We start from the raw sequence: 57,671 nt of genomic DNA on the forward strand, positions 1-57,671 counted from the left end.
GAGGATCAGAAAGCTTGTTTGAATCGATGTATTTCATCCGCAGATTATGCACGAATGCTAAGAAATCCGGAGTGCAAATATTAACCAAAAAGAAGATCGTTTTTTGATTTATGAAAGAGATCTATTAGTCAATTTTTTTATGAATTTGCCGATATTATGGGAGGATTGTCTGGTGGAATAAAAATTTTCCTTATTCCGCTGTGTCTATATTTACTGCTGATTGTTTTAAATACTATTTATATTTTGAAATATGTAAACAATAAAGAAGCAGGATATAAAAAATACCTCTTTTTTATGGTTGCCGTATTAGGTTTAATGGGACTTATGATTCCAGCCTTAAAGGGAAAAGTCTTTGAAAATAATCTACATTACCCAGTTGTGAGAAATACCATTAATTGTATTTCCAGCTTTTTAATTGGAAGCGGCTTTGTTGCACAAACCTATCTGTAAAGGCTTTTTCAGCGATATAATTTTCAAATGAAGAAGCCTACACACAAAATCTATCGCACAACCAATTGGCCCGCATATAACCGAGCACTCATGAGTCGCGGAAATATTGCCATTTGGTTTGATCCTGCTACGCAATGGTATGCTCCATCAAAAGGCAAACAAGGGCGAAATCAAACCTACTCCGACGCAGCTATCCAATGCTGCTTAATGATTAAATCCTTATTCCGTCTATCTTTAGGTATGGTCACTGGCTTTGTGCAAAGTCTGATTAAACTTTGTGGATTAAATTGGACCGCACCAGATTACAGTACGCTTTGTAGAAGACAAAAGCATATTGATATTGCAATCAGCTACCAAAAAAGTAGCGATGGGCTGCATCTACTCATAGACTCTACAGGCATGAGGTTTCTAGGTGAGGGCGAATGGAAACGCAAGAAACATGGACCTGAATATCGTCGCCAATGGCGTAAACTTCATATTGGTATAGATGCTGAAACCCTTCAAATACGCGCCATTCAACTCACTACAAATAATGTGAGTGATTCACAAGTGCTTGGTGATTTACTCGATCAGATTCCACAAGATGAGCAGATTGACTCTGTTTATACCGATGGAGCTTATGACACCAAGCAATGCCGTCAGGTCATTGCAGATCGGCAAGCGCATGCGGTGATTCCACCTAGAAAAAAATGCGAAACCATGGAAAGATACAAAGATCAGCTCGCTAGCGCGAAATGAATTACTTCGAACGGTTAATCTTGCGAAGCAGTGCTTCTCAGGCAGGACATTATGGAAAAAATGGTCCGGCTATCATTGCCGAAGTTTGGCCGAAACTAAGATGCATTGCATCAAATTATTGGGGGATAAACTCAGTGCAAGAAAATTTGATAGCCAAGTCAATGAAATTCATGCACGTGTAGCAGTCCTCAACAGATTTACGGAATTAGGTCGACCACTTACCCAAGTTACGCCTTAAATTTGGCTCAATTAGGGGGGGCTTTGTATTTCAAATCTTTGTGCAACAAAGCCGAAGTAAACGCTAAAGAAGCCAAAGCCTTATGTTCACAATAAGGCAGCACTCAATTTAAAAGGGACTTAAAAACTGATTTCTATTCAATATAGAATTCAGTTTTTTAATGGAATTTTAAATACACAATACGGCTCGCTCAATTTGAGAACTTTTCTTTTCTTATGAAGAGGACTGTGGCACTATTTGGAAAGGAACTTTGGTTTGGTCCATATTGTGATTTATATTTGTATTTTTACACTCATGATTTTACTCGCGTGGAGTTATAAATATGCTTGGTGGAAGCCCGCTGTAGATTGGAAAAGACCGCGTATTTTAATGTATCACATGGTGTCTGAGCATATCGATGGTGCAAAATTTAATAAGTTGCGGGTTAAACCTGAAGAGTTTGAGAAGCAAGTGGCTTGGATGAAAGCTGAGGGTTTTCATTTTGTCACAATGCATGAGTTGCAACAAAATTGGGGGCAGCATCCTAAAAAAACGGTAGCAATTACCTTTGATGACGGCTATTTTGATAACTTGGAAAATGCTTATCCAATTTTAGAAAAATACCAAGCCAAGGCGACGATTTATGTAGTGGTTGATCGCCATAACCGTGATTGGTCAACCTATAAAAAAGCCCATCACAATAGCGGTGAGTTAGCCCGAGAACCTAAACTGAATGATGAGCAAGTTCAGTATCTGGCACATAGTGGTCTTGTTGAAATTGGTTCGCATACTTTGACACATGCCAATTTGGATAAATTGGATGATGCAGCATGCTTGTTTGAACTTAGAGAATCGAAAAAACAATTAGAGCAATTAATTGGTATGTCTGTGAGTAGTTTTGCCTATCCTTTCGGTATTTATTCTGAGCGCGATGTGTGTTTAGCAGAGCAGGCAGGTTATAGCAATGCTGTGACCACCAAAGAGGGTATTGATGGCCTAAGTCCCGACTTTATGCAATTACAACGGATTAAAGTGAGTGGTAAGGACTCAATGTTTGCGGTGAAGTTGCGGATGAAATTAGGGAAAAGAGCTTAATTGCTCTCCCTGTTATTAATTTTCCTTACATGATTTAATTGATTGAAATAGCTAGTGAGTTTCATGTGGTGTTTGTCCCACGTTTGAATTGGATCAATGCGCGCAGCTAAATAAATAAGAAAGTCTGTAAAATTTTTCTGTGGTGTATGGCGTATACTTTTCCAATAGGTTGAAATCGCTTTTTTGATCAGTAGTTTTTTATTTTGTTCAGTAATATCTGGGTAATCTTGGATAAAATCATCAATTGTGAAGAACATATCATGGTGTTGTTGCTCTAGATGGCGAGATAGACGGTTTTCTCCACGGATAGATTTTGTTTCGGCTTCATCTAAAATAACAAAAACACTATGTAAGCCACTAGAAATTATTTTTTTTGAATATTTAGCTAAGTTTAAAGCTAGTGATTCATCTTGAATAAATATATTTTCATTGCAACCTTTAGATTTTTTAAATAAGTCACGTGTACACATAACGCACATCTGCATAATATTATTTTCAAGTACGTAATTTAAAGGTGTGGTGCTAAATTGCCATGTTGCAAGAGTATGCTTCTGAATTTCATTCAGATCGTGAATTTTTACTTTTTCTGCATAACATAAATCGGCATTTTGCTTTTGCATTTCTTCTAAAAACATATTGAGACGATTAGGTGCTAAAACATCATCAGCATCCATAAAAAATAGATAATCACCTGTTGCAGAAAATGCACCTTGATTTAAACGAACAGCTGGGCCTTTATTATCTGTATTTTGAATGATTTTAATTTTAGGGTAAGTATCTAGTAGATATTTACTGTTTTTGCACCATTCTGGGTCTGTAGAACAGTCATCTACCACAATAATTTCGTGTAAATTTTCATTTTGAGGTTGTAGTGATTCAATGGTTCTATTGAGTAATAGGCCTTTATTGTAATGAGTGAGGATGACTGAAATCATTTTAATATCCTAAATTACGTTTAAAAGCTTGGGTAATTGGGGTTGATGAGTTTAAATCTTGGGTATTTCTAATACTTGGATACTGAAAGATTTCTTCAAGCTTTTGTCGCTGCATGAGTTGAGCTTCAATATATTTCTTATTTAAAGGTTCTAAAATAGACTTGGGGCTATATATGGAACTGACAAAACGTCCACTTTGGATAGTTTCAGCAAGCATAGAAGTGCTATCTTCTGTGACAAAAATATAAGTGGCTTGTTGAATAAGCTGAATGAGAGACAAAGCTTTTTCAGTATGGATAAAATGTAATTGGATATTTTTAGGAATATCGGTTTTATTCAAAAATGTACTTAGATTTGGTGTGCGGCGTGAGTTGGTAATTAAGCCTTTAAGTTGATTGTTTCTACAAAATAGAATGAAGTTATTAATGATTTTTTCAAAATCTGTATAAGTAAAAGGGTGTTCATCTGTAGCCCCACCTAAAACGAGTAAAGCTGTTGTTTGATCGAGTTGATCATGTTGCATGTTAAAAAACTCTTTTTTAACAGGTGGTGTTGTTAGTACAACTTGATCTGACAGCGTGTTTTGTGGGAGTGCAGTAATTGTGCAGCTGACTAGTTTGCTGTTTACCTTACGTAAGTCACCTGCATAAAATAGAGGAACTTTTAAACTACGGCTTACAAAAATGCCATAGATTAGGTTGGGCATTCCAGAGCAAATAATGCAGTTAATATCATGATTTAAAATAAAATTTTTAAAAAATAAAGCAGCAAATAAGTCGAATAAACGCGGATACCAACTAATTTTTTTTAAGAGGCTGATTTGCCACTTTTTTAAGGTGGGTGTAACTATTTTATATAAAGTTGTTGAATAAGCGGTTTCTAGATTGTCGTAAACTCCTAAGCTAGGGTTTAAATGCCCAGCACGTTGGTCATGAATAATAAGAACAGCAAGGCTAGGTTTGCTTTTCATAAGATTTGAAAGTTTGACATATCAACTTTGTATAGTAGCAAAAATCTATTCTGTTGTCAGAGCAACCTTGAAGTAAGGCAAGATTCAGAGTGTTATTTTAAATTAGGTGGTGGCCTATTTAGGTTAATAATAATAAAATGTTTTCTAATCAGTAGTTAGCGCAATTTGAAAAAGGCTTTTCTTGAAAAAATTAAAAATAGTTCACACAGTTTATGGGGATGCTTCAGGTGGGCGTTGGCAAGCAATGCTGAACACTTTTGATGCATTAGAAAGCAAGGGGCATGAAGGTTTTTTGGTATATGGTGATGAAAATAAAAAGTTAAAATCTGAGAGTTATCCAAAGTTTGTACTCAATAGTTCAGGGTTTTATGATCTGATTGCAGCAGTAAAACTCGCTTTATGGTTACGCTCTTATCGGCCTGATGTTGTGATTGCTCATAGTGGACGTGCTGTTTACTTATTTAAAAATGCGATGTTTTTTTCACAAATCAAATGCCCTGTTATTGCGATGAATCATAGTCATAATGTGAAAAGGACATTACGCGCAGATGGATTTATTCATATTACTCCTTATGTAGCTCAGTGTGTTGCTGATGCTGCAAAAAAGAAGGGTGTGGATTTGAGAAAAAAACCACAAGCGGTTATTCCAAATTTAATACATTTGCCAGATGATGAACCTTCTTTTGCTAAAAAACTTGGGGAACCTGTGGTCTTAGGGATTATGACGCGCTTGGTTGAATATAAGGGTACACACATAGCAATTTCTGCGGTGGAGCAATTAAAGCAAAAAGGATACAGGGTCAAGTTGTTGATTGCAGGGGATGGTGAACAGAAAGAGTTTTTATTTCAGCAAGTTAAAGATTTGAATTTGGAGGGTGAAGTAGAGTTTTTAGGCTGGATTAGTGGGGAACAAAAAAGAAAGTTTTATAAAGATATTGATATTGCACTCGTTCCTACAATGAATGATACCCAACCCTTGGCTATATTAGATTCTTTTGCTTGGGGGAAACCTGTTGTTGCGAGTGATCATATTAGTGTCCAACAAATTATTCGGCAAGGTGAAAATGGTTTAATGGCAAAATGCGGAGATATTCAAGATTTGGTTAATAATCTAATTATTCTGATTGAATCCCCTGAGCAAATTAGTAGAATGGCACAGGTTGGACACCAAGATGCTGAAAATGAATATCAATTTTGCAAAGTTGCGGATAAGCTGATCGATTTTCTTGATTCTGCATATATTTAATAATGTCATTATGGTTTATTTGGGTTGGTTATGAAAATTTTAGTTACAGGCGGTGCAGGATTTATTGGTTCAGCTGTCATCCGCCATATTATTCAAAATACCAACAACCACGTTCTAAATATCGATAAGTTGACTTATGCAGGTAATTTAGAATCGTTAAAAGAAATCGATCAATATCCGAACTATGAGTTCAAACAAATCGATATTTGTGATACAGAACAAATTACAGCTGCAATAGATGCATTTCAACCTAATGCAATTATGCATTTGGCTGCAGAGTCGCATGTAGACCGCTCAATTGATGGCCCAGCAGCATTTATTCAAACCAATATTGTGGGAACTTATACTTTATTAGAAGCCGCTCGAAAATATTGGATGGGGCTTGACGCTGAAGCTCAACAAAACTTTCGCTTTCATCATATTTCAACTGATGAGGTTTATGGTGACTTAGAAGGCACGACAGATTTGTTTACAGAAACAACTTCATACGCACCAAGCTCTCCATATTCTGCCTCTAAAGCCAGTTCGGATCATCTGGTACGTGCTTGGTACAGAACTTATGGTTTACCTGTCATTGTGACCAATTGCTCAAATAATTATGGGCCTTACCATTTTCCAGAAAAATTAATTCCATTGGTGATCTTAAATGCACTGGATGCTAAACCTTTGCCTGTATATGGTAATGGTCAACAAATTCGGGATTGGTTGTTTGTAGAAGATCATGCACGCGCTTTATATAAAGTGGTGACTGAGGGTGTAGTGGGTGAAACCTATAATATTGGTGGTCATAATGAAAAACAGAATATAGAAGTGGTCAAAACTATTTGTAAGATTTTGGATGAGTTAAAACCACAGGCAAATGGTCAAGCGTATGAATCACTGATTACATTTGTAAAAGACCGCCCTGGGCATGATTTACGTTATGCAATTGATGCCACAAAAATTCAAAATGAATTGGGCTGGTCACCAACGGAAACATTTGAAACTGGAATCAGTAAAACGGTGCAATGGTATTTAAATAATTTGGACTGGTGTCATCGAGTGCAAGATGGCAGTTACCAACGCGAAAGATTAGGTGTAAATTCATAATGTCAAATACAACAAAAGGTATTATTTTAGCGGGCGGTTCAGGTACACGTTTATATCCAATTACCAAAGGGGTATCTAAGCAGTTATTGCCTATTTATGATAAACCCATGGTGTATTACCCGCTTTCGGTGCTGATGCTTGCGGGTATTCGTGACGTACTCATTATTAGTACCCCTGAAGATATTGATGGTTTTAAGCGTTTATTGGGTGATGGTGCTCAATTTGGTATTCAGCTTGAATATGCCGTCCAACCTAGTCCAGATGGTTTAGCACAAGCCTTTATTATTGGTGAAAGCTTTATTGGAAATAGTAATGTTTGTTTAGTGCTTGGCGACAACATTTTTTATGGTCAAGGTTTTACCCCAATGCTACGTCAAGCCGTTGCACGTCAAAAAGGTGCAACGGTATTTGGCTATCAGGTGAAAGACCCTGAGCGTTTTGGTGTGGTTGAATTTGATGAGCAGAAACGAGCAATTTCTTTAGAAGAAAAACCTAAACAACCTAAATCCCACTTTGCGGTCACAGGTCTATATTTTTATGACAATGATGTGATTCAAATTGCGAAACAAGTGAAGCCTTCTGAACGTGGAGAATTAGAAATTACCACAGTTAATCAGATGTATTTAGAGCGCGGTGATCTAAATGTGGAATTGCTCGGACGTGGTTTTGCATGGTTAGATACAGGTACACATTCAAGTTTACTGGAGGCAGCACAGTTTGTAGAAACCATTGAAAAACGTCAGGGTTATAAAGTGGCGTGTTTGGAAGAAATTGCCTTGAATAATGGTTGGCTGAGCAAAGAACAAGTTTTAGAAATTGGTCAAAGCATGAGTAAAAATGATTATGGGCAATATCTAATTTCTTTGGTGAATGAGATATGAGTCAAGAGTCAATTTATGTCACTCAACCTGTTTTACCTGAGCTTGCAGAATTTATTCCTTATTTAGAACAAATTTGGAAAAATAAAATTTTAACCAACTGTGGACCATTACATCAGCAGTTGGAAAAAGAGCTTTGTGAGTATTTGGGCGTTGATTATATTTCATTATTTAATAATGGAACGATTGCATTGGTAACAGCGCTACAGGCACTTGGATTTGAACAAGGTGAGGTGATTACGACACCATATACTTTTGTTGCTACAGCTCATTCGATAGTTTGGAATAAACTCACTCCAGTCTTTGTTGATATTGATCCGCAAACATCTAATATTGACCCAGTAAAAGTTGAGCAAGCCATAACTGATAAGACGGTCGCGATTTTACCAGTACATTGTTATGGCATCCCTTGTGATGTGGAAGTACTACAAAATATTGCTACTAAGCATAATTTAAAATTAATCTATGATGCGGCACATGCCTTTGGTGTAAAACATCATGGAAAAAGCTTACTCAATTATGGTGATTTAAGTGTAATGAGCTTTCATGCTACAAAAGTATTTAATACTTTTGAGGGGGGGGCTATTGTTTGCCATAGTGCTGAAATGAAGCAACGTATTGATCGTTTAAAGAATTTTGGTATTGTGAATGAGAATACAATAGATGAGATTTCTTTAAATGGTAAATTGAGTGAAGTGCATGCTGCACTAGGTTTGCTACAATTGAAATCTATTGATCGCACACTATTAGCACGTCAAAAAATAGATGACATGTATCGTCATGGACTTACAGGTATATCTGGAATTCACTGTATTAAACGTCCAAGTTTAGAAAAAGATAATTACTCTTATTTCCCAATCGTTATTTCTAAGCCGTATCCGCTTAGACGTGATGAATTGTTTGAAAAACTAAAGCTTAATGGGATTTTTGCAAGAAAATATTTTTATCCGATAATGACTGATTTGGCTATTTATAAGGAGTATCAATCAGACACCCCTGAAGCGAAACTCTTATCAGGGGGAGTGCTTTGCTTGCCGCTATATCCAAATCTTAGCCTAGATTCAGTACAGAAAATTATTGATTTAATTAAGGACAATTAAGATGGCTTTTTTAACAGAAGAGCAAATTAAAGCCATGGGCTTTCATCACGTAGGTGAAAATTGCTTACTTTCGGATAAGGCATCTTATTATAATTGTAATAACATAATAATTGGTAATAATGTAAGAATTGATGACTTTTGTGTACTATCAGCTGGTATAGGTGGAATTGAGATAGGAAGCCATATTCATATTGCAGTATATAGCTCACTCATAGGAGCAGGTAAAATAGTGTTAAAGGATTTCTGTAATATTTCATCAAAAGTAGCTATTTATAGTAGTAATGATGATTACAGTGGTCAGTTTATGACGAATCCTACAGTGCCTAGTAAATATACAAATGTGACAAGTTCAGATGTTATAATCGGAAAGCATGTAATTGTTGGATCTGGATGTGTGATTTTGCCTGGTGTTACTTTAGAAACAGGTGTTGCTGTTGGTGCATTAAGTTTAGTAAATAAAAATTGTAAAGAGTTTGGTGTTTATATGGGTACACCAGCAAAAAAAATTAAAGATAGAAAAAGAGATTTACTTATGCTGGAAATAGAACTAAAAAAAGAGAGATCGATTTAGTATGAATATATTGGTTTCAGTCTGTATTGTTACCTATAATCAAGAAAAATTTCTAGAGCAGACTTTACAAAGTATTCTAAATCAAAATACAAATTTTCAGTATGAAGTGATTGTTGGGGATGATTGCTCTACTGATTCAACTAGAAAAATAATAGAAGGATTTTTAATAAAATATCCTAATATTGTTGTTCCTATATTTCATAAAGTAAATATAGGCCCAATAGAAAATATTAAATCTGTATATAAAAAGGCTAAAGGCAAATATATATATCACCTTGATGGAGATGATTTAGCTCTACCAGGTAAATTGCAACGTCAATTTGATGTTATGGAATCCAACCCAGATAGTGTTATCTGTACTCATGATATGCGGTATATAGATGCCAAAGGAAATAAGGTGCGAGAATGGACTCATCAAAAAGGCAAATTTAATTTAGATTATTTATATCTAAATTTACCTTTTTTTGCACATTCATCAAAAATGTTTCGCAATGATTTTATATTTGATTATTTTGATAGTTTGCATCCTAAAGCATTAGATATTGAAATTCATATTGAGCAGGCTAGAAAAGGGTTTATTTATCACTTGGATGAAGAGTTGGGTGCATATCGTGTAGATGTTGGGATTAGTAATATTGGTAAAAAAATAAACCCAATTTTGCCTCTGGGTATAATGAGGGCATATGATAAAAAGCTCTCTGAAGAGTTGAGTTGTGAGGAGAGAAAAAGGTTGAATGCAGTGTATGCGAAATATACTTTTCGTTATGCAAGATATTTTTATAAAACTGGAAGTGATTATAATATTTATTGTTTGTTGATTAAGAAATCAGTCTCGCTAAAAATATTTACTATGCGTCAAATATTTTTTTACTTACTTGTTTTTTTACCAAAAATTATTATTTGGAAATTACGGTGATTTTTAAACTATTTGTGTATTGATTCAGTGTTATTGATGATAACTAGGATGTCTAAAGTATAAGGTAAACTTTATGAGGTTTATAGCTTTAAATTTTTATTGTTTAAAATGAAGTTTATGTTATAGATGACTGTTGTTAGTTAGTGTATGCTGAATTTTTATAAAGGCAACTGTGATTTTAAAATTTTACTTTAGTTTATTAATCCGTGAAGAACTCAGCTAAATGACTTCAAACGGAAACTATATTATCAGCTAAATATCTGATTGTATATAAAAACTAGGTCATATGATTATTGATAGATTTCGTATTTGATTTCTTTGGTTTGTTGGATTTAATCCTTTTTTACACTTAATGCTCAGGAATCATAGTTTTTATCTGTTTCATCTAAATCCAATTGCTTGTCTAAAATATGAGTAACTTTACTATCATGAGCTGCTTTATCTGAAATAATAAATTCGATTAAATTAGACTAGAATTGTTCATTCAGCATTGTAGGAAGCACCGATGGTAGTGATTTTGATTTAATAATTGAGTTTACTATTTTTATACACCAAAATACCAACAGGCATTAGTTTTATATGTGCTTTTTAAAGATATTTAGAATTGAATGTAATTTCCATTGAATATTTAGTTTAAAAATTTTAAAAAATATATTTTTTAATGGTTCTTCAGTGTACGCTAATTTGTGTAATAAGTTAACTCGTGGATCCATTTGCGTTTCTAAGCTGTACAGTTCTTTGACGCGGTGTGCGCCATTTTTTCCTATTTCTTTTAGGGCAGCGGGGTGGTTATAATAAAAAATAATTTTATCAATAATATCATTGGTGTCATATTTAATTAATACAATATCTTTCTCGTTAGTAAAATAGTTTTCTGCGGAGTTAAATTCATCGTGAGCAAAGATAGCACTACCGCGTAAAGCAGCTTCAATACAACTAGCAGTGGGGAAGCCATCAAATGATCCTGGAGAAATTTGACCACTAATATTGGGGGATAAAATTATATCAATAGTTTTGAATAAATTGTCAAAATCTTCTGGATCTAATGAACCATGAAATTTGATATGGTCACCTAATGTATCAACATTAATAATTTTAGAATCAAAAGACCCTATAACATGAAAGTAGATATTCTTATATCGTTGATGCAGTATAGTGGCAACATCTATAAAAATATCATATCCTTTATCTTTTCCATACGGAGTATATCTGTGCGCCATAAAACAGATATCCATGCGATTCTTATCAAATCCCCAATAATGTTTTTTAGTAAATAAATCTGTTTTGGATATCTCAGGCATTACAACTCCAAAGATCATTTGAATTTTTTCTTTAGAACACATTCCTTTATTTAAAATATAATCATAAGTTACTTGCTGGGTTACTATTACTTTTTTAAAACAAGGGGAACTAAAGATTCGTTTGAGCTTATGGTCACATATAGGATCGTTTAGTAAAAATCCTCCACCTGGATAAAGAGTAAATACAAATGGAGCTTTAGCGGACTCAATTTTAGGTAAAATTGCGAATGTGTTATTTAAAAAAGTGAGATAGACCAGATCAGTGCTCTTAATATGTATTTTTTTGCTTTCAAGTATTACTTTATGACTAAGATTTGGAAATTTTTCCTTATATTCTTGTACAATAATAGCTGCTGATTTTTTATCAAGTGACTCAATATTTTTTCCAGAAGTTATTATTACAGATTTTTTAAATTCCTGTAAGTATGTGGTGAACTCTATATATCTAAATCCACTTTTAGGAGAGGGGAATGTATCGTCAATGATTAATAGATTGAATTTGTCTGATTTTGAAATTTGAGTATTACTATTTAATTTTTTTTCATTGGAATTAATAAGCATAAAAGTGTACTCTTTTAAATTTAATAACTAATCATATATATTTATTTTTAATTTGTCATATATTTTGATCTAATTTTTTAATAGAATTTAATGTTTGGTTGTGTTGTTTTGGCACTATTGAATCAGAATTAAAGTTAGCTATCTGAAATTAATAGACACATTAATCTTAACTTTAAATGAAGGTCATTTATTTTCTTTGGAAACTAAATTTAAAATTTGTATTTCCATATTCTGTATGCATACTTTTTCTATACATTCATTATTATATATATAAGGGTCTGCTACACATTTTTCCAATGCATCACTTAAAGCTTGAATATTTTGTTTAGGAACTAATCCAAATTTTGCAGTATCAAGAGTAAATAAATCTGTAATACCAGCTGAAGAGTCATAACTAATAACAGGAATACCAAGAGCAATTGCTTCGGCTAATGTTACTGGACTACCTTCGTATAAAGAGCACATAACAAGACTCTTGCTTTGTAACATTAGTTGATGTGGTTCATCTACCCATCCAAGAAAATCTATTCTATCGGAAATATTAAGTTGTTTTGCTAGGTCTTTGAGTTTCTGGCATTCAGGCCCATCTCCAACAATGGCCATTCTTCCCGTGAGATTACTCATAGCAAATGCTTTAATGGCATGGTCTACTTGCTTAATTTGAACTAAGCGCCCAACAAAAATTACATCCCATTTCTTTTTAGTAAATTTAGATCGACCTATAAGATCATTAGGTAATTCTACACCATTTGCAATAGTGATAGTTGAATTTGGTTGTGTATGAATCTTTGCTTTATATTCTAAGTCACGGTTTACTGTAATTAGGTTTTTATTCTTAAATAATTTAGAAAACTTTCTTTTATTTCTAAAAAAACGAAAATACTCTTTGATTTGTTTTAAAGGATTGTTAAATCTTCTAATCTCTAAAAGATCTCCATGAATCCAATACCAGATGTTTTCTTTTTGGGTTAAGTATTTGCCTAGGTAATATCCATTATGAAAACCAATAATTATTAAATCAAAATTTCTCTTATTTATTAATGATGAAAAATTTTGCAGCTCTTTTGTCGAAAGTTCTTTAAACTTCCAAAGCTTACCAAATGCAAATTTTGTATCAATATTTAAGTCAATATATTCGATAGATGGGTCAACTATTAGTGTATTTCTACTCGAGTTTAAAACAGCAAGAGTTACTAAATGCTTGCTTTTTGCTAGAGTATGCGCAAGCGCGAGAGTAATTTTTTCAGCACCACCTTTACCTAAATCATCTACTATAAATAAAATTTTTTTCATATCATGTGCTTACTTTTATTTATTAGTTTTTATCCGCATTACCTTTCAACACCATATAAATCAAACCGACAAAGATTAATAATGCACCTGCAAGGCTGCTGACACAGAATAAAACGATTCGGTTATAGGTGGTTAAGTTGAATAATTCATTGGCTAAAATGTAGCGCATGAACAACCATTGTACGACAGAAAAAACAATCAACACGATTGCACGACGACGGACTTCAGGACGCATAGCCATAGGAGAATCACTTAAAGTGGAAATTGAGGCTATTATGCCACTGTCGATAATCGATCTCAATTGAATAAGGTGAATCTATGCAATCTTGCTCAACAATGAGATGTAAGGTTTTGACGGTAGTGCCAATAATTTTATTGACGATAGACGTTGATGTTCCCTAAACAATGTCTAAAGCGCTTATAAGACCAGATATATTGTTCAGGTGCTTGATTGATTATATCTTGCATCGCAATATTGAGTGTATCTACAGAGAGCTGTAAATCTCTAGACAAAATGTCATCTGAGAGATTTGTGCAATGTAAATCAAAACTAGATAGATCATCGTTGCGGATACAGCTCAAACCAATCACATTACATTGTGTTTTTGCAGCGAGTTTCGACACCAAAGTCACAGTTAGGGTATTTTGCCCAAAAAAATGGGAATAAATGCCACCAGAAGGCTTAGGTAAATGGTCTGGTAAAATGACTGTTAGGCCACCTTGTTTCAAATGTTTAAAAATGGCACGGATCCCTGTTTCATCTGTAGGAACGAGTGTTGCGTTAAACTTTTCTCGTGCTTCTAACAGATAACGATTGATCCCTTTATTTTTATTCGGTTTATACATAATCATCGGTTCTGTATACAGGTTCAGCCATGCATTGAGTAATTCCCAGCAGCCAAAATGCGGAATCACAACGATCACACCTTTTTTATTCGCAAGTGCTTCCGTGAGGATATTTTCACCATAAATGTTTTTCAATAAGCTCAGGCTATAACTTGGCGGCATCCCCCAACATTTAATAAATTCAATATAGGTCAGGCATTGGCTGCGGATACTTTGATTGATGAGCTGTCTCTGCGCTGTCTCGGACAAGTCTGGGTAGGCCAGTTGAATATTGATGCTAGTGATACGTTTGATTGATGAGTTAAACAGGTCAAGAATAAACGCGATCATCAAAGCCAAGTTTTGTAACAGCCAAAGTGGCAATAGCGCGATGATTTTGAATATAAAGTACATGGATCACAAGGTCTCAAAATTGACAGCATGGAATAAAATAAATTTTGCCAAGAGACCGGACTTATTCAATGAAAAGTACAAAAAGATCTGAATCTAAAAACAAAATAATCGGAAGTGGAAAATTGAGCTGTCCATTGCTCAAAGGATGTAGTGCAACATCATAACGTACTTGAAGCGTTTTGATATTAGCAAAGTCAATCAAATCTTTAATTTATGTTTTGTAGGTTTTCTACCACTTTTTATAGGTTGAAATAAAAAAACCCTGCATAGCGCAGGGTTTTTTGAAACTTAAAATCTAAATCTTAAAATGTAAGATTATTTAGATTCTTCAGCTTTTGGTTTTTCACGTAAGCGAATACCTAAGTCACGTAATTGGTTCGCTTCAACTGGCGCAGGCGCTTGGGTTAAAGGACATTCCGCAGTCTTAGTTTTCGGGAATGCAATCACGTCACGGATAGAAGATGCACCAGTCATCAACATCACTAAACGGTCAAGACCGAATGCTAAACCACCGTGAGGAGGCGCACCGAATTTCAAGGCGTTAAGCAAGAAGCTGAATTTCTCTTCTGCTTCTTCTTCAGAAATACCAAGCGCTTCAAAGATCGCTTTTTGCATTTCTAGATTGAAGATACGTAATGAACCACCACCGATTTCAGTACCGTTCAATACCATATCGTAAGCAACAGAAAGTGCAGCACCTGGGTTGTTCTTCACTTCTTCAACGCTTGATTTTGGCAGCGTGAATGGGTGATGAACAGACGTCCATTTACCGTCATCAGTTTCTTCGAACATTGGGAAGTCAACAACCCAAAGTGGCGCCCACTCGCAAGTTGCAAGTTTCATGTCGTGACCGACTTTAATACGTAAAGCACCCATCGCATCGTTTACGATTTTCGCTTTATCTGCACCGAAGAATACGATATCGCCATTTTCAGCGCCAACACGTTTCAATAGATCAAGTACGATTGGCTCGATGAATTTAACGATTGGAGATTGAAGACCTTCAATACCTTTTTCAAGTTCGTTGACTTTGATGTAAGCCAAGCCTTTCGCGCCATAAATGCCAACGAATTTAGTGTATTCGTCAATTTGGCTACGTGGAAGCGCGCCAGCACCTGGTACGCGAAGCGCAACAATACGGCCTTTAGGATCTTTTGCAGGACCTGCGAATACTTTGAACTCAACGTCTTGCATCATGTCTGCAACATCAACAAGTTTCAAAGGAATACGTAAGTCAGGTTTATCAGATGCATAGTCACGCATTGCATCTGCATACGTCATACGTGGGAACTTGTCGAACTGAACGTTTAGAAGTTCTTTGAACATCTTAACCGTTAAACGTTCCATCAAATCCATAATGTCATCGTCACTCATGAACGATGTTTCAACGTCGATTTGTGTGAATTCAGGCTGACGGTCAGCACGTAAGTCTTCATCACGGAAACATTTAGCAATTTGGTAGTAACGATCGATACCGCCAACCATTAACAACTGTTTGAACAATTGTGGAGATTGTGGAAGTGCATAGAAGCTACCGTTAGAAACACGACTTGGTACTAAATAGTCACGCGCACCTTCAGGAGTCGCACGAGTCAAAATCGGTGTTTCCACGTCTAGGAAACCATTTTCTTCGAAGTAGTTACGAATAAGGTTTGTTAATTTAGAACGGAAACGTAAACGATCTAACATTTCTGGACGACGAATATCGAGGAAACGATATTTCAAACGTACTTCTTCAGAAATATTGGTATTTTCATCATTCAATGGGAATGGCGGAGTTTCAGACGCAGCAAGAACTTCAATTTCTTTGCCTAAAACTTCGATTTGACCACTCACGATATTCGCGTTTTCAGTACCTGCGTAACGACGACGTACACGGCCTGTAATTTTTAATACGAATTCTGAACGTGATTTATCAGCAGTCGCGAAAGCTTCAGGAGTATCAGGGTCAATCACTACTTGAACAAGGCCGTCACGGTCGCGCATGTCAAGGAAGATTACACCACCGTGGTCACGGCGACGGTGAACCCAACCGCATAATGTAACGGTTTGGTCGATTTGGGCTTCAGTAAGTGAGCCGCAGTAATGAGTTCGCATCATAGCGTTAGAAATCCAACTATATGGGTTAAGGTCAGCGAATACGTAAACAGCGTACCGCTTTTATTCGAATAGGGGATTATGCCTCTTTTTGGCTGTTTTGTCACAAGGACTTATTGCTAAAACAGCCAAATTTACAGCAAATTTTCGGTCAATGATGGGCTTAAGCCGATGACGTTGAAAAAATATTGGTGCTCTTGCTTAAGATCAGAAATATCAGACTACCGAGGCTAAACGTGGCTAAAAATGCACGGAAAAAATAATTAATAGCCTTGCCGACATAGGCATACAGGTCGTGTACAAAGGCATCTGAATAAATACTGTCAGCAAAATAAAAATAACTTGCGATGCCCGCAGCTAAAGACAGGGCCGCTAAACCATATACATAGACTTTGATGGATGTGGGGACGTTTGCAGTACTTCGATAGTGAAGATGATGACGATAAATCATCCATGCCAAAACGGGGAGTGCCAAGCCAGATAATCCAATTTGCAACACGCGATGTAGGGGATATGAATGACCAAAAAATTGAATCGGTAGACTCAATAGATCCTTAAATGCAAAGGTACGAAAGTCAACATGGGTCAAGCCATCCCAAACAATATGCGTCGAAGTTCCAATGATGAGTGCGAGGATGAGACTTAGGATAAACCCACAGCATTGATTGAAATTCTGTAGATGCAGCGGCTTATTTAAACCAAAAAAAGCAAATAACATCGAGCGATAAAGCACATACCACAGCACACAAAACAGCAAACCTAGGATTAAGTTTGGAACAATTAACCCCGACCATTGATGTGAACCTGCATAGTCAGCATTGGTAAATAAACGGAATAAATCTGGCACCATGCTACCAATTGCGAGTGCTGCAATAGGCAGGCGATTTCCGCTTAATTTGGAAATAGGCGGTGCGAGTACAGCATGGGATATGGTAAAAGGCATTGAACTAAAATAAATATATGAATAAATACAATGTGGTATAGGTGAGTGTATATGATTTGGGCAGATTAGAATGTTTTTTATTGCAAAATGAATGAAATGTTATATTATAACATTATTCAAAAATAGCCTGATTTGAGTCTCTCCAACATGTCTTTTCATAAGAATTTAATAACTGTTTCGATTTTTGCAGTGATTGCACCCAACCTTTATGCCGATGACCCAGAACAACAGGTACAAAAGCTCGAAGCCATTAATGTTCAGGTCCATCCTTTAAACCAAAGTGCGGCAGATTTTGCTGTTGCCGATAATGTCATTCAACATAAGGCCCTTGCACAAGGTGGCGTCACAATTGGTGATGCCCTAGCGGGACAGCCGGGTGTATATTCAAATCAGTTTGGTGCAGGTTCAAGTCGTCCTGTGCTGCGTGGTCAAGATGGTCCTCGTGTCAAAGTCTTAGAACATGCCTCAGAGACTGCTGATGTTTCGACCTTATCTCCTGACCATGCGGTTACGGTTGATCCGATTTTGGCAAAACAAATTGAAGTGATCCGTGGGCCATCAACGCTGTTATACGCGGCAGGCACAGTTGGCGGTTTGGTCAATGTGACGGATCAGAAAATTCCAACGGCGATTCCTGATAAAGGTTATGAAGGGCAAGTTGGGGTTCGTTATAACTCAGGCAGTGATGAAAAATTGGCGAGTGCCGGTGTCACGGCTGCTTTAGGTGAGCAATTTGCCATCCGTGTAGAAGGCTCGAAACGAAAAGCCAATGACTATATTTCACCCAATTATTTCCATGATCATGATGGTGAATTAGAAAAAGAACGCCGCGTTGGCAACACTTTTGCAGAAGGGCAAAATGTCAATGTGGGCGCGTCATGGATTCATGATCGTGGTTTTGCTGGACTGTCTTATAGCAACCGACAAGACCAATATGGCCTGCCGGGTCATAGTCATGAATATGAAAGCTGTCATCCACATGATGACCATTTACATTGTGATGGTCATGACAACCATGGGCATACCGATGAGCATGATCATTCAGCCCATGATGAACATGATCACGATCATGATGCAGCAGGTCCATGGGTCGACTTAAAGTCAGAACGTTATGATTTCCGTACCGAACTTGCGAATCCGTTTGCGGGCTTCCAAAAACTCCGTGCACATGCAAGTTATACAGATTATCAACATGACGAAATTGAAGGTGATACAGCGGCAACGACCTTTAAAAGTCAGGGCTATGATGGTCGTTTAGAGTTGGTGCATAACCCGATTGCGGATTGGGAAGGTGTGATTGGCGCACAATACAATCAGCAAAAGCTCAATATCAGTGGTGAAGAGTCACTGATGAACCCAAATAAAACCCAAAAATGGAGTGTATTTGGTTTAGAACATAAACAATTTGGTGATTTTCATGTCGAGCTGGGCGCCCGTGTAGATCAGCAGAAAATTCAAATCGATTCTGCACAAAAAGACTATGATGATTATGGCATCTCTTATTCAGGTGCTGTGAATTGGGCGTTTGCACCCAATTATAAATTGTCCTTGGTGGGTTCTCATCAAGAGCGGTTGCCATTGGCGCAAGAGCTGTATGCAGATGGCAAGCATTTTGCGACCAATACCTATGAACGTGGGAATGAAAATCTAGATGTTGAAAAATCCAATAATCTAGAATTAGGTTTCCATTATGAAAAAGATCAGTTGGATTATCACGTTCATGTGTACCACAACTGGTATGACAACTACATTTATGCCGCAACCAAAGATAATTTTGAAAACTTCCGCTTAGTTGATTACACCCAAGACAAAGCTAAGTTTTATGGCGCGGAAGCTCAAGTAGGCTATGCCATCAATGATATGTATAAACTCAGTGTCTTTGGTGATTATGTTCGCGGCAAAATTGATGGTGAAAATGCGCCACGTGTGCCTGCAGGGCGTTTAGGAACCAAGGTCGATGTTGACTTTGCCGATGGTTGGTCAGGTCTTGCAGAATATTCACATGTATTCAAACAAGACAAAATCACTGCATTTGAGCGTGAAACAGATGGCTACAACATGGTGAACTTGGGTGTAGCCTATAGTGGTCAGTTGAAAGATCAAAATGATTATCGGGTTTATTTCAAAGCCAATAATTTATTGGATGAAGATGTTTATTCTCACACGTCATTCCTTGCCAATATTCCTCAAGTCGGTCGTAATTTTACGGTCGGTCTTGAATTTGGTTTCTAATTGAATTTGCACAGACTTTTCTAAGTAAGTCTAGGTAAAGTCACAGAAATCCTCTTGAAAAATCAATGAATAAAACCTAGTCTGAGCGCATTAGACTAGGTTTTTTCTTATGCGCATCATTCAACGAATACATCACAAGCTCAATTGGTCACGTCGTCGCTATGTGGGTGTGGTCATTGGTTTATTGGTTTTAGGTTATTTGGCATCGGCAACCTATCACACGCTAAAACCACTCCCTGAAGGGCTGAACTACACGGGAAAACTTCGCCATGCTGAAGTGAACTTTTTAGTGGATGAAACCTATATCGATGTGCAAGGAAAGCAGCAACAGGAACATCGCATTTTTAAAGAAATGCTGAAAATGATTGAAGAAGCACAGTCGACCATTGTGTTGGATATGTTTCTCTTTAATCCGCAAGTTGGCGACTCTCAATTAAAACACGAACAATTAACACAGGAGCTGACCGATGCGCTGATTTTGAAGCGTCGCGTATCACCTCAAGTGGAAATTTTTGTGATTACTGACCCTGTCAATTCGGTATATGGCGGCATTCAACCCGAGCATTATCGTCAATTACGACAAGGGGGCATTGAGTTGATGGAAACCAATTTGGTGCCGCTTCGTGCGTCTAATCCAGCATGGTCAGGTTTTTGGTATATCTGTTGTCAAGATATTGGCAATAATCCTGAAAAAGGCTGGTTACCGAACCCATTGGGAACCGAAAAGGTGACGATCCGCAGTTATATGGATCTTTTCAACTTTAAAGCCAATCATCGTAAAACCTTGGTGGTAGATACCGTTGAAGGTTGGAAAGGTTTAGTCACCTCTATGAATCCGCATGATGGTAGCTCACGACATTCTAATGTGGCCTTAACCGTCAAAGGCATGACTGCGATTGATCTGTTAAAGACTGAGCAAGCCGTAGGCATGATGTCAAAAGCCAATATTCCATTTGTGGTGATTAAGGATGTTGAAGCCGCGAAAACTCAGCCACAGGTTCAAGTGCTGACTGAAAAAGCCATTTATGATGCCACACTCGACTTAATTGATAGTGCGAAGAAAGCTGGAACTGAAATTGATATTGCTATGTTCTACTTGTCAGAACGTAAAATTACCAAGGCACTCATTGCTGCGCATGAACGTGGCGTGAAAGTTCGTGTATTACTCGATCCGAATAAAGATGCTTTTGGTCGTACCAAAAATGGCATTCCAAATCGACCTGTAGCATCCGAATTACATGATGCGGGTATTGATGTACGTTGGTGTAATACCCATGGTGAGCAGTGCCATAGCAAGATGATTTTAAAACGAACTGCTTATCAAGCCGATATGATTTTAGGTTCGGCAAATTTCACGGCGCGTAACTTGAAAAACTATAATTTAGAAACGGATTTACGCGTGATTGGTCTGAAAGATGCGCAAGTTTTTAAAGATGCATCACAGTACTTCAATACGGCTTGGTCAAATCTGGATGGTAAACAAATGAGTGTCGATTATAGTAAATATGCAGATGAATCGACCTTGAAATATGTGTTGTATCGCTTTATGGAATGGAGCGGAATATCTACTTTTTAATTTTCCCCTCATCCTAACCTTCCCCCAAAGGGGGAAGGAATTCCCTCTCATTTCAGGAGAGGGTTAGGGAGAGGTGTATTTAGCAATTATTAATTCTTCGGTACAGGATTCGGCGGAACGATTTGATCTAAATCTTTATCTGACATTTGATCTAATTCTTTAATATCGGTTTTGATTTTCCATTTATCTGCATCTTCTACCGGTTGAGGTAAACGAGCTTCTAACCAGTCGCAAATTACGTCTGGAGGAAAGTCAGCATGGTTACATTGAATCACCCAAGACAAGAATTGTTTTGCTTCGCCATTCATATATGGTGGCGGAGAAACCGGTAAAAATTGAGTCGGTAAGCGTTCATTTTTAGAAATATAGTTCAATACATGACCCAATTCTTGAACGGTTTGCCATGCTAAAGGGTGATCTACATTAATTTGAAATTTGAACCACCACGCATTTTTGCCATCGGTGCCATATGAGTCGATTAAGGCTTCTTGGATACTTGGTACTTTCGAAAAAAATTGATGAAGTCGGTCAAAACTTAATTCAGACACAGCGTTTGATCCACTACGAAATAAAATCAATCTTAGCATAATCCAATCAAAAACAGGCTAGCATGAAGGTGCGATCAGCTTGGTCGGAAAATTAACAAATTCTTGCATTTGATGGATTTTTATTCATTTTTTCTCCTAAAATGGGTTTTATACTTAATTTATATACCGTGAAGGAAAGCTTGAGTGAAAGCAACATTATTCTATGCAATGGCAGGTGTGATGCTGATAATGACTTCAGCCAGTACTTTTGCGGAAAACAAATGGGCAAATTACCAAGGTGTAGATACGTCAAAGCCACAACACCGCCCACCGTCGATGAATCGGCCTGGTTATCCCCAACATGGTCAAAGCTATCCACAGCATGCTCCCAATTACCCGCAGCATTACCCGAACTATCCTCATCGCCCTCAATATCCCAATTATCCAAACCGTCCATATCCACCACAGGTGCAAAATGGCATAAGTATTCAATATCAAGCACCGACTACGATTATCCAAAATTCGCAGAGCTATAGTTGGGTCAATGGCGATCCTGCCAGTGCCAGTATTTCCAGTTCAACCTATACGTTTATCAGTGATTGGCAGCGTTTAGGTTTACCTGCACCCCCAAGTGGCATGTACTGGATCTTTGAAAATGGTCGCTATGTGCTGGTGTCTAATCGATAAGGTTTATAATCTTTCCCTTGCGTAGCAGTGCTACTCATCTCCTAAAAGGAGAGGGAACGATTTAGTGTTTAAGCCAATTCATCATCTTGTGGGCGAGGGGTTTTTCCTTCAGGCAGTGGCTTCTCGGAATGCTTATCTCGAATAACCGAAGGGTAAGTCCAAGAGGCATAGCGCACAATCAAAATGGCCACAGCAAGAATGAGGATCGAACCTGTGGTAATGACCAAGCCCATATCTGCTTTATGGTCATGTTGAATATCCGCAATGAGCAAGCGGGTTAGGGCAGTAATGGCAATATAAATTAAAAAACGTACAGGCATATGGTTCGTCTTGAAGTAAATTCCGACCATGGCACCGAGTTCGAGGTAAATAAACAATAATAAAATATCGTCAATCGTGGCGAATTGTTTAACCGTAATAATTTCAAAAATGGTATGACCCGCAGACCATAAAATCATACAGCCGATGACAAACAGTGCAAGATAATGAAAACCTTCTACAGCAATATTGCCAAGTCGGTCGAGGAGGGCTTCGATTTTTTCTACTTTGGGATCACGGTGTGTCATATATATTCCTCCTGTGTAAATTGCGTGAATATTCAATGAAGAACAAGTCATTAAATACCAAGCAAATTTCATGCACATGAAGCGCATATGACAAAAATATTTTTTAGGTTCAATAAAGGTTTTAATGTTAAGTTTGAGCTTAAATTTTGTCCTATAAGAATGAAGCGACGATGTATCAACCAACGCATTTTAAACATGACGAACTGCCTGATCTGATTGATCTTATGCGTAAGTATGCTTTGGCGACAGTAATACTGACTGCACCCAATGGTGAGTTGGAAGTGAATCATTTACCACTAGAATATGACGCTGAGTCAGGCGAATTAGGTGTATTACGCGGTCATATTGCTAAGGCCAATCCAATGTTTGAATTGCTAAATCAGTCAGCGCAAGCCTATGTGATTTTTCATGCCGACGAAGCATATATTTCGCCAAATTGGTACGAAGGAAAACAAGAACATCACCGTGTCGTGCCGACATGGAATTATCGTGTAGTCCATGTTAAAGGCAAGATACGTAAAATTGCAGATGAAAAATATTTACGTGGAATTTTGGCTTGTTTAACTCGTACTCATGAAGCGACGCAACCCATGCCATGGAAAATGGGCGATGCGCCTCATGATTTTATTGCGGAACAACTGGAAAAAATTGTAGCAATTGAAATCGATATTCAGTCGATGATCGGGAAATTTAAAGTCAGTCAAAATCGCAGCGCTATAGATGCGATGAATGTGGAAAAAGCTTTGGAAAGGTCGAATGCTGAAATGGCGGAGTCGATCAAAAAATTTTATCCCATGAAATAACAGGCTAAATAATCATGCCCAATATGATTGAAACTGAACGTTTATGCCTGAGAAAGTATCAGTTAGGAGATGAAATTTCATTATACGAAACATATTTTTCGAATATAGAAGCAACTCGTTATCTGCAGCGGTTGCCACATAAAACGATTCAACAGACTAAGAGTGTTTTAGAAAAGTGGGCAGATCATTATTGGTCGATACACAATCCTGATTTTGCATGGGTGATTAGTGATAAGAATACGCATTTAGCGATGGGCTTACTGTATTTCTTCAATCAAGACAACCATGGAGAAATACATTTTGGGTTAGGGGTGAATTTTCATGGTTGTGGTTATATGACTGAGGCTTTAATTGGGGGAATTAAGTATTTAAAGCAGAATCAGGTCACGAAGGTTGTTTCATCTTTTTGTGCTGAGGAACATCTAGCATCACAAAATGTCTTAATGAAGGCAGGGTTTAAACAAGATAAAGATACAACGCATTGGGCTACATTTCCAATGCTAGACGATCAGCTCCATCCTTGTTTTACATATCGAATGGAATTAGGTGATTGCGAATAAGTAAATATGCTTATGATTTTTTGAAAAAAGTTGTACTCAGTGGTTATGTAATAAGAGTAGTAGATGAATAAAAAAATGCCCGATAAATCGGGCATTTTTGATTTTGTACGGCTAATTAAGCTTGGTTGGTAAAGTAATCTTCAGAGAAGTTCATGATCACTTCAGAACCTGCTTTCACTTTGGCAATGCGTAAAGCCAATTCAGGCAAAATACGCTGCGTGAAGTAAAGAGTCAGTGCAAGTTTGTTTTGGTAGAACTCGCCATCTTTGTCTTTTGCTGCATCTGCAATGCGGGCAAACATATAGGCAAAGCTGAGCAGGCCTACAGCATGTAGGTAATCAACTGCTGCTGAGTTCGGGAACTCAATGTTTTCACGAGCAGCTTCAAGTACATATTGAGTCACAGCTTCAACTTCAGCTGCTGCATCTAAGGTTGCATCTTTGATGTAGTTCAAGCTGGCATCTAAGTTATTGGCAAAATCACGGATTTCTTGGATATATTCAGCAATGAATTCACCATTGCACTTAATGGTTTTTCGACCAATTAAGTCTTGCGATTGAACACCGTTGGTCCCTTCGTAAATCTGTGCAATACGGAGGTCACGGATACATTGTTCCATACCCCATTCACGAATAAAGCCATGACCACCGAAGACCATTTGCGCATCGAGTGTTGCTTGGAAAGCTGTATCAGTTAAATACGCTTTCGCAATCGGTGTTAATAGCGCAACACGGTTATTGGCTGCTTTGACTGCTTCTGGGTCAGTAGAGAACTTGGTAATGTCCAGTTGTTGACCAACATAAACCGCAAATGCACGAGACGCTTCATTGTTGGCACGTGCGTTCAGCAACATACGACGTACATCACCATGAACTAAGATGCTGTCTGCAGGTTTTGCAGGCGATTGAACGCCAGAAGCGCTACGGCCTTGTAAACGATCAGTCGCATATTGCGCTGCATTTTGATAAGCAAATTCAGAAGCACCTAGGCCTTGAATACCCATAGACAGACGTTCGTAGTTCATCATGACGAACATCGCTGCAAGGCCTTCATTTTCTTTACCAACCAGGTAGCCTTTCGCGCCATCAAAGTTCATCACACATGTTGCAGACGCTTTGATCCCCATTTTATGTTCAATAGAACCAGGGCCTACAGCATTACGCTCACCCAATGAACCATCTGCATTCACCAAGAATTTAGGTACGATGAATAGTGAAATTCCGCGTGAGCCCGCAGGCGCATCAGGCGTTTTCGCTAAAACTAAGTGGATGATATTTTCAGAAAGGTCGTGGTCACCGCCAGTGATGAAGATTTTCGTACCAGTAATGTTATAAGTACCGTCTTCATTACGTTCGGCTTTAGTTTTGATAATACCTAAATCTGTACCTGCATGCGGTTCAGTTAAGCACATGGTGCCTGACCATTCGCCTGTATACATTTTTGGTAAATAAGTTTCTTTTTGCTCTTGTGATGCATAGCTGTTTAAGGCCATGCCTGCACCAACGGAAAGAAGCGGGTAGAGCATGAAGGATGGGTTGGTTGCAAACAGCATTTCGTCAGACAGAACAGTCAGCATTTTTGGCATGCCTTGACCGCCCCATTCTTCGTCTGCGCCTAGACCAATCCAACCGCCTTCTGCATATTGTTTGAATGCTTCTTTGAAACCAGCAGGAGTCGTGACATTGCCATTGCTATAGGTTGCGCCTTCTTCATCACCTGTGCGGTTTAAAGGATGAGTGACGTTTTGCGCAAATTTTGCCATTTCTTCAAGAATGGCTTCTGCAGTTGCAGCATCAACGTGAGCAAGATTTTCGTTGTTTTGCCAGAATTGTTCTGCTTTAAAAACATCATTTAAGATGAATTTCATATCTGCAAGCGGCGCATTATAAATTGGCATGTTCGTTCACCTGTTTATTGTTTGAATCTGTGGACTTGGGGCAATTTGTATCGACACAAAGCGTGGAGAAAATTGACCAAAGTAAAATTATGGGACTATTTATAAAGAAAAAGGACTGCCAATGCTATGACCGTCCTTTCTCTATTTCTGCACTCAAGAGTACAATTTTTTGAATATGTTTTAGATATTCACATTAGAATGCAAAGTGTTCTGCATCCAATGCCATAAGAGGATCTAGGCCACCTGCGATCACTTCTACATGAGAGCGAACGCGCGGTAAGATTTTCTTGAAGTAGAAGCGAGCAGTCGTTACTTTCGCATTGTAGAAATCAACATCTGTTGTTCCTGCAGCTAAAGTTTCTTGTGCAACTAACGCCATACGAGCCCATAGGTAAGCAAGCGTTACATAACCAGAGAAGTATAGGTAATCGACCGCAGCAGCACCCACTTCTTCAGGGTTTTGCATTGCTTTCATACCAATCTGCATGGTTAGGTCGCCCCATTCTTTGTTTAGCGCAGCAAGCGGCTCAACAAATTCTTTCATGGCAGCGTTGTCTTTGTTAGCTTCAACAAATTTATGGATGATCTTGGTGAAGTCTTTCAACATTGCACCTTGAGTACCCAATACTTTACGGCCTAACAAGTCAATTGCTTGAATTTCAGTCGTACCTTCGTACAAGCAAGAAATACGTGTATCACGTACGATTTGCTCCATACCGTGTTCTGAAATGAAACCATGGCCACCGAATACTTGAACACCGTGTTTAGCAGACTCAGAACCTGTTTCAGTTAAGAATGCTTTAGCAATTGGTGTTAATAGAGACAAGATGTTGTCAGAGAATTTACGTTCTTCTTCAGTTGCACCTTGTTCCACGATATCGGCATGGAAAGACAATAAGTAAACCAGAGCACGACCAGCTTCAGCAAATGATTTTTGCGTAAGCAGCATGATGCGTACTGCAGGGTGAACGATAATTGGATCTGCTTCTTTTTCAGGTGCTTTAGGGCCTGAAAGTGAACGCATTGCCAAACGGTCTTTTGCGTAAGCAAGTGCACCTTGGAAAGCGCCTTCAGAAGCTGAAAGACCTTGTACAGCAGTACCGATACGTGCAGTGTTCATGAATGTGAACATGCAGTTTAGACCGCGGTTTTCAGGGCCAATCAAGAAGCCTTTTGCGTTATCAAAGTTGATGACACAAGTCGCGTTACCATGGATACCCATTTTGTGTTCAATCGAACCACAACGTACCGCATTGCGCTCACCAATTGAGCCATCAGCATTTACATTGAATTTAGGTACGATGAATAATGAAATACCTTTCGTGCCTTTTGGTGCACCTGGAAGACGAGCAAGGACGATATGGATGATATTTTCAGCCATGTCGTGTTCACCAGCAGAGATAAAGATTTTCTCGCCAGAAATTGCATAGCTACCGTCTGCTTGTGGTTCAGCTTTAGAGCGGATAATACCTAAGTCAGAACCTGCATGAGATTCTGTTAAGCACATCGTACCAGTCCATTCACCTGAAACAAGTTTAGGAAGGTAAGTGTCTTTTTGCTCTTGAGAACCGTGATGTTCTAATGTACGGACAGCACCATGAGATAGACCAGGGTACATACCCCATGCCCAGTTCGACGTACCCACCATTTCTGAAATGATGTTGCCTAAAGAAACCGGTAAGCCTTGACCGCCGTATTGTTCTTCAGCAGATAAAGATGGGAAACCGAGTTCGATATATTTTTGATACGCTTCTTTAAAACCAGTTGGTGTTGTTACAACGCCATCATTCCAAGTACAACCTTCACGGTCGCCGACTTGGTTAAGAGGAGAAAGTTCATTTTCACAGAAGTCAGCAGCAGCTTCTAGATATTGGTCAACCAACTCACGACTTACGGTGTCAGAAAATGCAGGCAGTTGTGCATAGTGATCTTCTGCTTTTAAAAGTTCATGCAGAACAAATTGCATATCACGTAAGGGCGCTTTGTATTGTGGCATATCGTTTTCCTCAATACTGGTTTCTACCAGCGTTAGTAATCCTAAATAACATTTGAACGTGTCTTCAATGACACGTATTGGAATGGTTCTAATCGTGCAACATCTTCTTATTGGGTACAAGCATTTCAGGGTGATTTGTTGGTGACTGTAAAGTCAAAGAAATATCCCTTGAAAAAGCTAAGTGCATTGAGTGTAAACGCTTTTAGATGAAAATGAATGACACAAATAGTCAAAAAGCGTAAAAAGATATGTCCAATAAAAAAGGCACTCATGGGAGTAATGCCAGTCAGTTAAGCAAATTTTAGTAAAATGTAGTAAAAATGAGTGTATGTGAATACGCTCATTTTTTTATGTCTTTATCTGAACATTTAGAATCCACTCTTGAACATTCTCTCCCATCACTCAACCATTTTTGTGAACTTATTGATTTAAATTGGATTGAAACAAGCCTGCATCAAACAGGTAAGGCATCAATCAGAAGGAGAAAATTACCTGCTGAGCATGTGGTTTGGCTTGTTATTGGGCTTGCCTTGTTTCGAAATCAACCCATCAGCTATGTTGTAGAGCAATTAAACCTCGTGTTTGGTACAACAGAATATTGTGTTCCTAGTGCAGCAGTCCAAGCACGACAACGTTTAGGACAAGAGCCTTTAAGTACCTTATTCTCTCTGCTCAGCCAAGCATGGTTTGATGAAACACAGCAACAATATTCAAGCTTTCAAGGACTTAGTATATGTGCTGTTGATGGGGTGGTTTGGTCTATGCCGCTGACCGAAGAGAACTTTAATCATTTTGGCTCATCTAAAGGTAAAACTGCTGTAGCACCTTACCCACAAGTGAGAGCCACGTGCCTAGTCAATACCAATACCCATGAAATCATAGATGCCCAAATAGGCAGTATGGATCAGGGTGAACTCACATTAGCAAATCAATTATCTCCACCAGCACAAAGTATTACATTATTTGATCGAGCTTATTTCTCTGCTGATTTTCTAATAGGGTGGCAAACACGTGCAGAATCAAGTCATTGGCTGATGCGAGCAAAAGATAATTTACGTTATGAAATTATTAAACGGAATTCCCCACATGATTTTCATATCAGGATACCAATATCACCTAGAGCCAAGAAGCTTAACCCAACGTTAGGGGATTATTGGGAGGCACGTTTGATTGAAGTTGAGCAGGCAGGAAAAATCAGACGTTACATTACTTCATTATTAGATTCAAAGACATACCCACTTATAGCCTTGGCAAAGTTATATGCTCAGCGTTGGGAAATTGAAATGTGTTACCGAGAAATTAAAAGCAATTTGCAGAAAGGTAAGCTCTTAAGAAGCAAGCAACCAGACTTAATTTATCAAGAATTATGGGGTGTCTTGATTGCCTATAATGTTCTGAGACGACAAATGAAACGTATGGCTCAACGAGCTAAAGTAAGTCCTTTGAGAATCAGTTTTCATATTGCATCTATTGCCCTTCTTAATTTACTCAGATTCGACTCTTTGGCTTCTGCAGGTAATCTCCCCAAACATCTGGAAAGTTTAATGGAGAAATCTAATCGGTATGTTATACCTGAGAGAAGAGTGAGGAGTTATCCAAGGGTTGTAAAAGGAAAACCTCAAAAATACCCAAGAAAAAGCCAGTCAATCTCTTAACTGACTGGCATTAACTCATGGGAGTGCCTTTTTTACACAATGATATTGCGATCTAAGTTTGGATTATTTTACTGGGGCTGGCGTCGGGCAACAGGGGCTTTAGGTTGGAAGCGAACTTCACATTTACCATTGATTTGCTGTTCGCCAACTTTAATGGCAACTGCGCTACCATCAGTCTTACCTTGGCATGCTTTCATAATCGCTTGTTGCTTCGTTTGGCGTTCTGCTAAACGTTGATCAAACTTTTTAGTCAGTTCTGCACGTTTTGCATCAGTCAGTGGCTCACCGCGTTGCATCTGACCACGCATGTCGCCACGCATTGGATGATGTTCACCGCGCATTGGTTTGTGTTCACCACGTGCTTTTTTCATGTCTTGACGGTCTGCTTTGAACACCATGGTACATGTACCATCAATATTTTTATCGCCAGCTTTTACTTGAACTGTTGAACCTGTAGCCTTACCATCGCAGGCTTTTTGCATATCAGCAAACACTTGACGTTGCTCGGCACGCATTTGTTTAAAATGTTCACGTTGCTCAGGTGACATACGACGATCTTGATCACCATGATGTTGTTTCATCATGCGGCCATGATCGTTATCTTTTGGTGCGGTTGTCGATTGACAGGCAGTGAGTGCACCCATGCTCAATACGCTTGCACCGATTAAAGCCATTTTAGTCATTTGTTTCATAGTCTTTACCCCCACCAGATTAGATATTTTTCCGATGGTTAAAGATTAAATAATAAAGATGTAGAAACAATGGAGAGTTTTTTAGTTGCGTGTTCGCTACAATAATGAATATAGAAGAAAAATGAGAGTTCTCTTTTGAAAATACGTCGTATCCCGATTGCCCTACGCTTGTTTCTGACTGTGCTGTTGACGACGCTCGTCATCACAACGGTAAGTCTTGGCGTTTTGCATTGGAATATGCAGCGTAATTTCACCAAATATGTGGCCGATGTCGAGATGCAAAAGCTTGACCATGTCATTGAAAATTTAGCCGATGTGTATACGGTCTATCATGATTGGGGCAATGCGATTCAGGCACAGATTCTGCAAATTGAAGGGCAGGCAGCACCAGATGACTATGATCGTCTCTCTCGGTGGTGGTTACGTCGTCAATATGACATTGCATTGCAGCAGCGCTATTTTCAAGATCATAGTTTGAATGCAGCATCGATGTTGGCAACGCCACAGCAAACGGCAGAACAAAAAACTGAAGAGCTAAAATGGCTTGAACAAAACTTACCGTCTGAGTTTCAACCCTTTGAAGGTTTAAAATTTCCTTTAAGCGCGAATCAAAATGTGTTCCGCCCCAAAGAGTCGAATGCGGATGAAAAAGATAAAGATGCCGGTCAATCCTCTCAAAACAATACCAACAATGGTGGTAAAAAACAGTTTATTCAAATGCCTGACCGCTTGGGCTTGAGTTCACGTTTATCTTTATATGATGCACAGCGCCAATTTGTGGTGGGTGAGCCGACAGATGAACAGATTTCTTATCGTCCGATTATGGTAAATAATCAAATCGTGGGGTATTTGGGGCTCAAACCTGTACTCGAGCAAGATGATGCGATCAGTATTAACTTCTTTAGTAAGCAAAAACGTTATTTGTTATTGGTTTATGTGCTGACATTTATTGCAAGTTTAATTGCTGCACTGTTATTGGCGACCTACTTTAAAAAACCGATTCAGCGTTTGTTAATGGGAACACGTGAGTTAACAAAGGGCAATTATCAACATCAAGTCGCGGTGAACCGTAATGATGAGCTTGGTGATTTATCGAATGAATTGAACCAGTTGGCTGTGATTCTCGATCAGCATGAAACGTCACGTCGTCAATGGGTGGCCGATACTTCACATGAATTAAAAACCCCATTGGCGGTGTTGCAGGCTCAAATTGAGGCGATGCAGGACGGTATTCGTAAGCCAACGCCAGAGCATTTTACTTCGATGTTGAATCAAGTCAGTAGTCTGAAAAAATTGACCAAAGATTTGGCTGATTTGGCGCAAGCTGATGCACAGCAATTAAATTGTTATCTCACTACGATTAATCCGTGGGATGTCGTTGTGCAGGAGGTTGAAAGCTTTAAACCGAAGTTTGAACAAGCCGATTTGAAAATTACAGCAACGGGCGATGGCACTTCATTACAATTAGATATAGACCGTTTTAAACAGATTATGGTCAACTTATTGGGTAACAGTATTCGTTATACGGAAGCTGGTGGTGAAGTGCATGTTCATACTGAGCAGGATGAAACCCAGTGGACCGTGTATGTTGATGACAGCCCATTTGGTTTAACTGATGAACAGTTGGCACGTTTAGGTGAGCGTTTCTATCGTGTGGATGATTCACGTACGCGTGCAACTGGTGGTACAGGATTAGGATTGGCGTTATCCGTAAAAATAGCTAGAGCATTGGGCGGAGAATTGAGTTTTGATCATTCTCCATTGGGCGGTTTGCGTTGCAAATTGACATTTCCCAAACAGATGAAATATTAAAAGGAAGCATGCATGAAACATATCATGTTGGTTGAAGATGAAGTGGAACTTGCACAGCTAGTGCGTGATTATCTAGAGGCTGCAGGCTTTGAAGTCAGCATGTTTCATGATGGTCAAGAAGCCTATGAGAGCTTCACGCAGCGTAAGCCGAGTCTAATGATTTTGGACCTGATGGTGCCACGTATGGATGGCTTAACCATTTGCCGTAAAGTCCGTGAGCAGTCTGATCTGCCAATTATTATGGTGACTGCACGCACTGAAGAAATTGACCGTGTATTGGGGCTCAATATGGGTGCTGACGATTATGTCTGCAAACCGTTTAGTCCGAAAGAGTTGGTGGCACGTGTGCAAGCGGTATTACGTCGTTTAGAACGTAAAGCAGAGCCAGAGGTGAATGATTTATTCCGTATGGACAAAGCACAGCAACGTATTTGGTATCAACAAAAAGCGTTGAGCTTAACGCCAACTGAGTTTCGTTTACTTGAGTTGTTTTTAGAGCATGTAGGGCAGGTGTATTCACGTGCGCAATTGCTTGATCATATTAACCCAGACAGTTTTGAAGTGGCTGACCGTGTGATTGATAGTCATATCAAAAACCTGCGTCGTAAGATTTCAGATGCAGCGGAAACTGGCAACCGTCATGAGTGGATTCAAGCTGTGTATGGCGTCGGCTACCGTTTTGAATATCCAGAGGATTAATGTTACTTTTTGTTCTTGAATCTTTTTTTAAAAGCCTTTAATTTTTAAAGGCTTTTTTATTTGTATTTTTAAGAGGGAAAAACATAATGATTTTAAAAAAAACCTTATTAGCAATAAGCTGTTCTGTAATTTTAACTGCATGTGGCGGTGGTGGCGGCGGGTCTTCTAGTAGCGGTGGGACTTCAGATAATGGCGGTTCAAATGGGGAAACAGCTAACCCATCAAATCCAGCAACAGATTTAGAGAAAGCTAAAGTATTAATCAAAACTACGAACAATATTATTGCCTATTTTGACAGTTTTAAAGGTTTGCAGTCTCAGTATGAGCCTGCATTTGATGCTGTAAGTAATGCAGGAAATGATATTAGTAATGCTTCTGATCTCATCATTACTTTAGCTTCATTGGCGCAGAAAGACGCTCAAGGTTCCACAAAAGACTATACCGCTGCAGAATTAGAGGCACTTTTAGAGGATGATGCGACCTATGGGGGGATATATTATCCAGATTATATTTTGAGCAAAAATGGTCTTAAAATCAGCGTAACACCGACTTCAGTTTCTGTTAATGGAAGTGTATCGGCTAAATATTGGATGGACTATATTTGGGATAGCAGTACTTTTACTGGAAAAGATGTTTTTAGCGATGCGGTTTTGATTACTGTAAGCAATTTAAAGTTGGATGCGCCATTCACAGCATCTGCAAAACAGCATGATTTTAAAATAGTTTCAGGCGGTAAAATCACAGCTAAAAATGCGGATGGATTAGAATCAAGCTTAGGGTTTAATAGCAACAGTACCGCTCAAGTTGTTTATGATACAGCTATCAAGCTGGAAGACTCAGAAAGTGAAAATGCTCCGGTTACGGCACAATTTAAATTTTTAAATGTTTTGTTAACAACTCAGAACGCGAAGCTGAATTTAACTGAACTTTCAAGCAAAGCTGCTCGAGTTAAATTCAAAAATGGTACTGAAACATTTAATCAAATTATTCCATATGAAATTATTTTGAAAGGTGAAGCTTTAAGCGGAGCAGAAAACTTAGGCTTAGATGCAAATATTAAGCTAAAAAATGATCTGACTAAAACCTTTGATATTACCCAAGGCGAATCTGCGGCTGCATTTATTAATGCAGATTTGACAGTTAATCTCTCTGGTAACGTAAAAGGTGGGGGGGCTGCTGTGAAGCCATTCAGTTTACTGCTTAACGCTAAAAGGAATGATTACCAAAAAGGGATAGCAAATCTTAAAGTTACAGTTGATCAAAATACATTAAATATAGATGTAAAAACTGACAATCTGATCGCGCAATCTCCAATTATCTGGTCAAGAGTATCTCATGCGAATGGTGCATTTGTAGAAATTCCAGATTTAGATCAATTCAGTTCTGCTGATATTAAAGTCGGTACTGTTAGCTACGGTACGATCAATAGAGTATCGAATAGCATTTATTCTGCGAAATTTACCGATAACACTGTGCTAATGATTGCACCATAATAATGAATTAAGGAGAGGGGGTAACGATGTTCCCCCTTTTTTCTATGTTGAAAAAAAAATTAGTATTATTGGGATTATCGCTCCCGTTTTATAGCTATGCACAAGAGGCTATCTATTATCAAGTGCAAGCAGATGTTTATAGTGAACCGTTAGCGATTCATGCATTTACAGATGATTGGGATGATTCTAAGTTTAAATCAGGAAAAAATGCATTTGCTCATGGTTTAATGCAATTGGGCGTAAAGCAGGGTAATTGGGATTTTAGCTGGATCTGGCGATATGACTATGCGCTCAATTTCAGTGAGGATACAGCAAAGCTTTATTATCAAATACAAAATGAACTGCCTATCGATGCAAACTCAACGTATGACTTGAGGCTTGAAGCACAGCATATTGATACTGTTGGGTCTCGGGCTGCCTATACATGGCCCATTAGTTCGAATTGGAATTTAGAAACGGGTATAACCGCGTTAATTGGGCGTCATTATATTGATGGTCATATTAATGCGCTAGGGGTAACGACAGATCAGCAAGAGCTTATGGACCGCGTCAAATGGCTGAATGGGAGCATAGATTACAGTTATGATCATCCTGCTTTGAAAGAAGATAAAATGGGCTGGAATGAGCAGGCGCATAGCGGGTATGGCTATGCCCTAGATGCGACTTTAAGAGGTGCTATTGCAAAAAATTGGAATTTAAAAATTAATATTCAGGATGCATTGGCATATTTATATTGGCAAGATGCTCCATACACACGATATAACATCAGCTATGATCAAGATAAGCGTCCACGGTTTGATATTCAGGGAGAGTTTGATAAAGATAAGACCTATGCGCAAAAGCTGCCATTTAAAATTTATTCGGATTTAAATTATGACTCAGAGCAGGCTTGGAGTTTAGGACTCAGTTCAATCTCAAATGAGTATATAAGTCTTTGGCAGCTCAATGCATATTGGAATACAGGGCTAATGTGGGGAATCCATTTTGAACCCCAAACCAATTCGTTTGGCCTTTCCGTCAAACATGAAAACTTTGGTTTTAAATACATAGCAGATTCATTCAATACCAACCAAGCAAAACGTATGGGCGCGCAAATATATGCGCAATATCTATGGTAAGTGCTGTTGGACCAGCGACTGTAAACAGATTAGCTTCTTTAGAATGTGTAAAGTTTTAAGCAGTTGTTTTATTTAACCGTATTGATATGTATTAAAAAAAGCTTTGCATTGTCATAATGGAATTTAAATTGTTCGGTTATGGATAAGTTTGAATTTATCTATAACCTTTTTTATTTATATCGTAAATTTTTTATTTTTTAAAGTTTTTATCAGTATTAGATATTTATTAGTATTCCATTTTTGAAGGAATGGGCATCCCTTAACAGCAAAACAATGGCAATTGGATGAATGATAAAAATCACATAAAAATGCGAAATTTGCGCATTTAATGAAAATTGGTTATTATTTTGCTTGAATATTGACCAGTATGTTTGGGCTGGCAGAGTTCAATGTAGAGATAATAATTTTAAAAATGGAAAATTAGAGGGCAGAACAGATGAAAAATATAGCATTTGCAAAAATAATAATGGTCACGGGTGTCTTGGGTTTAACGGCATGTGGTGGTAGTGATCGTGATGAGACAGGAAGCGTACCGTCAGAGCCAGTTGCCGATGCCATGGTACAAAAAAGTGTAGAAGAGCTGACGCTGTTGGATGTAAATAATCTTGCATTAAATGCTGCGTCGATTCAGATTTTAAGTGATGAAGAGTGGCAGAAGGTACAAGCAGGTAGTTTGAAAGCGACAATAAATGAAATCACAGCAGATGATTCTGAACAGTTATTTCCACCGATCAACAGTTTACCGACAGCGACTCATTTTAAAGGTCAAAGTTACCTTGCTAATGCTCAAGGCATCGTTAAGCTGCCTAAATTGGCTGCAGGCACATATTATGTTTTGGTCACTAAAAATGGACAGTCTGCAGTTTCAGCATTCTTGATCCATCCTAAAAATACCAATAAGAGCATTGTGCTGAATGTGATACTCAACTGTTTAGACCAAGACTGTCAGACCTTAAGCGATGCACCTGTCAATGATGCAGTGGTCGGAACATTCTCTGGTCAAGTGATTTTTAAAGGGAAACCTTTGGCGAATGCGCAAGTGTCATTGTCTGGCGGTACAGCGACCAATGGCGCATTTGTTAGTGCTTTGACTGATGCCAATGGATATTTCACGCTTTCATTTAATGTGAGCAATGATCTGCTTGAAGCATTGAAAAATGCCACGCTCACCATTAACGGTGCAGGAATTAACACTATTACGAAAAAAGTTATGGTCATTGCTTCTTCTGCATCGGGCTATCAATTTGAAGTGCTGCCTGAAACAGCATCTGTAGATGCGGTATGGCGTGAAACTTTTGAAGCGGATTCTGCTACTCGCAATGCATGGACAAGGTCGCAGCCAAGTGTGGCTAATGTCGATTGGCAGTTGCTAAACAAAGGTCACAACATTCGTAATAATCAAGTAAATCAGCGTGTGCGCTTAGCGCCGAATGATCAGAGCCAAGGCAAGGTGCCTGAGCCACTGCAAGGTAATACGGCATATTGGTATGGTGACAAAGTAAATGGCAACTTTATTGGTGCTTTAAGTGATTCATCTACGGCTCCAGAGTTTGATGGCGGCACCTCGCAGTATGACAATAGGGGTGAATTGATTTCACCTTCCATTAATCTAAGCCAGTATCAGGCGCCTTTGAGTTTAAGCTTTAAAACATGGTGGGAAATTGAGTCGGTCAATCCAAATAATCAGGGATTCGATTTGATGAATATTTTAGTTTCTACCGACGGCGGTAACAGCTTCAAGACTTTGGCTCGATTAAACCCGCTGGCAGATCCATCCTCGGCATATGAGCGCGCGCCGATTCCATACAGTAATTTAGGCTTTAACCTCGCACCGGCTGCTGTTCAGCAAGAAGCAATTTCATTAGATGAATATGCAGGCAAGGCCAATGTTCAGCTGAAATTCCAATTCAGAACAGTCGATCAACTTTATAACGGTTTCCGCGGTTGGATGATTGATGATGTGGTGATTCAGAAAAAAGCCGGTACTTTCCCATTATTTGATGGTGCGAGTTTTGATGAAAATTCAGATAGTTTCTCTCAGGACTATAGTGGCGTCGCTGCAAAACAAGCGGACACTGTGCTGAAAAGCACGAAGAGTTATGCACGGTGGGCTGAAGTTCCACAGCGTAAATAACGATTTACATGGTGGTGCAGTATGAATGGTTAGAATAGGTTTAGACGTACTGTATTCACTATCAATCATCCATCAAGTGAAGTGTATGCTAAAAAGCAGCTCTCTATTGAGGGCTGTTTATATTTAAAGGGACAATATATTCAGCCACTTAAGTATGCTGGCAGCTAAATTTTCTGGCTGTTCTAATAGAACCATATGGCCTATATTGTCCATCCTATCAAGTTGACTATGTGCTATAGATTGATGCAGCTCACGCACTGTATTCCATAATGATTCATACAGAAATGATTTGCGAATATTTGGCTGCAAAGAGCTGCACAGGCTACAATCCACTTTTTTATAAGATGAGAACGTGTTGTGAGCAGCGAAATGCCTCAATTGCAGCGCCGATTAAAGAACCGTCATATTCAGCTGATTGCAATGGGTGGCGCAATCGGGACAGGGCTATTTTTAGGCTCTGCGCATATTATTGAGTCGGCTGGACCATCGATAATTCTGGGCTATTTGATTGGTGGTTTGATTGCTTTTCTGATTATGCGCCAGTTGGGCGAGATGATTGTACAAGAGCCAGTCACAGGTTCATTCAGTCATTTTGCTTTTAAGTATTGGGGCAAGTTTGCGGGCTTTTTAACGGGCTGGAACTACTGGATTCTGTATATTTTAGTAGTGATGACCGAGCTGACCGCGATAGGCAAATATGTCAATTACTGGTGGCCGCATGTGCCTGCTTGGGTTTCAGTTTTGGTGTTTTTTGCTGTGATTACGCTAGCCAATTTAGCCAATGTCAAACTGTATGCAGAATCTGAATTTTGGCTGTCGATGATTAAAGTTGTGGCGATTGTTGCCATGATTATTTTTGGTATATATCTGCTACTTACAGCAGGCGCAGACTCTACCGCTTCGATTAGTAATTTATGGGTACATGGCGGCTTCTTCCCGCACGGTTTTGAAGGCTTATTCTACATGCTAGCCTTTATGATGTTTGCTTTTGGCGGCATTGAATTAATCAGCATGGCGGCGGCTGAAACTGAAAATCCTGATCAAAATATCCCGAAAGCGGTGAATCAGACCGTGATCCGCGTGTTCTTATTTTATATCTGTTCCTTGGCGGTACTGCTGTCGCTGGTGCCGTGGAATCAGTTGAAACTTGGCGGTTTGGATCATAGTCCTTTTGTGATGATTTTTAATCAGATGGGGATTGATTGGGCGGCACATTTGCTGAACTTTATTATTTTGACTGCATCCGTTTCGGTCTGTAATAGCGGCATGTATGCCAATAGCCGCATGCTGCTCGGTTTGGCAGAACAGGGCAATGCGCCAAAAACGTTTAAACAGGTAAATAAACACGGCACGCCGATTGCCGCGGTTTTATTTTCTGCTTTGCTGATTTTTGGTTGCGTGCTGCTGAATTATTTCTTGCCTGAAAAAGCCTTAAGTTACCTGATTTATATCGTGGTGAGTGCTGCGGTGCTGAATTGGATGTTAATCAGCTTGATTCATTTGAAGTTTAGAAAAGCGATGCAGCAGCAGGGTATACAGACCAAGTTTCCTGCTTTATTTGCACCGTTTACCAACTACTTTGTCTTAGTGTTCATGCTGATGATTTTGTACATCATGTGGAATCAGGGCTTTATGCTATCGGTGTTGATGCAGCCGCTATGGATTTTACTGCTGTATGTGCTGTTTAAAGTGATGCAAGCAAAGAAGGTTTAATACCATGAAGGCTTAGGGAAGAGCCTTTTGATATGCAGGCGTTCTTGTTACGCGCTGTTAAAGAATGTCTTTGCTAATTTATTTTGAAAATAAACATATTTATGGAGTGTTCGTATCAATAGCAGCCGTTCCAGTATGCTTTAAATTTATATGGTTTAGGTTAAAGTATTGATATTAATTAAAAACATTAAAAATTTGGTAAGAAGTATATTTTGTGAATATTTTTGAGGGCTGAGTAATTAATTTTTTTTAAATAAATCAGTAAATAATTATGAATATTAAAATTTTAGATTCTCAGCATTTTGATTCACAAATGAATATGCATTTACAGCAATATTTAATTGAGCATCATTTACCAAAGATAGGTTTTTATCATGTCGTTGCGAAAAGAGATGATACGATCATTGCACTGGGAATGCTTTATTCTAATCATGTCCATCCTCATCGAGATTATATTTTATTTCATGAGGTACAAAATGATTTAGAGGCTAATCTATTCATAAAATTGATCAATAATTTAGAGAAAAACTCTAAAACGAGAAGATTACAACTCATACTCAATTCTAGGAATAATTCTTTACGTGAACTGTTTGAGTCACATCGCTTTTATATTGCTAGAACGACTTACTTGATTGAATTAACCGAAATAACTGAAATCTATACAGATATAAAAAGAATAAAAACTAAAAAATTAAATCAGATGTCGAAAGAAGAATGGCAAGAATTAAAGAAATTGTTCCATAAAAACTACAGGCGATTTCATGAAGGTGTTAATGTTTTAGCTCAGGAATTTTCACCTGACTTATTGTTCGAATATTTAAAAAATATAAATGTAATGGAGTCAACAATCCTTTTAAATCAACATTCTCAACTATGTGCTTACTTTCTTATTGGTTGCTCAGATGAAAACTCAATTGAAGTTGCATATTTGGGAGGGATGGATGAAGATGATATGGATGACTATCTGTTTTTCTTTCAAAATGAATTGAGAACATTACTAAAAAAATATAAAACTGTTTATTTTGAAGCTGATGATTCGGATGATTATTTTTCTGCATTAATGCAAAAATTAAACTGTGATTTATCGGACTCTTACTACACATTGATTAAAGACTTAGAGGAGTAGAGGCTCATTAGTCTAATTAATTTTTTCGACTAATGACTTAAACCGTTATTTACTTAATGGCTGCTATTTAGAATTTAATTTATCCTTTGTAAGTGTATTTAAACACTCCTCAGCAACTCAATCCTCTGCCGTTGTCCTTTCTTTAACTTCGACACCACCAATTCATAAGAATTTAGCACCAAATCTTGCAGCAGTTCTTCTTCCAAGTCTTCATCTGCAAATACAGAAATCCAATGCTGCTTATTCATATGCCAGCCCGCACGAATAAAAGGATAAATATCCTTCAACATCGTGCCATTATCAGGCAGTACTTTTAAATTAACGGCTGCTTTGCCTTCTAAGTGAAAACTCAGCAAAAAAACCTTATCCATCACTTTAAATACATCACAGCCTTCACCAAAAGGCTGGCTGCATGTGGTTTCTGGCAGGGCTAAGGCTGTCTTCGCAGCTACAGCATGTAATGCAATCATAGGGGATACCCAAAAATAAGCCTGAGCGTTAAAGCCTAAGGATGAATATTAATCGCTGTATCATTATTCACCAGTTGCCAAATTTCATCCATATCAATATTGCGCACTGCAATACAGCCCCAAGTCCAATCTTTTTGTGGGAAATACGTCATCAGTTGTGGTGCAGCTTTCATTTGTAAACTGGTCGCCGAACCATGAATCATAATGTCACCACCTGCAGAAACCCCTAGATTTTTAGCCTTCTGTTTATCCGCCGCATTGGGGTAAGAGATATGCAAAGATTTATAAAATGTGCTTTGCGGATTGCGCCAATCTATATGATAAGTTCCTTCTGGCGTCTTGCCATCACCTTCTTGAACTTTATGTCCAAGCGGTTGAAAACCCAGACGCATCGGGTAACGCCGAATGACCTGATCCTGATGTTTTAACTCTAAATAACGCTCAGCTTTATGTACTTGAATACTGTCGATCGGCGTTTCTGTGCGAATTTTTTGAATTTGTGCATCGCTTAATTCAGGTGGAAAGGCCAGTACATTGGCAGGTGTAGGTAGATATTTTTCAAATTTTTGATAGGCAAGGTAGGCCGCCACAATACAGAAGAGGGTAGCGAAACTAAAAATAGCGATACGTTTTCTTGTCATTATTTTTTAGAGGATGGACGGCATTACAGTCCATCCATTTCGGTATTGTGGATAATGCCTAAATTATCCACAATTTTGCTTCGATTGATGCATGAATTTGTGGATAAATGTTTAAGACGAGCAGCTGACCATCACTTCAGGCACATCACTTGGCAAGGGGCCTAAATCTTCTGTTGTTTCCAGTTCAGGCTGTTTACTAAAGGGCTGACTGAGCAATGTAAACAAACGCTGTACTTCTGAAAAATCATTACGTTCAGCAAGTTCAATCGCCTTTTGTGCCATATGGTTGCGCAAGATATATTGCGGATTGGCCTGTGCCATTTCAGCATCTAAAGCATCGGTGTCCTGATGCGCACGGATGCTTTCATATTGTGCCAAGAAACCTTCAAAGCCGCGGCGGTCAAGGCAGTCATCTTTAATGGCTTCATATTCATGATTTTGCAGACGGATAAAGCTTTGCGTGTAATCCAGTTGTTCACTTTGCAGAATGCGTAAAAAGGCCATGGCGCAGTCGAAGCTGTCTTTATGAAAACTCGGCAGCCCCATTTTTTGGCTTAAGCCCAATTTATAATGTTCCAAGAAGGTCAGTTCAAAATGCTCTAAGCATTTGGCTAGATCTTCTTTCCATTGCTCTTTGTCATAATCTGCAGGGCAGAGCGGCACTAAGTTATTCAGCCATTGCCATAGATTCCAATGTCCGATACTTGGCTGCTGCTGATAGGTATAGCGGCCTTGGTAATCCGAATGGTTGTTAATCCAATTTGGACGGAAACGCTCCATAAATCCATAAGGACCAAAATCTAGCGTTGAGCCAGTAATATTCAGATTGTCAGTATTCATTACGCCATGCGCAAATCCAACCAATTGCCATTTGGCAATCATCACTGCGGTACGCTGAATGACTTGAGTGGCAAAAGCTAAAATCGGTTGTGCGGCATCCAAGCATTCAGGGTAGTGCCACTCAATACATTTTTGCGTGAATTCAGGTAGCAAATCACCCTGATATTGATTGATCCATTCAAAATGTCCCAATCGGATATGACAGTCAGATGTACGCAGCATCATCGCGCCGAGCTCGAGCTTTTCACGCTGCACGCCTTGCTCGGAACTGGTAAAACCCACTGCATTACTCGATGCAACACCTAAGCTGTTCAGCACATGTCCTGCCAAATATTCACGAATAGTCGAGCGCAATACTGCACGACCATCGCCCATGCGTGAATAAGGCGTAGAGCCTGCGCCTTTGAGATGCAGGTCAATGGTTTGCCCATGTTTATCGATGATTTGCGCAATCAATAAGCCGCGTCCATCGCCCAATTGGCCGGCCCATTGTCCAAACTGGTGACCTGCGTAGACCATGGCCAAAGGTTCAAATTCTGCAAAGGTTCTTTGACCGCTGCAAATGTCTACCCAAGCCTGTTTATCTGTCTCAGACCATTGCAGCTCATCCGCAAGAGCGGCATTAAAATGCCCTGCTTTTGCACCTTTTAGAGGAACTGGCTGCTGATGGTGATACAGGCGAGGTGGCAGGGTGTTATAGCGGGCATTGAACAGCATAATGATCTTGAAAAATTCAAATTATGTTGAAACTATAGCAAAGACTGGATGGAAAAACTGTAGCTTAAAAACAATAAAACCTCCACAAGGGAGGCTCTATCATCAGAAGGGCTTATAGAATTAAGCTGTTTTCTTTTTCAAATTACGCATCAATTGATTTAGTGTTTCACGGTGCTGTGAAAGACGTTTTTCAACTTGTTGGAATTCAAGTTTTAGCTTGTCATCCATTTGATGAAATTTTTCAGCAACCGCAGTTTTCTTCGCTTGAATTTCCTGTTCTTTGAGTTTTGCCCAGTCATTCAAGGTTTGTGAAAACGCATCATATTCTTGAGAAATACGTTGTTTGGCTGTCGTAATATCATCAGTCATGTTTAGACCATAGATGGCAAGGTCTTGTTCCGCATACTTGAACTTCATTGCCAACTCAGCTTTTTTAATATTAAAGCTAGGGATACGGCGTAAATTTTTAGCAAGACCTAATTTAGAGCAGCTCCAAATCAACCATTTTGTTGGATCGTATTGCCACCATTTCACACCATTACGGTAGTCGTATTGGAAAATGTGGTGATAGTTATGATAACCCTCACCCCAAGTAGCAATAGCTAGCCAGAAGTTATCACGAGCGGTATTTTCGTCAGTATACGGACGTTTACCCCACATGTGACACAGTGAGTTAATAAAGAACGTCACATGATGGCTCAAGATTAGACGCATTAAACCGCCCAATAATAGAACGCCCCACATGTCGCCAACAGCCCAACCAATTGGCACTAAAATCGCCGCATGAACAGCAATTACCAGTGGAATGTAGTATTTATCTTGGAACAAAACGACTTTATCTTTTAACAGATCAGGTGCGTTTTTGTAGTTCGGTTCTGCTGCTGGATAATCACGAAGCATCCACCCGATATGGGCATACCAGAAACCACGATTAATCGAGTATGGATCTTGGTCAATATCGTCTACATGACGGTGATGTGTACGGTGACCAGAAGCCCAGAACAAAATACTGTTCTGAACAGCAAAAGTACCCATGAGCATTAAAATGATTTTTAAAGGCAAGGTTGCTTCATAAGCACGGTGTGCCCATAAGCGGTGATAACCTGCGGTAATACCTAAACTGCTGACACCCAGTAAAACAAACATACTGATCCAAGCAGCGGCACTAAAATCATGATTAATGGCATATAACGGAATTGCAATAACTGCGACAATAGGTAAAAACACCAATGCAAAAATAGCAATCCAGTTCATTGGGGCTTTGGGTAGGGGAGCATTCATCTCCAACAGCACTCCTGAAACCTTGGGAGGTATAGATAGGACTAATCCCATTAATTTTTTAAGGGATTTTAAACGTACAGAATAGTAGCACGGGAAAACCCGTTTTCACCACTGTTATTGTACAGTTGTATTGTTCTAAACAGTAACATAATACGACTGAAGTTATTTGACTTTTTGTGGGGTAAAAAAGATGCTAAAAAAACAGCAAAATCGTCAAAATAATCCGCAATTTTTTGTCAAACACTGTATCTGTGGCGGCTTTCTGATCAGTTGTCTTGGACTGATGGCTTGTCAAAATTCTCCTACACAGACAGTGACTACAAAGTCACACGGAAAATCACTGGGCAACAGTATTGAGCAGCCATTAAAACTTATTCGCGTAAATGATGGGATACAAGATATTCCATGGACGATTGTGAAAATCGCTGTACAAAAAGCTAAGTTCTTTCATCATCAACCTTATCTTCAGTTCAATTCGCAATTTCGACAAATTCAGGGAAATACGGGATGTAACACTATCAATGGCACTTATGTGATTGATACCTTAAAACACAGCATTGATCTGAATGCCCGAGCAGGTTATTTCAGCTGTGATTCGGCTTTGGCTCAAGAGGCTGAACTTTTAGATGCCTTGCAAGCCGCAACACAATTCCAAATAAAAGGGAAACACATGACGATGCAAAACAGTCGGGGACAAACTGTATTGGTTTTGGAAAGAAAATAGACCGATTGAAATATCGACGTGTTGATCGAGAAGTGAATTACACAAATCTAGGTGAATAAAGCAGCATTAAAAATGCTGCATCATTAATTTAGGATAGTCGGTAATTAAGCCGTTAATGCCCCAATCTTTAAGCTGTTTAGCACGATCAACGTCGTTGACAGTCCATACGCTCACATTTAATTTTGCCTGCTGCGTGGCCTGAATAATGTCTGAATTGGCGAGTTGGTTCATCCAACCGATTTGGATACAACCTAATTCAAGTGCTTGTTCAATCGCTTTAAATTTTACGTCTGTTTCAACCAAAAGCCCGCGTTTGAAGCCGGATTTTTTTTGTTGCAAAGCAAGATGAATTTTAGGGTCAAAACTGGTGATCACTGCGGAATGTTCGAAACCTTGGAGCTGTTGTTCCAAGGTTTCAGTCAGCGCTTCAGCTTCAGTCTGTGTCTTCACTGCTTTCACTTCGACTTCAATATGATCGAAGTTATGAATAATTTTGAGCGTTTGTTCGAGCAGTGGCGTCGGCTCAACTTTATTCCATTCTGACCATGTCACTGCATGGTTATACGGTTCTAGTTCAGAACTTTCGCATTCATAAAGATACTTATCTTGGCCGGTGGTATGGATGAATTGATCGTCATGCATCACAATTAAGGCGCGATCTTTTAGTTGTCGCACATCAAATTCAACTGAGCGTATGCCTAAATCTTGAATATATTGGAAACCACCTAGGGTATTTTCAGGTGCTTCACCACGAGCGCCACGGTGACCGATTATGCGCATAAAGGGCCTGCAAAATTGAAAGATAAAAACATAGTGTCCTGTAAGAATGACAGGGAGATGACACTGTTATTTTGATCCGATCATCCTGAAATACAAGAATGATCGGACGAAATGTTTCGATTTATTTCAATGTAAAATAGACTTTTAATTGGTCAAAGGATTTGAGCAATTTTTGAATCCAAAACTTATTGATCAATCGTGTCGTTAATATTTTTCTGCCACAGCACCTCAGAACCACCTTCAGCGCGTTGTAATGTACGCGATGCGACAAATAACCAGTCAGAGAGTCGGTTAAGTAGCTGCAATGACGGTGCTTGAATGTTCTGGTCACGGTTATGTACAGCCATTAAACGACGTTCTGCACGGCGGCAAACTGCACGCGCTTGATGGGCAAAGCTGCACACCAATGTTCCTGATGGCAGGATAAAGTCTTTGAGCATTGGCAGCGCTTCATTCATACGGTCAATGTCATTTTCCAAAAACTCAATTGACACAGGTTGTACCAAGTTGAAGTTTGGAATGCAGACTTCACCGCCAAGGTCGAATAACCAATGCTGAATCAGGCTGAGCGATTTATCCCAAGCCGCTTTGTCTTCAATGCTGCTAAGTGCGATGTGCGAACGCAGAATACCAATGCTTGAATTGAGTTCATCGACATCTCCTAAGGCTTCAATGCGTAAATCATCCTTTGCTACACGTGATCCGTCACCAAGACCTGTTGTGCCTGAATCGCCTGTGCGGGTATAAATTTTACTTAAACGGTGGCCCATGTCTTGTCCTTAAAATGATGAAAATTTCGGGTCGGTCATAAAAAAGGATAATGCCATAGTCATGACATTATCCTCAAAGTTTTCTGCTTTCTATTGATGAAACTGATTAACTAAAAATCAGTATTTAAATGTCACACCTGCAGAAGCTAAACGACCACCATTCACATAGTAGTAACCACCACCATACGATGCAGTTTTGTATTTCACATCACCGACATTTTCAATATTGGTAAAGACTTTTACGTTTGGATTCACGTTCCAATATGCATTGAAATCTACAGTCACGTAGCCAGGATTTTCACGTTGGTAATCTTGTGCATGTGATTTAGACGATAAAGCACCGCTGATTCCATAAATTTCGTTTTGAAGTCCTGCGGTTAATGTAAAGCTTTGACGAGGACGACGATTTAACTCTTTGCCTGTTTTTTCATTTTCAGCTTTCACGTAGTTATAGGCTGCTTTTGCAAACCATTGGTCTTGTTGCCAAGCCAAATAGCTTTCACCACCTTGGAATTTAGCTTCTTTTACATTGCCAAATTTATTTTTATTCGCTGCATTGTAGTCAATTAAATCATCAACTTCTGTGCGATATAAAGATAAACCAGTACTTAAGCCATAAGCTAATTTTTGATCTACACCAATTTCATAAGATGTGCTTTCTTCAGGTTTTAAATCAGCATTGCCATAAGAACTATACAATTCATTGAGTGTTGGCGATCTAAATGCCGTACCAATATTGGCATAAACACTGGTTAATGGCAGGATTTTGTAACGAACAGCAGCTTGACCTACTGTATGTGTTCCATATTTTTCGTTGTCTTCAACACGTAAGCCAACTTGGGTATCTAAGCCATTATTTTTATACTGATGTTGAATATAATAACCTTGTGAATCCACGTCCCCTTTGTAAGGAGCTGTAAAGGAAATCACATCGCCTTTAATAGTTTGGTAGGTTGTGCCTAACAAGATATTTTGATGTGGGGTGAATTGCCATTTACCATACAATTCAGCTTCTTGAGTTTTGCTATGAATAAAATCGTATGACCCATCATAGTTCACATCATTTTGATCAATATCATCTTTAAATTGTGATAAACGTGCATTCACAGAAATATCAGAGGTGATATTGACACGACCTTTAACATTCACGATTTCATTTTTAAAATCTTGAGAAAGATTTTTTAAGCCTGAACAGTTATAGTTCGCATCATAAGCACTACAGTCGATATAACCTGTAGAGCCTTTATTTTGTTGATAATCTACAGAAAGCGCATAGTCTTCTTTTTCCACACCAACTTTGGCACTAAAACCTTTTTGATCATAATCAGCAGTTTTAACTTTGCTATTTTTCCAGTCAGTGACTTGTGTGCCGTCAGTTTCTAAACGTTGACCACGAATTTGAGCATAGAAACCATCTTCTGCAACATCTGCTCCAGCGATGGTTTTGTAGGTGCCATTTTCACCCATCTCGCCAGTCACAAAAGCACTGGTTTTTTCAGGTGTTTTTGAAACAAGTTGAATCACACCACCAATCGCATCTGTACCATAAAGCACAGAAGCAGGTCCTTTGAGGACTTCAATTTGTTTAATATCAGTGGTATCGATAAATGCTAAAGATGGCGCACCTGTTGTCGCTGTATTTAAACGAACACCATCACGTAACACTAAAGTTTGGTTTGAGTTTGTACCACGTAAGAAAATAGATGAAACTTGACCATAACCACCACTTTGAACCATGTTAATCGCGGCATCACTCATCAATAAGTGTGGTAGTTCCGCAATTGGTGATTGCTCAACAATTTTAGGTTCGATAATTGAAATACGTGCAGGGACATCATTAATATTTTCTTCACTGCGTGAAGCGGTAACGACGATGGTATCTAAAGTTGTGGAAGCTTTATTTTCAACTGCGTCAGCAGCCACAGTATTTGTTGAAAAACCCATTGCAATAGCGATTGCGCCCACTAATGCTGTAGGCTGAAAAAGAGTAGACATACTTTGCTCCATACATTCACCCCACGTGAATGATTGAGTTGAAGAACGCAGCAAGCAGGTATCCGGACTTAAATATAAATATTGATTAAAACAATATTGGCATATCCACCTTCCCGTAACAATGCAGTGGTGTAAACTCCTTCATGAATTGAAGGTGTTTATAAAGATATGAGGTTCATTTTACCGTTGCGGGGGCAGTGCTGGATTCTCACCAGCTTCCCTAAGCCTAAGCTCAACTTGCAGCAAGTTGAGCGCAGTATAAAGTTTGTATGAGTCTTAAACAACGGATGTAAATAAATATTCAGGATGAACTTTACGCAAGGTCTAAAAATTGCATTACAATGATTCGCCTTCATATTCATAGATAGGCTATGAATAGGGCGGAGTCAGAGCCAAAACAACATGCGAACCCGTGCCAAAATCTGCGGAATTACACGTATTCAAGATATTCAATCTGTCGTCCAAGCTGGCGCAGATGCGATAGGATTCGTATTCTTTGCGCCCAGCCCGCGCAGTGTAACGGCAGTGCAGGCCGCTGAACTGATTCAGCATGTGCCGCCGTATGTGCAGACAGTGGGTTTATTCGTGAATGCATCGGCTGCAGACATACAGAATATTTTAAAAATTTCACCTGTAGACATCCTGCAATTTCATGGCGATGAAAGCCCTGAACAGTGCCAAACAATTGCGCAGACCGTTGGACGCCGCTGGTACAAAGCCATTCAGGTCAAGCCTGATTTAGATGTGATTAGCGAGATTCAAGCCTTTCAAGAAGCAGGGGCAAGTGCCGTACTATTAGATGCATGGCATCCAGAGCTGAAAGGCGGTACAGGGCATAGCTTTGACTGGGCACAGTTTCCAAAACTCGATATTCCTTTAATTTTGGCGGGCGGTTTAAAGCCTGACAATATTGAAGAAGCGATTCAAATCACTGGTGCTTACGCCGTAGATGTGAGTGGTGGTGTAGAATCGGCAAAAGGTATTAAAGACCAACAACTCATAGAACGCTTTATGCAAGGAGTCCATCGTGGATCAGCAAAATAAGATTGACTATACCCAATTCCCTGACGCACTAGGGCATTTCGGTATTCATGGCGGGCGTTTTGTGTCAGAAACTCTTATGGCAGCACTTGAGGACTTAGAAAAACTCTATTTCCGCATGAAAGATGATGCACAGTTTTTGGCAGAATTCGACCGTGACTTGGCGTATTACGTCGGTCGTCCAAGTCCTTTGTATTATGCTGAACGATGGTCGAAAGAGTTGGGTGGTGCGCAAATTTATTTAAAACGTGAAGACCTGAACCATACTGGTTCTCACAAAGTGAATAACACCATTGGTCAGGCTTTGCTGGCTAAACTTTCAGGTAAGAAACGTATTATTGCGGAAACAGGCGCAGGTCAGCACGGTGTAGCAACGGCAACGATTGCTGCGCGTTTAGGCCTTGAATGTGTCGTATTCATGGGTGCAGAAGACGTAAAACGTCAAGCCATGAACGTGTACCGTATGCGTTTGCTTGGCGCGACAGTTGTATCTGTAGAAAGCGGTTCAAAAACATTGAAGGATGCTATGAACGAAGCGATGCGTGACTGGGTAACCAATGTTGATTCAACTTATTATGTGATTGGTACCGTTGCAGGTCCGCATCCATATCCGCAATTGGTTCGTGATTTCCAATCGATCATTGGCCGTGAAGCGCGTAAACAAATTCAAGAACAAGCAGGCCGTTTACCAGATGCCTTGGTTGCATGTGTGGGCGGCGGTTCAAATGCGATGGGCTTGTTCTATCCATTCTTAAATGATGAAGATGTGAAAATGTACGGTGTCGAAGCTGCAGGCTATGGCATTGAAACAGGCAAACACTCTGCACCACTCAATGCAGGTCATGTGGGTGTACTTCACGGTAACCGTACTTACCTGATGTCGGATGATCAAGGTCAAATCATTGAAACCCACTCAATTTCTGCAGGTCTGGACTACCCAGGTGTAGGCCCTGAGCATAGCTTCCTCAAAGATATGCACCGTGTGAACTATGTGCCAATCAATGACACTGAAGCGCTGCAAGGTTTCCGTGATTTAACCCAAATTGAAGGTATTATCCCTGCTCTAGAAAGCTCACATGCAATGGCTTATGTGACGAAACTTGCGCCGACCATGGACAAAGACCAAATTATTATTGCGACTGTATCAGGCCGTGGTGATAAAGACTTAATGACGGTTGCCCGCATTGATGGCGTGGAAATGGTTGAGATGTAATTTCGCTTTTCAGCCTCTCCCTTTGGGATGAGAATCTCGGAATATATTCTGAGTTCGCAAGTGGAGAGGGTGAATTAAAAATCGCGCAGAAGCAATTCCGCGCGATTTTTTTTTGGCTGAAAATTTTATTAAGGCAAATCACTACAAAACTGATGCAGAATAAAAGTGTGAAATAAATCACAATACTGTGTAAATTTTATTGCTTTAGAAAGACTTTATAACAATGACGTTTACCCAATTGGTTCGTGCAGAATCCTTTCCAACCCATATTTATTGGCAATGGCGTGATACTTTTGCGCTGTGCATTCTTCCGCTGATCTTGTTCAACAGTTATGTCTTAGACCAATTTTTTGGTGTTTCAGCTCAGGTTGTTTTGGGTGATTCGATCTTTCGCGGTATTTTATTTATTGCCGTGTGTTGGCTCTATAAAACGATGCTGTATACGCACTGGCAAAAGTATAAACAGGCCTTTTGGCGTTCAAGCCTGTTGGTGGTTGTCGGTGCAGTCGTCTTACAAGTAGTGATTTCTTTTACACGCAGTCTGTTGCCAGTGGGAGAGAGCATTGAAAAAGAATCGACCATTGATCCTAATACGATTGCGTTTTTTAGCTTGCTGATCATCAGTCTTGGGCCATTATTTACCGCTTTGCTCGAAGATATTATTTTCCGCTATACCTTGCTACAAAAGCTATTTGTACAGCCGTGGCTGTGGCGAGTGATTTTGGTCTTGCTGAACTCAATCTTATTCGGCTTGATTCATTATCATAATTTTGATGGCGATTTGATTGCGACCATCAGTTTTATGGCGGCAGGCCTATTTCTCAACCTGATCTATTTGTGGACGCGTAACATTTGGCATGTCTTACTCATTCATTTCGTTAACAACGCGGTACTATCGTTAGGCGGCGTGATTTTATTGAAATTGCTTCAGCCCTATGTGGGCAGTTGAAGTCAAAAATAGGGGGGAAGATTGTGTCTAGTTTATTTATGGTGATGCTCGGCGGACGCCATTCAAGAGCAAATATCGAAGTGCATGATGTCATTCTTGCAGTGGGTAACGCATTAGAAGAGGTTTATCCACAACTGAGAACGGCATGGTTTGGTGAGCAAAAAGGCTTACATATTGATGCTTGGGCACAGGTACATACAGTCAGCACTGAAAATCGGCATTATCGTATCCAATTTTGTGATGCCGCGCCCCGAGCTGAAGATGAAAAATTATGGCTGATTAATCTCGGGGGATATGATGCCCGCGAATTTGGTGAATTACATCGTTATGTTTTGGTGACAGGACAAAATGCCGTTGTTGCAAAACAACGAGGCAAGGCTTTTTTTGAGTCACATTGGCAAAAACAGCATACCGACCGAACCCTAGATGTTGATGATTGTATTGCGATTGATCATGTGTATGGGCGCTATATCGAATTGGTTGAAACGCCGCATAGCCAGCAAAATTCATGGAAAAATGATTACATCTTAATAAATGAACATTTGTGATGATTAAGAGCTGAAATGTCAGCTTTTATATTTTTTTGTGATATTCGCCTGAAATCAGATGGATTGTCTTTTCAGGAGTTAAATAATAGGCATAATAACATTCAGGATTTAGACCTTAAACCTCAATGGAATGGCGTATATGGATTTAATACGGCCGAATGGACAGCCGCATTATGGGCGTTTTAGTGAACTTCCCAATCGAATCGATTTAAGTAAGTATGAATATAAGACACCGTATGGAAAACGACTTGAAGGTTGGCGTAAGCGTTTAAAATATAAAAAATTTAAATTTTGTTGTATTCAGCATGAACATTATACGATTGGTCTAGCAATCGCCGATATCGCGTGGGCGGGGCACGGTTTTGTCTATGTGTATGACCATATCACGAATGAAGTATTGGAATGGAATTCGATTAATTTCCTGTCACGCAATACCGTTTTAGATGAACAACCTTTATTTAATCAGAGTCATTTTATTAAGTCAGGGATTCAACTGGACATTCAGCATGCCAATGGTGTGCGATACATTCAAATGTCGAAACATGGCGAACTCAAACTGAGCGCTCGAGTGTTTTGTGCGGGGACTGATCCGCTGAGTATGTGTAGCCCCACAGGGATTAATGGTTGGACCTATACTCAAAAATTGACGACGTTAGGCTGTGAAGGTTTCTTTATCAATAAGCAAGGCAAGACCATTCAATTCCATGACCGGACATTGGTGTCTTTAGATGATACCTGTGGTTTTCTTCGTCCTGAAACCGCATGGTTTTGGCTGTCGTGTAACTTTTGGGATAGTCAAAATCGACGCGTTGGGATCAATCTTGCCTCTGGTGTAAATGAAAGCTTTGGCAATGAAAATTGCCTGTGGGTCAATGGACATTTGTATGCCATGTCTGATGTGCTGTTTCAGCAACAAGGCGATAATCAATGGAATATTAGCTCATTAGACAACAGCTTAAATTTGATCGTCACCACAGGTTGGCGGCGCTATGAAAACCTGAATTTAAGATTGGTCGGTAGTCAGTTCAGTCAATGGCAGGCAAAAATTAGCGGTACAATTCAACGTGATGGCGAAGAAATTGTATTCTTAAATGAATATGGTTTACTTGAGCAGCACTATGCCAAATGGTGAGTCTAAGCCTATAAAAAAGCCGCAATCGATGCGGCTTTTTTTATTCAGTGTTTATTTTGCAGCTTGCCAAAACACTTCCGCAGCTTGAATTGGATCATTGGTTTCTTCATAAGTTTTTAACCAGAGATCATAATTTTGCACAATGGGATGCTGACTCGGATGGAAGTCTTTTTTAAACCAATCTCGATATGGCTTGCTCATACGGGTGAGGGTGCCATTTTTACCAAAGAACCACGGTAAGCCTTTCATATTTAATTTTAAACGTTCAGTGAAGCTGAACCCGTCATGTTTCAGCATCACATTAGCACGGTATAAGGTAAAGCCAAGCATCAATCCACTGGTCCAGACCAAAGTAAATTTCTTTAGATTTTCATCGACCTTAGCCACATCTTTCATCACATCAAAAGCCACATCGCGATGTTCCATTTCTTCTATCGCATGCCAAATAAATAATGCACGGACATAAGGATGCGCAGATTCTAGTACGGACTTTTGGCTACAAAAGGTTTCAGCCATCAGCGCAGTCAAGTGCTCGGCGGAAGCCGTCATGGCAATATTGTATTCGGCAGAGCGCTGGCTCAATTCAAACTTAAAAATTTTATTTAAGCGTTTAATGAAAGCATCAACAGGCATGCCTTGTTGTTTCATTAACATGTTCATTTTGTCATGCGCCATACCGTGCTGTGCTTCTTGACGAATAAAGTCAGCGACACGTTGCTGTAAATCAGGGTCTTGAATTTGACTGCGGAACAGACGTACAGATTCAATGAAATAGCGCTCGCCATCAGGAAAGGTCAGGCTCAAGGCATCAAACATACGTGTTAAAAAGGGGTCTCCGCCAAACCAATAGCGCGGGATTTCTTCTAACTTAAAATTCAGCTTTGTGCGAACAATGGGTTCGACTTGATATTTGACGATAGCATTCATGATATTTTTTCTGTGCGAGTCGTATTGATTGCAGTATGTCGGAGAAATTGCACTTTGTTTTGACAGATATTGCCAATTTTTATACATTTTACGCCATGATGAAAATATAAAATGTCAGAATTGGCAGGTCAGAAAGAGGGGCGAGATGGCTGAAATTCAGATCCCAAATGGTTACTTCCAATTGTGGAATATGGTCTTACTTGAGCGTGAATTAAACTATACACAGCTCGAATGGATTGCGCCGTATGCTGCGCAAATTCAGCATGTGCTGTCTTTGCCGATCGACTCTCAATCGCCGAATTCTTTTTTTAACAGCATCATGCAACTGACTCAGCAGCATCTGGATTGCCCGCAATTGGTTTTTGAAATGGCCAAGTATATTCGTGCAGAGCATTTTGGGGTGTTAGGCTATATGGCGACACTGAGTAATAGTGTTGCAGATGCTTTGCAATATGTGATGCGCTTTAGTCGTTTGGTGATTGATGGGGCGCAAATTGTGCCGATGAATATGAGCCATCAAGATCATCAAATTATACTGTCTTGGCCTCAGCATGATGAAGAGTATGCTTTGGTGAATGAATTAACGATGGCCTGTATGGCACATTTGGCCAAGCAAATTTTTCCAGATTCTTTAAAGTTACTCTGTATTCATTTTGCCCATGCACCGCGGATGGCTCGTTATCACTATGAAAAGTTTTATGGCTGCCAAATGGAATTTTCGACACTTAAATATTCATTTGTGATTCATGCAGACAGTTTGGATTTAAAATCAGAACTTGCTGATCCGTCACTGATGCAATTGTTATTACGTCAGGCCGAAGAGGCGATCGCCGCTCGTCCGCAACATGCAGATCCAATTCTACAGATGCAACAATGCATCGCTGATCATCTCAAACGAAAACAGCAAGCCCCTAAAATAGAGTGGTTAGCAGAGGAGTTGCATCTGTCAGTCAGAACCTTGCAACGACAGTTAAAGGAGAAAGACACCTCCTTTAAACGGCTTTTGGAGCTTGAACGGATGAAACGCTGTGAATATCTACTTTCACAACAAACCCATTTGACGGATATCGCGTTGCAGTTAGGATATTCAGATCAGTCTGCTTTGGCACGTGCTTTTAAGGCATATAGCGGAGAGACATTATTAGCGCGAAAAAAAGCCTTGAGATTAGAATAAAATTTGCAGATTGCTTGTTAAGAAAAGCCTTTCAAACAACATTAAAAAAAGCGGTCAAACGACCGCTTTTCTTTAAAGCCAAACTTATGCCGCAGCTTTTAATTTTGGATACCGAAGTAAAATGGCAAGGATGGCAAAGATTGCCAAGACCCAACAGTAATACACACTACCAATCAGTTCCACAGGCGAAAGTTTTGCGATCGAACAAGCCAGTAACAGCTGTGCACCATAAGGAATGAGACCTTGGACTACGCAAGAGAAAATATCCAAGAGCGCAGCAGCACGTTTAGGGTCTACACCATATTCTTTGGCGACTTCACGTGCCATGTCACCAGATAAAATAATTGCGACAGTGTTATTTGCTACAAATAGGTTGGAGAAAATCACCAAGAAACTGATACCAATTTCACCTGCGCGTTCAGCACCAACTTTAAAGCAGCGTGTCATGCTGTAAATACGTTGAATCAGCCATTCTAAACCGCCTTCTTTTTGCATAATGGCAGAAATACCACCCAAGAAAATAGAAAGCAGGGCAACTTCAAACATGCCGGTAAAGCCGTCATAAATAGAATTATTTAAGCTTAAAAAATTAAATTCAGGTTGAATCACCAAACCAATCAAACCAGACAGTAAGACACCAATAGTCAGCACAGCAAGCACGTGCAAACGTGAAAAGGCCAAAATAAATACGGCTAAATACGGCAGGATTAGCCACGCATTATAAGCTTTGTGTTCAATCGCTTGTGAGCCTTGACTCATGAATAAATAAATACAAATACTGACAATCGATGCAGGAACAGCAATCCAGACATTGACCTTAAATTTATCGCGAAGCTGAACTTTTTGACTGTTCGTTGCAGCAATAGTGGTATCTGAAATCATCGACAGATTATCACCAAACATAGCACCACCGACCACAGCACCAATGGCATACACCGCTTCAATTTCGGTGACTTGAGTAAAACCAAAGGCAATTGGTGCACAGGCTGCAATAGTGCCCATGGAGGTTCCCATCGCTGTGGCAATAAAGGCCGCAATAATAAACAGCATGGGCAGCACGAACTCAGGCGCAATCACCGATAGTCCCAACTGCACTGTTGCATCGACACTACCGATGGCACTGCTGACACTGGCAAAAGCACCAGCGAGCATAAAGACCATGAACATTAAGATCAAATTCGGGTGACTGGCACCTTTCATAAATGTATCAATCGCGTCATTGATCTTGCCGCGATAGAGCAAAATTGCCAATACAATCGCAGGAAGAGCAGCGACTGGGGCTTTCACTTGATAGAACGCAAACTCAGTTCCAATGATGGAATGGTAAATACCACTGCCCAAAAAAATGGTCAGAAAAACAATAAGCGGAAGCAGTGCAAATGCCCGAGCAGGCACTTTCACTTGTGAATCGGAGGACATAGGAGATAAAAAAATAAAAGTATGCGGCTAGTATAAAGCAGGTTTTGCAATTTAAGGAAAATTAAAATGTAAATGCTAAGCCTGTTATTTTTAACATTTTTTTGATGATAAAATTAAGTTAATCT

50 protein-coding genes, 1 pseudogene and 1 riboswitch are annotated in these 57,671 nt (G+C 39.3%); of the genes and pseudogenes, 29 read left to right on the forward strand and 22 right to left on the reverse strand.

Going from position 1 to position 57,671, the window contains the following annotated elements:
- Positions 1-156: 156 nt before the first annotated feature.
- The 3 genes and pseudogenes from FTU38_RS07030 to FTU38_RS07040 all read left to right on the forward strand — a co-directional run bounded on the left by FTU38_RS07030 (position 157) and on the right by FTU38_RS07040 (position 2,500).
- A complete protein-coding gene (locus FTU38_RS07030; protein WP_180110866.1) occupies positions 157-450 on the forward strand; it encodes a hypothetical protein in 294 nt (97 codons plus the stop codon).
- Positions 451-477: 27 nt separating this feature from the next.
- A pseudogene (locus FTU38_RS07035) lies at positions 478-1,426 on the forward strand (IS5 family transposase).
- Between the two features lie 267 nt (positions 1,427-1,693).
- On the forward strand, positions 1,694-2,500 hold the full coding sequence (locus tag FTU38_RS07040) for a polysaccharide deacetylase family protein (protein ID WP_180110888.1): 807 nt from the start codon (positions 1,694-1,696) through the stop codon (positions 2,498-2,500).
- Here the strand turns inward: FTU38_RS07040 and FTU38_RS07045 are convergent.
- Both FTU38_RS07045 and FTU38_RS07050 read right to left on the reverse strand, forming a co-directional pair.
- The gene (locus FTU38_RS07045; RefSeq protein WP_180004589.1) at positions 2,497-3,435 is read right to left on the reverse strand and encodes a glycosyltransferase family 2 protein; all 939 of its coding nucleotides are present in this window, start codon (positions 3,433-3,435) and stop codon (positions 2,497-2,499) included. The genes FTU38_RS07040 and FTU38_RS07045 overlap by 4 nt on opposite strands.
- A 1-nt stretch (position 3,436) precedes the next feature.
- Positions 3,437-4,405 (reverse strand): ELM1/GtrOC1 family putative glycosyltransferase, encoded by a 969-nt coding sequence (locus FTU38_RS07050; RefSeq protein WP_180004588.1) that lies wholly within the window; start codon positions 4,403-4,405, stop codon positions 3,437-3,439.
- Between the two features lie 181 nt (positions 4,406-4,586).
- Here FTU38_RS07050 and FTU38_RS07055 point away from each other — a divergent pair, with 181 nt between their 5' ends.
- The 6 genes from FTU38_RS07055 to FTU38_RS07080 are packed head-to-tail and all read left to right on the forward strand — an operon-like array spanning position 4,587 to position 10,205.
- Positions 4,587-5,651: a glycosyltransferase family 4 protein gene (locus FTU38_RS07055; protein WP_180004587.1), complete on the forward strand. Its 1,065-nt coding sequence runs from the start codon at positions 4,587-4,589 to the stop codon at positions 5,649-5,651.
- Between the two features lie 30 nt (positions 5,652-5,681).
- Positions 5,682-6,740: a dTDP-glucose 4,6-dehydratase gene (gene rfbB / locus FTU38_RS07060; RefSeq protein ID WP_180060537.1), complete on the forward strand. Its 1,059-nt coding sequence runs from the start codon at positions 5,682-5,684 to the stop codon at positions 6,738-6,740.
- Positions 6,740-7,621 (forward strand): glucose-1-phosphate thymidylyltransferase RfbA, encoded by an 882-nt coding sequence (gene rfbA, locus FTU38_RS07065; protein ID WP_180004585.1) that lies wholly within the window; start codon positions 6,740-6,742, stop codon positions 7,619-7,621. Before rfbB ends, rfbA begins: the two co-directional genes overlap by 1 nt.
- The gene (locus tag FTU38_RS07070; RefSeq protein ID WP_180066668.1) at positions 7,618-8,718 is read left to right on the forward strand and encodes a DegT/DnrJ/EryC1/StrS aminotransferase family protein; all 1,101 of its coding nucleotides are present in this window, start codon (positions 7,618-7,620) and stop codon (positions 8,716-8,718) included. Before rfbA ends, FTU38_RS07070 begins: the two co-directional genes overlap by 4 nt.
- Position 8,719: 1 nt before the next feature.
- Entirely contained in the window at positions 8,720-9,289 is a 570-nt protein-coding gene (locus FTU38_RS07075) for an acyltransferase (protein WP_180004583.1), read from the forward strand.
- A gap of 1 nt (position 9,290) precedes the next feature.
- Positions 9,291-10,205, forward strand: a complete 915-nt coding sequence (locus tag FTU38_RS07080) for a glycosyltransferase family 2 protein (RefSeq protein WP_180004582.1) — start codon at positions 9,291-9,293, stop codon at positions 10,203-10,205.
- A 575-nt stretch (positions 10,206-10,780) separates the two neighbouring features.
- Here FTU38_RS07080 and FTU38_RS07085 read toward each other — a convergent pair.
- The 6 genes from FTU38_RS07085 to FTU38_RS07110 form a co-directional block, all read right to left on the reverse strand.
- Positions 10,781-12,067: a glycosyltransferase family 4 protein gene (locus tag FTU38_RS07085; RefSeq protein WP_104852497.1), complete on the reverse strand. Its 1,287-nt coding sequence runs from the start codon at positions 12,065-12,067 to the stop codon at positions 10,781-10,783.
- Between the two features lie 183 nt (positions 12,068-12,250).
- Positions 12,251-13,360 carry a glycosyltransferase gene (locus tag FTU38_RS07090; protein WP_180004581.1) on the reverse strand — a complete coding sequence of 370 codons (1,110 nt, stop codon included), beginning with the start codon at positions 13,358-13,360 and terminating at the stop codon, positions 12,251-12,253.
- 22 nt (positions 13,361-13,382) lie between these two features.
- A complete protein-coding gene (locus tag FTU38_RS07095) occupies positions 13,383-13,601 on the reverse strand; it encodes a hypothetical protein (RefSeq protein ID WP_180004580.1) in 219 nt (72 codons plus the stop codon).
- Positions 13,602-13,732: 131 nt separating this feature from the next.
- The gene (locus tag FTU38_RS07100; RefSeq protein WP_180004579.1) at positions 13,733-14,599 is read right to left on the reverse strand and encodes a lysophospholipid acyltransferase family protein; all 867 of its coding nucleotides are present in this window, start codon (positions 14,597-14,599) and stop codon (positions 13,733-13,735) included.
- Positions 14,600-14,914: 315 nt separating this feature from the next.
- On the reverse strand, positions 14,915-16,699 hold the full coding sequence (gene aspS, locus FTU38_RS07105) for an aspartate--tRNA ligase (RefSeq protein ID WP_180004578.1): 1,785 nt from the start codon (positions 16,697-16,699) through the stop codon (positions 14,915-14,917).
- A gap of 160 nt (positions 16,700-16,859) precedes the next feature.
- The gene (locus tag FTU38_RS07110) at positions 16,860-17,639 is read right to left on the reverse strand and encodes a DUF4184 family protein (RefSeq protein ID WP_180110867.1); all 780 of its coding nucleotides are present in this window, start codon (positions 17,637-17,639) and stop codon (positions 16,860-16,862) included.
- A gap of 147 nt (positions 17,640-17,786) precedes the next feature.
- On the opposite strand from FTU38_RS07110, the gene znuD reads away from it, so the two are divergent.
- Both znuD and FTU38_RS07120 read left to right on the forward strand, forming a co-directional pair.
- Positions 17,787-19,871 (forward strand): zinc piracy TonB-dependent receptor ZnuD, encoded by a 2,085-nt coding sequence (gene znuD, locus FTU38_RS07115; RefSeq protein ID WP_180059428.1) that lies wholly within the window; start codon positions 17,787-17,789, stop codon positions 19,869-19,871.
- A gap of 109 nt (positions 19,872-19,980) precedes the next feature.
- On the forward strand, positions 19,981-21,447 hold the full coding sequence (locus FTU38_RS07120; protein WP_180059427.1) for a phospholipase D family protein: 1,467 nt from the start codon (positions 19,981-19,983) through the stop codon (positions 21,445-21,447).
- Between the two features lie 89 nt (positions 21,448-21,536).
- On the opposite strand, the gene FTU38_RS07125 is transcribed toward FTU38_RS07120, so the two are convergent.
- A complete protein-coding gene (locus FTU38_RS07125; protein WP_111885397.1) occupies positions 21,537-21,995 on the reverse strand; it encodes a hypothetical protein in 459 nt (152 codons plus the stop codon).
- Positions 21,996-22,178: 183 nt separating this feature from the next.
- Between FTU38_RS07125 and FTU38_RS07130 the strand changes: the two genes are divergently transcribed.
- Positions 22,179-22,661: an RcnB family protein gene (locus tag FTU38_RS07130; RefSeq protein ID WP_373684000.1), complete on the forward strand. Its 483-nt coding sequence runs from the start codon at positions 22,179-22,181 to the stop codon at positions 22,659-22,661.
- 68 nt (positions 22,662-22,729) lie between these two features.
- Here FTU38_RS07130 and FTU38_RS07135 read toward each other — a convergent pair whose 3' ends face one another.
- Entirely contained in the window at positions 22,730-23,227 is a 498-nt protein-coding gene (locus FTU38_RS07135; RefSeq protein ID WP_180094892.1) for a phosphate-starvation-inducible protein PsiE, read from the reverse strand.
- Between the two features lie 170 nt (positions 23,228-23,397).
- Between FTU38_RS07135 and FTU38_RS07140 the strand changes: the two genes are divergently transcribed.
- Positions 23,398-24,030 (forward strand): FMN-binding negative transcriptional regulator, encoded by a 633-nt coding sequence (locus FTU38_RS07140; RefSeq protein WP_180005498.1) that lies wholly within the window; start codon positions 23,398-23,400, stop codon positions 24,028-24,030.
- Positions 24,031-24,044: 14 nt separating this feature from the next.
- Positions 24,045-24,590 (forward strand): GNAT family N-acetyltransferase, encoded by a 546-nt coding sequence (locus FTU38_RS07145; RefSeq protein ID WP_180110868.1) that lies wholly within the window; start codon positions 24,045-24,047, stop codon positions 24,588-24,590.
- A 115-nt stretch (positions 24,591-24,705) separates the two neighbouring features.
- On the opposite strand, the gene FTU38_RS07150 is transcribed toward FTU38_RS07145, so the two are convergent.
- Together FTU38_RS07150 and FTU38_RS07155 are read right to left on the reverse strand one after the other, a co-directional pair.
- Positions 24,706-26,487: an acyl-CoA dehydrogenase C-terminal domain-containing protein gene (locus FTU38_RS07150; protein WP_078194153.1), complete on the reverse strand. Its 1,782-nt coding sequence runs from the start codon at positions 26,485-26,487 to the stop codon at positions 24,706-24,708.
- A gap of 193 nt (positions 26,488-26,680) precedes the next feature.
- A complete protein-coding gene (locus FTU38_RS07155) occupies positions 26,681-28,483 on the reverse strand; it encodes an acyl-CoA dehydrogenase C-terminal domain-containing protein (RefSeq protein WP_180110869.1) in 1,803 nt (600 codons plus the stop codon).
- A gap of 350 nt (positions 28,484-28,833) precedes the next feature.
- Between FTU38_RS07155 and FTU38_RS07160 the strand changes: the two genes are divergently transcribed.
- Positions 28,834-30,138 (forward strand): IS4 family transposase, encoded by a 1,305-nt coding sequence (locus tag FTU38_RS07160; protein ID WP_180110870.1) that lies wholly within the window; start codon positions 28,834-28,836, stop codon positions 30,136-30,138.
- A 68-nt stretch (positions 30,139-30,206) separates the two neighbouring features.
- On the opposite strand, the gene FTU38_RS07165 is transcribed toward FTU38_RS07160, so the two are convergent.
- Positions 30,207-30,830, reverse strand: a complete 624-nt coding sequence (locus FTU38_RS07165) for a hypothetical protein (RefSeq protein WP_180110871.1) — start codon at positions 30,828-30,830, stop codon at positions 30,207-30,209.
- Positions 30,831-30,965: 135 nt separating this feature from the next.
- Here FTU38_RS07165 and baeS point away from each other — a divergent pair, with 135 nt between their 5' ends.
- The 7 genes from baeS (at position 30,966) to FTU38_RS07200 (ending at position 40,925) form a co-directional block, all read left to right on the forward strand.
- Positions 30,966-32,642, forward strand: a complete 1,677-nt coding sequence (gene baeS / locus FTU38_RS07170) for a sensor histidine kinase efflux regulator BaeS (RefSeq protein WP_180005488.1) — start codon at positions 30,966-30,968, stop codon at positions 32,640-32,642.
- Positions 32,643-32,654: 12 nt separating this feature from the next.
- Positions 32,655-33,341 (forward strand): response regulator, encoded by a 687-nt coding sequence (locus FTU38_RS07175; RefSeq protein ID WP_111885370.1) that lies wholly within the window; start codon positions 32,655-32,657, stop codon positions 33,339-33,341.
- Positions 33,342-33,427: 86 nt separating this feature from the next.
- Positions 33,428-34,834: a hypothetical protein gene (locus FTU38_RS07180; RefSeq protein ID WP_218946169.1), complete on the forward strand. Its 1,407-nt coding sequence runs from the start codon at positions 33,428-33,430 to the stop codon at positions 34,832-34,834.
- A gap of 26 nt (positions 34,835-34,860) precedes the next feature.
- The gene (locus FTU38_RS07185; RefSeq protein WP_233945001.1) at positions 34,861-35,952 is read left to right on the forward strand and encodes a hypothetical protein; all 1,092 of its coding nucleotides are present in this window, start codon (positions 34,861-34,863) and stop codon (positions 35,950-35,952) included.
- A 436-nt stretch (positions 35,953-36,388) separates the two neighbouring features.
- Complete coding sequence (locus FTU38_RS07190; RefSeq protein ID WP_180110872.1) at positions 36,389-38,086, forward strand: carboxypeptidase regulatory-like domain-containing protein; 1,698 nt, start codon at positions 36,389-36,391, stop codon at positions 38,084-38,086.
- Between the two features lie 357 nt (positions 38,087-38,443).
- The gene (locus tag FTU38_RS07195; protein ID WP_180022415.1) at positions 38,444-39,799 is read left to right on the forward strand and encodes an amino acid permease; all 1,356 of its coding nucleotides are present in this window, start codon (positions 38,444-38,446) and stop codon (positions 39,797-39,799) included.
- A 271-nt stretch (positions 39,800-40,070) separates the two neighbouring features.
- Positions 40,071-40,925, forward strand: a complete 855-nt coding sequence (locus tag FTU38_RS07200) for a hypothetical protein (protein WP_180110873.1) — start codon at positions 40,071-40,073, stop codon at positions 40,923-40,925.
- 98 nt (positions 40,926-41,023) lie between these two features.
- Here FTU38_RS07200 and FTU38_RS07205 read toward each other — a convergent pair whose 3' ends face one another.
- The 4 genes from FTU38_RS07205 to FTU38_RS07220 all read right to left on the reverse strand — a co-directional run bounded on the left by FTU38_RS07205 (position 41,024) and on the right by FTU38_RS07220 (position 44,874).
- The gene (locus FTU38_RS07205; RefSeq protein ID WP_218954703.1) at positions 41,024-41,395 is read right to left on the reverse strand and encodes an MmcQ/YjbR family DNA-binding protein; all 372 of its coding nucleotides are present in this window, start codon (positions 41,393-41,395) and stop codon (positions 41,024-41,026) included.
- A 35-nt stretch (positions 41,396-41,430) separates the two neighbouring features.
- The gene (locus FTU38_RS07210; RefSeq protein WP_180110874.1) at positions 41,431-42,036 is read right to left on the reverse strand and encodes a murein L,D-transpeptidase family protein; all 606 of its coding nucleotides are present in this window, start codon (positions 42,034-42,036) and stop codon (positions 41,431-41,433) included.
- A gap of 111 nt (positions 42,037-42,147) precedes the next feature.
- Complete coding sequence (locus tag FTU38_RS07215; RefSeq protein WP_180110875.1) at positions 42,148-43,593, reverse strand: YdiU family protein; 1,446 nt, start codon at positions 43,591-43,593, stop codon at positions 42,148-42,150.
- 120 nt (positions 43,594-43,713) lie between these two features.
- The gene (locus tag FTU38_RS07220; RefSeq protein WP_180049967.1) at positions 43,714-44,874 is read right to left on the reverse strand and encodes an acyl-CoA desaturase; all 1,161 of its coding nucleotides are present in this window, start codon (positions 44,872-44,874) and stop codon (positions 43,714-43,716) included.
- 190 nt (positions 44,875-45,064) lie between these two features.
- Between FTU38_RS07220 and FTU38_RS07225 the strand changes: the two genes are divergently transcribed.
- Positions 45,065-45,598 (forward strand): META domain-containing protein, encoded by a 534-nt coding sequence (locus tag FTU38_RS07225; RefSeq protein ID WP_180110876.1) that lies wholly within the window; start codon positions 45,065-45,067, stop codon positions 45,596-45,598.
- A 66-nt stretch (positions 45,599-45,664) separates the two neighbouring features.
- Here the strand turns inward: FTU38_RS07225 and FTU38_RS07230 are convergent, their stop codons facing one another.
- The 3 genes from FTU38_RS07230 to FTU38_RS07240 form a co-directional block, all read right to left on the reverse strand.
- Positions 45,665-46,378 (reverse strand): glycerophosphodiester phosphodiesterase, encoded by a 714-nt coding sequence (locus tag FTU38_RS07230; protein ID WP_180110877.1) that lies wholly within the window; start codon positions 46,376-46,378, stop codon positions 45,665-45,667.
- A gap of 185 nt (positions 46,379-46,563) precedes the next feature.
- Positions 46,564-47,148, reverse strand: a complete 585-nt coding sequence (locus FTU38_RS07235; protein ID WP_111885379.1) for a cob(I)yrinic acid a,c-diamide adenosyltransferase — start codon at positions 47,146-47,148, stop codon at positions 46,564-46,566.
- A gap of 117 nt (positions 47,149-47,265) precedes the next feature.
- Positions 47,266-49,143, reverse strand: a complete 1,878-nt coding sequence (locus FTU38_RS07240) for a TonB-dependent siderophore receptor (RefSeq protein ID WP_180110878.1) — start codon at positions 49,141-49,143, stop codon at positions 47,266-47,268.
- A 35-nt stretch (positions 49,144-49,178) separates the two neighbouring features.
- Positions 49,179-49,399, reverse strand: a riboswitch (cobalamin riboswitch).
- Between the two features lie 146 nt (positions 49,400-49,545).
- Here FTU38_RS07240 and FTU38_RS07245 point away from each other — a divergent pair.
- The 5 genes from FTU38_RS07245 (at position 49,546) to FTU38_RS07265 (ending at position 54,026) form a co-directional block, all read left to right on the forward strand.
- Positions 49,546-50,187, forward strand: a complete 642-nt coding sequence (locus FTU38_RS07245) for a phosphoribosylanthranilate isomerase (RefSeq protein WP_180110879.1) — start codon at positions 49,546-49,548, stop codon at positions 50,185-50,187.
- Positions 50,171-51,397: a tryptophan synthase subunit beta gene (gene trpB, locus FTU38_RS07250; protein WP_180110880.1), complete on the forward strand. Its 1,227-nt coding sequence runs from the start codon at positions 50,171-50,173 to the stop codon at positions 51,395-51,397. The genes FTU38_RS07245 and trpB overlap by 17 nt, the downstream gene beginning before the upstream one ends.
- Positions 51,398-51,620: 223 nt before the next feature.
- Complete coding sequence (locus FTU38_RS07255; RefSeq protein ID WP_180110881.1) at positions 51,621-52,346, forward strand: CPBP family intramembrane glutamic endopeptidase; 726 nt, start codon at positions 51,621-51,623, stop codon at positions 52,344-52,346.
- Between the two features lie 23 nt (positions 52,347-52,369).
- Complete coding sequence (locus tag FTU38_RS07260; protein ID WP_111885384.1) at positions 52,370-52,894, forward strand: DUF1543 domain-containing protein; 525 nt, start codon at positions 52,370-52,372, stop codon at positions 52,892-52,894.
- 139 nt (positions 52,895-53,033) lie between these two features.
- Positions 53,034-54,026, forward strand: coding sequence for a DUF2804 domain-containing protein (locus tag FTU38_RS07265; protein ID WP_180040652.1), 993 nt, complete (start codon positions 53,034-53,036; stop codon positions 54,024-54,026).
- 51 nt (positions 54,027-54,077) lie between these two features.
- Here the strand turns inward: FTU38_RS07265 and FTU38_RS07270 are convergent, their stop codons facing one another.
- Positions 54,078-54,953 carry a metal-dependent hydrolase gene (locus FTU38_RS07270; protein WP_180009066.1) on the reverse strand — a complete coding sequence of 292 codons (876 nt, stop codon included), beginning with the start codon at positions 54,951-54,953 and terminating at the stop codon, positions 54,078-54,080.
- Between the two features lie 145 nt (positions 54,954-55,098).
- On the opposite strand from FTU38_RS07270, the gene FTU38_RS07275 reads away from it, so the two are divergent.
- Positions 55,099-56,127 (forward strand): AraC family transcriptional regulator, encoded by a 1,029-nt coding sequence (locus FTU38_RS07275; RefSeq protein WP_180110882.1) that lies wholly within the window; start codon positions 55,099-55,101, stop codon positions 56,125-56,127.
- 84 nt (positions 56,128-56,211) lie between these two features.
- On the opposite strand, the gene FTU38_RS07280 is transcribed toward FTU38_RS07275, so the two are convergent.
- Positions 56,212-57,546 (reverse strand): Na+/H+ antiporter NhaC family protein, encoded by a 1,335-nt coding sequence (locus FTU38_RS07280; RefSeq protein ID WP_180110883.1) that lies wholly within the window; start codon positions 57,544-57,546, stop codon positions 56,212-56,214.
- Positions 57,547-57,671: the final 125 nt, after the last annotated feature.

The sequence above is a fragment of the Acinetobacter sp. YH12098 genome, from assembly GCF_013419235.1.
In the GTDB taxonomy this organism is placed as follows: Bacteria; Pseudomonadota; Gammaproteobacteria; order Pseudomonadales; family Moraxellaceae; genus Acinetobacter; species Acinetobacter amyesii.

Excerpts from the sequence above, each read along its gene's own strand:
- FTU38_RS07030 (WP_180110866.1), top strand. The coding sequence starts at position 157 with ATGGGAGGATTGTCTGGTGGAATAAAAATTTTCCTTATTCCGCTGTGT.
- FTU38_RS07045 (WP_180004589.1), bottom strand. The coding sequence starts at position 3,435 with ATGATTTCAGTCATCCTCACTCATTACAATAAAGGCCTATTACTCAAT.
- FTU38_RS07050 (WP_180004588.1), bottom strand. The coding sequence starts at position 4,405 with ATGAAAAGCAAACCTAGCCTTGCTGTTCTTATTATTCATGACCAACGT.
- rfbB (WP_180060537.1), top strand. The coding sequence starts at position 5,682 with ATGAAAATTTTAGTTACAGGCGGTGCAGGATTTATTGGTTCAGCTGTC.
- rfbA (WP_180004585.1), top strand. The coding sequence starts at position 6,740 with ATGTCAAATACAACAAAAGGTATTATTTTAGCGGGCGGTTCAGGTACA.
- FTU38_RS07070 (WP_180066668.1), top strand. The coding sequence starts at position 7,618 with ATGAGTCAAGAGTCAATTTATGTCACTCAACCTGTTTTACCTGAGCTT.
- FTU38_RS07075 (WP_180004583.1), top strand. The coding sequence starts at position 8,720 with ATGGCTTTTTTAACAGAAGAGCAAATTAAAGCCATGGGCTTTCATCAC.
- FTU38_RS07080 (WP_180004582.1), top strand. The coding sequence starts at position 9,291 with ATGAATATATTGGTTTCAGTCTGTATTGTTACCTATAATCAAGAAAAA.
- FTU38_RS07085 (WP_104852497.1), bottom strand. The coding sequence starts at position 12,067 with ATGCTTATTAATTCCAATGAAAAAAAATTAAATAGTAATACTCAAATT.
- FTU38_RS07090 (WP_180004581.1), bottom strand. The coding sequence starts at position 13,360 with ATGAAAAAAATTTTATTTATAGTAGATGATTTAGGTAAAGGTGGTGCT.
- FTU38_RS07095 (WP_180004580.1), bottom strand. The coding sequence starts at position 13,601 with ATGGCTATGCGTCCTGAAGTCCGTCGTCGTGCAATCGTGTTGATTGTT.
- FTU38_RS07100 (WP_180004579.1), bottom strand. The coding sequence starts at position 14,599 with ATGTACTTTATATTCAAAATCATCGCGCTATTGCCACTTTGGCTGTTA.
- aspS (WP_180004578.1), bottom strand. The coding sequence starts at position 16,699 with ATGATGCGAACTCATTACTGCGGCTCACTTACTGAAGCCCAAATCGAC.
- FTU38_RS07110 (WP_180110867.1), bottom strand. The coding sequence starts at position 17,639 with ATGCCTTTTACCATATCCCATGCTGTACTCGCACCGCCTATTTCCAAA.
- znuD (WP_180059428.1), top strand. The coding sequence starts at position 17,787 with ATGTCTTTTCATAAGAATTTAATAACTGTTTCGATTTTTGCAGTGATT.
- FTU38_RS07120 (WP_180059427.1), top strand. The coding sequence starts at position 19,981 with ATGCGCATCATTCAACGAATACATCACAAGCTCAATTGGTCACGTCGT.
- FTU38_RS07135 (WP_180094892.1), bottom strand. The coding sequence starts at position 23,227 with ATGACACACCGTGATCCCAAAGTAGAAAAAATCGAAGCCCTCCTCGAC.
- FTU38_RS07140 (WP_180005498.1), top strand. The coding sequence starts at position 23,398 with ATGTATCAACCAACGCATTTTAAACATGACGAACTGCCTGATCTGATT.
- FTU38_RS07145 (WP_180110868.1), top strand. The coding sequence starts at position 24,045 with ATGCCCAATATGATTGAAACTGAACGTTTATGCCTGAGAAAGTATCAG.
- FTU38_RS07150 (WP_078194153.1), bottom strand. The coding sequence starts at position 26,487 with ATGCCAATTTATAATGCGCCGCTTGCAGATATGAAATTCATCTTAAAT.
- FTU38_RS07155 (WP_180110869.1), bottom strand. The coding sequence starts at position 28,483 with ATGCCACAATACAAAGCGCCCTTACGTGATATGCAATTTGTTCTGCAT.
- FTU38_RS07160 (WP_180110870.1), top strand. The coding sequence starts at position 28,834 with ATGTCTTTATCTGAACATTTAGAATCCACTCTTGAACATTCTCTCCCA.
- FTU38_RS07165 (WP_180110871.1), bottom strand. The coding sequence starts at position 30,830 with ATGAAACAAATGACTAAAATGGCTTTAATCGGTGCAAGCGTATTGAGC.
- FTU38_RS07175 (WP_111885370.1), top strand. The coding sequence starts at position 32,655 with ATGAAACATATCATGTTGGTTGAAGATGAAGTGGAACTTGCACAGCTA.
- FTU38_RS07180 (WP_218946169.1), top strand. The coding sequence starts at position 33,428 with ATGATTTTAAAAAAAACCTTATTAGCAATAAGCTGTTCTGTAATTTTA.
- FTU38_RS07185 (WP_233945001.1), top strand. The coding sequence starts at position 34,861 with ATGTTCCCCCTTTTTTCTATGTTGAAAAAAAAATTAGTATTATTGGGA.
- FTU38_RS07190 (WP_180110872.1), top strand. The coding sequence starts at position 36,389 with ATGAAAAATATAGCATTTGCAAAAATAATAATGGTCACGGGTGTCTTG.
- FTU38_RS07200 (WP_180110873.1), top strand. The coding sequence starts at position 40,071 with ATGAATATTAAAATTTTAGATTCTCAGCATTTTGATTCACAAATGAAT.
- FTU38_RS07205 (WP_218954703.1), bottom strand. The coding sequence starts at position 41,395 with ATGATTGCATTACATGCTGTAGCTGCGAAGACAGCCTTAGCCCTGCCA.
- FTU38_RS07210 (WP_180110874.1), bottom strand. The coding sequence starts at position 42,036 with ATGACAAGAAAACGTATCGCTATTTTTAGTTTCGCTACCCTCTTCTGT.
- FTU38_RS07215 (WP_180110875.1), bottom strand. The coding sequence starts at position 43,593 with ATGCTGTTCAATGCCCGCTATAACACCCTGCCACCTCGCCTGTATCAC.
- FTU38_RS07220 (WP_180049967.1), bottom strand. The coding sequence starts at position 44,874 with ATGAATGCTCCCCTACCCAAAGCCCCAATGAACTGGATTGCTATTTTT.
- FTU38_RS07225 (WP_180110876.1), top strand. The coding sequence starts at position 45,065 with ATGCTAAAAAAACAGCAAAATCGTCAAAATAATCCGCAATTTTTTGTC.
- FTU38_RS07230 (WP_180110877.1), bottom strand. The coding sequence starts at position 46,378 with ATGCGCATAATCGGTCACCGTGGCGCTCGTGGTGAAGCACCTGAAAAT.
- FTU38_RS07235 (WP_111885379.1), bottom strand. The coding sequence starts at position 47,148 with ATGGGCCACCGTTTAAGTAAAATTTATACCCGCACAGGCGATTCAGGC.
- FTU38_RS07240 (WP_180110878.1), bottom strand. The coding sequence starts at position 49,143 with ATGTCTACTCTTTTTCAGCCTACAGCATTAGTGGGCGCAATCGCTATT.
- FTU38_RS07245 (WP_180110879.1), top strand. The coding sequence starts at position 49,546 with ATGCGAACCCGTGCCAAAATCTGCGGAATTACACGTATTCAAGATATT.
- FTU38_RS07255 (WP_180110881.1), top strand. The coding sequence starts at position 51,621 with ATGACGTTTACCCAATTGGTTCGTGCAGAATCCTTTCCAACCCATATT.
- FTU38_RS07265 (WP_180040652.1), top strand. The coding sequence starts at position 53,034 with ATGGATTTAATACGGCCGAATGGACAGCCGCATTATGGGCGTTTTAGT.
- FTU38_RS07270 (WP_180009066.1), bottom strand. The coding sequence starts at position 54,953 with ATGAATGCTATCGTCAAATATCAAGTCGAACCCATTGTTCGCACAAAG.
- FTU38_RS07275 (WP_180110882.1), top strand. The coding sequence starts at position 55,099 with ATGGCTGAAATTCAGATCCCAAATGGTTACTTCCAATTGTGGAATATG.
- FTU38_RS07280 (WP_180110883.1), bottom strand. The coding sequence starts at position 57,546 with ATGTCCTCCGATTCACAAGTGAAAGTGCCTGCTCGGGCATTTGCACTG.